The sequence below is a fragment of the Mesorhizobium sp. Primo-A genome (assembly GCF_003997175.1).
Taxonomy (GTDB): Bacteria; Pseudomonadota; Alphaproteobacteria; order Rhizobiales; family Rhizobiaceae; genus Mesorhizobium; species Mesorhizobium ciceri.
The window spans coordinates 114,078-169,349 of record NZ_RZTG01000005.1; the positions used below are offsets into that span (position 1 = coordinate 114,078).

General features: G+C 63.5%; 56 protein-coding genes and 1 pseudogene (2 of these 57 running past the window's edge). 20 read left to right on the forward strand and 37 right to left on the reverse strand.

What is annotated here, in order from left to right; all coding sequences use genetic code 11:
* The 3 genes from hppD to EOC83_RS11165 all read left to right on the forward strand — a co-directional run.
* A protein-coding gene (gene hppD, locus EOC83_RS11155; RefSeq protein ID WP_063167739.1) for a 4-hydroxyphenylpyruvate dioxygenase crosses the window boundary here: on the forward strand, positions 1 to 50 show its 3' portion. It extends 1,063 nt beyond the left edge of the window; only the last 50 of its 1,113 coding nucleotides appear in the window; its start codon lies beyond the left edge, outside the window; its stop codon occupies positions 48 to 50.
* Positions 51 to 112: 62 nt separating this feature from the next.
* Complete coding sequence (locus EOC83_RS11160) at positions 113 to 340, forward strand: type II toxin-antitoxin system prevent-host-death family antitoxin (RefSeq protein ID WP_013532313.1); 228 nt, start codon at positions 113 to 115, stop codon at positions 338 to 340.
* A 93-nt stretch (positions 341 to 433) separates the two neighbouring features.
* Positions 434 to 703, forward strand: a complete 270-nt coding sequence (locus EOC83_RS11165) for a type II toxin-antitoxin system VapC family toxin (protein ID WP_244514291.1) — start codon at positions 434 to 436, stop codon at positions 701 to 703.
* 27 nt (positions 704 to 730) lie between these two features.
* Here EOC83_RS11165 and EOC83_RS33180 read toward each other — a convergent pair.
* The 5 genes and pseudogenes from EOC83_RS33180 to hmgA form a co-directional block, all read right to left on the reverse strand.
* A pseudogene (locus tag EOC83_RS33180) lies at positions 731 to 826 on the reverse strand (damage-inducible protein DinB); the annotation flags it as partial.
* Positions 827 to 830: 4 nt separating this feature from the next.
* Positions 831 to 1,118: a hypothetical protein gene (locus EOC83_RS11175; protein ID WP_063167738.1), complete on the reverse strand. Its 288-nt coding sequence runs from the start codon at positions 1,116 to 1,118 to the stop codon at positions 831 to 833.
* Positions 1,119 to 1,122: 4 nt separating this feature from the next.
* The gene (locus tag EOC83_RS11180) at positions 1,123 to 2,136 is read right to left on the reverse strand and encodes a fumarylacetoacetate hydrolase family protein (protein ID WP_063167737.1); all 1,014 of its coding nucleotides are present in this window, start codon (positions 2,134 to 2,136) and stop codon (positions 1,123 to 1,125) included.
* Complete coding sequence (locus EOC83_RS11185) at positions 2,133 to 3,020, reverse strand: MBL fold metallo-hydrolase (RefSeq protein ID WP_032899759.1); 888 nt, start codon at positions 3,018 to 3,020, stop codon at positions 2,133 to 2,135. Before EOC83_RS11185 ends, EOC83_RS11180 begins: the two co-directional genes overlap by 4 nt.
* 11 nt (positions 3,021 to 3,031) lie before the next feature.
* Positions 3,032 to 4,345 (reverse strand): homogentisate 1,2-dioxygenase, encoded by a 1,314-nt coding sequence (gene hmgA, locus EOC83_RS11190; RefSeq protein ID WP_024505602.1) that lies wholly within the window; start codon positions 4,343 to 4,345, stop codon positions 3,032 to 3,034.
* Between the two features lie 87 nt (positions 4,346 to 4,432).
* Here hmgA and EOC83_RS11195 point away from each other — a divergent pair, with 87 nt between their 5' ends.
* Positions 4,433 to 4,906 carry a MarR family transcriptional regulator gene (locus tag EOC83_RS11195; RefSeq protein ID WP_024505603.1) on the forward strand — a complete coding sequence of 158 codons (474 nt, stop codon included), beginning with the start codon at positions 4,433 to 4,435 and terminating at the stop codon, positions 4,904 to 4,906.
* Positions 4,907 to 5,051: 145 nt separating this feature from the next.
* Positions 5,052 to 5,558, forward strand: coding sequence for a DUF2380 domain-containing protein (locus EOC83_RS11200; protein ID WP_063167736.1), 507 nt, complete (start codon positions 5,052 to 5,054; stop codon positions 5,556 to 5,558).
* A gap of 8 nt (positions 5,559 to 5,566) precedes the next feature.
* On the opposite strand, the gene tdh is transcribed toward EOC83_RS11200, so the two are convergent.
* Positions 5,567 to 6,601 carry an L-threonine 3-dehydrogenase gene (gene tdh, locus EOC83_RS11205; protein ID WP_013532321.1) on the reverse strand — a complete coding sequence of 345 codons (1,035 nt, stop codon included), beginning with the start codon at positions 6,599 to 6,601 and terminating at the stop codon, positions 5,567 to 5,569.
* A gap of 52 nt (positions 6,602 to 6,653) precedes the next feature.
* The gene (locus EOC83_RS11210; RefSeq protein WP_063167735.1) at positions 6,654 to 7,841 is read right to left on the reverse strand and encodes a glycine C-acetyltransferase; all 1,188 of its coding nucleotides are present in this window, start codon (positions 7,839 to 7,841) and stop codon (positions 6,654 to 6,656) included.
* A gap of 331 nt (positions 7,842 to 8,172) precedes the next feature.
* On the opposite strand from EOC83_RS11210, the gene EOC83_RS11215 reads away from it, so the two are divergent.
* Positions 8,173 to 10,239 carry an EAL domain-containing protein gene (locus EOC83_RS11215; RefSeq protein WP_063167734.1) on the forward strand — a complete coding sequence of 689 codons (2,067 nt, stop codon included), beginning with the start codon at positions 8,173 to 8,175 and terminating at the stop codon, positions 10,237 to 10,239.
* A 76-nt stretch (positions 10,240 to 10,315) separates the two neighbouring features.
* A complete protein-coding gene (locus EOC83_RS11220) occupies positions 10,316 to 11,056 on the forward strand; it encodes a polysaccharide deacetylase family protein (protein WP_081714379.1) in 741 nt (246 codons plus the stop codon).
* A 71-nt stretch (positions 11,057 to 11,127) separates the two neighbouring features.
* Here the strand turns inward: EOC83_RS11220 and EOC83_RS11225 are convergent, their stop codons facing one another.
* On the reverse strand, positions 11,128 to 11,940 hold the full coding sequence (locus EOC83_RS11225) for a DUF6817 domain-containing protein (protein WP_224620272.1): 813 nt from the start codon (positions 11,938 to 11,940) through the stop codon (positions 11,128 to 11,130).
* 115 nt (positions 11,941 to 12,055) lie between these two features.
* Complete coding sequence (locus EOC83_RS11230) at positions 12,056 to 12,484, reverse strand: MarR family winged helix-turn-helix transcriptional regulator (RefSeq protein ID WP_013532326.1); 429 nt, start codon at positions 12,482 to 12,484, stop codon at positions 12,056 to 12,058.
* Between the two features lie 115 nt (positions 12,485 to 12,599).
* Between EOC83_RS11230 and EOC83_RS11235 the strand changes: the two genes are divergently transcribed.
* On the forward strand, positions 12,600 to 13,007 hold the full coding sequence (locus EOC83_RS11235; RefSeq protein ID WP_063167732.1) for a hypothetical protein: 408 nt from the start codon (positions 12,600 to 12,602) through the stop codon (positions 13,005 to 13,007).
* 143 nt (positions 13,008 to 13,150) lie between these two features.
* On the opposite strand, the gene EOC83_RS11240 is transcribed toward EOC83_RS11235, so the two are convergent.
* Positions 13,151 to 15,196, reverse strand: a complete 2,046-nt coding sequence (locus EOC83_RS11240) for an NADH:flavin oxidoreductase (protein ID WP_063167731.1) — start codon at positions 15,194 to 15,196, stop codon at positions 13,151 to 13,153.
* A gap of 101 nt (positions 15,197 to 15,297) precedes the next feature.
* Here EOC83_RS11240 and queF point away from each other — a divergent pair, with 101 nt between their 5' ends.
* Complete coding sequence (gene queF / locus EOC83_RS11245; RefSeq protein WP_010915503.1) at positions 15,298 to 15,759, forward strand: preQ(1) synthase; 462 nt, start codon at positions 15,298 to 15,300, stop codon at positions 15,757 to 15,759.
* A 9-nt stretch (positions 15,760 to 15,768) separates the two neighbouring features.
* Here the strand turns inward: queF and EOC83_RS11250 are convergent, their stop codons facing one another.
* The 4 genes from EOC83_RS11250 to EOC83_RS11265 form a co-directional block, all read right to left on the reverse strand.
* Entirely contained in the window at positions 15,769 to 16,380 is a 612-nt protein-coding gene (locus tag EOC83_RS11250; protein WP_013532329.1) for a hypothetical protein, read from the reverse strand.
* A gap of 4 nt (positions 16,381 to 16,384) precedes the next feature.
* Positions 16,385 to 16,864, reverse strand: coding sequence for a DUF3828 domain-containing protein (locus tag EOC83_RS11255; RefSeq protein WP_027163240.1), 480 nt, complete (start codon positions 16,862 to 16,864; stop codon positions 16,385 to 16,387).
* Positions 16,865 to 16,960: 96 nt separating this feature from the next.
* On the reverse strand, positions 16,961 to 18,610 hold the full coding sequence (locus tag EOC83_RS11260; protein ID WP_027163239.1) for an ABC transporter substrate-binding protein: 1,650 nt from the start codon (positions 18,608 to 18,610) through the stop codon (positions 16,961 to 16,963).
* Between the two features lie 42 nt (positions 18,611 to 18,652).
* On the reverse strand, positions 18,653 to 20,203 hold the full coding sequence (locus EOC83_RS11265) for a trimethylamine methyltransferase family protein (protein ID WP_013532332.1): 1,551 nt from the start codon (positions 20,201 to 20,203) through the stop codon (positions 18,653 to 18,655).
* 90 nt (positions 20,204 to 20,293) lie between these two features.
* Here EOC83_RS11265 and EOC83_RS11270 point away from each other — a divergent pair, with 90 nt between their 5' ends.
* Both EOC83_RS11270 and mutL read left to right on the forward strand, forming a co-directional pair.
* A complete protein-coding gene (locus EOC83_RS11270) occupies positions 20,294 to 21,196 on the forward strand; it encodes a LysR substrate-binding domain-containing protein (protein WP_013532333.1) in 903 nt (300 codons plus the stop codon).
* A 74-nt stretch (positions 21,197 to 21,270) separates the two neighbouring features.
* Positions 21,271 to 23,145, forward strand: a complete 1,875-nt coding sequence (mutL, locus tag EOC83_RS11275; protein WP_063167730.1) for a DNA mismatch repair endonuclease MutL — start codon at positions 21,271 to 21,273, stop codon at positions 23,143 to 23,145.
* Between the two features lie 48 nt (positions 23,146 to 23,193).
* Here mutL and EOC83_RS11280 read toward each other — a convergent pair whose 3' ends face one another.
* The 4 genes from EOC83_RS11280 to EOC83_RS11295 all read right to left on the reverse strand — a co-directional run bounded on the left by EOC83_RS11280 (position 23,194) and on the right by EOC83_RS11295 (position 25,717).
* On the reverse strand, positions 23,194 to 23,469 hold the full coding sequence (locus EOC83_RS11280; protein WP_063167729.1) for a hypothetical protein: 276 nt from the start codon (positions 23,467 to 23,469) through the stop codon (positions 23,194 to 23,196).
* Between the two features lie 10 nt (positions 23,470 to 23,479).
* A complete protein-coding gene (locus EOC83_RS11285) occupies positions 23,480 to 23,806 on the reverse strand; it encodes a hypothetical protein (protein ID WP_024504825.1) in 327 nt (108 codons plus the stop codon).
* 57 nt (positions 23,807 to 23,863) lie between these two features.
* Positions 23,864 to 24,739: an alpha/beta hydrolase gene (locus EOC83_RS11290; RefSeq protein ID WP_063167728.1), complete on the reverse strand. Its 876-nt coding sequence runs from the start codon at positions 24,737 to 24,739 to the stop codon at positions 23,864 to 23,866.
* Between the two features lie 84 nt (positions 24,740 to 24,823).
* Positions 24,824 to 25,717, reverse strand: a complete 894-nt coding sequence (locus EOC83_RS11295; protein ID WP_013532338.1) for a DMT family transporter — start codon at positions 25,715 to 25,717, stop codon at positions 24,824 to 24,826.
* A 92-nt stretch (positions 25,718 to 25,809) separates the two neighbouring features.
* Here EOC83_RS11295 and EOC83_RS11300 point away from each other — a divergent pair, with 92 nt between their 5' ends.
* The gene (locus EOC83_RS11300) at positions 25,810 to 26,736 is read left to right on the forward strand and encodes a LysR family transcriptional regulator (protein WP_013532339.1); all 927 of its coding nucleotides are present in this window, start codon (positions 25,810 to 25,812) and stop codon (positions 26,734 to 26,736) included.
* A gap of 39 nt (positions 26,737 to 26,775) precedes the next feature.
* Here EOC83_RS11300 and EOC83_RS11305 read toward each other — a convergent pair whose 3' ends face one another.
* The gene (locus EOC83_RS11305) at positions 26,776 to 27,411 is read right to left on the reverse strand and encodes a hypothetical protein (protein ID WP_244514290.1); all 636 of its coding nucleotides are present in this window, start codon (positions 27,409 to 27,411) and stop codon (positions 26,776 to 26,778) included.
* A 77-nt stretch (positions 27,412 to 27,488) separates the two neighbouring features.
* Between EOC83_RS11305 and EOC83_RS11310 the strand changes: the two genes are divergently transcribed.
* Positions 27,489 to 27,722: a DUF2093 domain-containing protein gene (locus EOC83_RS11310; protein ID WP_013532341.1), complete on the forward strand. Its 234-nt coding sequence runs from the start codon at positions 27,489 to 27,491 to the stop codon at positions 27,720 to 27,722.
* Here the strand turns inward: EOC83_RS11310 and lpxK are convergent.
* From lpxK to EOC83_RS11340, 6 genes are all read right to left on the reverse strand, one after another.
* A complete protein-coding gene (lpxK, locus tag EOC83_RS11315; RefSeq protein WP_013532342.1) occupies positions 27,719 to 28,744 on the reverse strand; it encodes a tetraacyldisaccharide 4'-kinase in 1,026 nt (341 codons plus the stop codon). The genes EOC83_RS11310 and lpxK overlap by 4 nt on opposite strands.
* A gap of 1 nt (position 28,745) precedes the next feature.
* Entirely contained in the window at positions 28,746 to 30,062 is a 1,317-nt protein-coding gene (gene waaA, locus EOC83_RS11320; protein ID WP_013532343.1) for a lipid IV(A) 3-deoxy-D-manno-octulosonic acid transferase, read from the reverse strand.
* A complete protein-coding gene (locus tag EOC83_RS11325; protein WP_013532344.1) occupies positions 30,059 to 30,850 on the reverse strand; it encodes a lysophospholipid acyltransferase family protein in 792 nt (263 codons plus the stop codon). The genes waaA and EOC83_RS11325 overlap by 4 nt, the downstream gene beginning before the upstream one ends.
* 5 nt (positions 30,851 to 30,855) lie before the next feature.
* A complete protein-coding gene (locus tag EOC83_RS11330; protein WP_013532345.1) occupies positions 30,856 to 31,101 on the reverse strand; it encodes a DUF4170 domain-containing protein in 246 nt (81 codons plus the stop codon).
* Positions 31,102 to 31,204: 103 nt separating this feature from the next.
* Positions 31,205 to 32,008, reverse strand: a complete 804-nt coding sequence (locus EOC83_RS11335; RefSeq protein ID WP_013532346.1) for a 3'(2'),5'-bisphosphate nucleotidase CysQ — start codon at positions 32,006 to 32,008, stop codon at positions 31,205 to 31,207.
* Positions 31,995 to 33,338, reverse strand: coding sequence for a TldD/PmbA family protein (locus EOC83_RS11340; RefSeq protein WP_013532347.1), 1,344 nt, complete (start codon positions 33,336 to 33,338; stop codon positions 31,995 to 31,997). The genes EOC83_RS11335 and EOC83_RS11340 overlap by 14 nt, the downstream gene beginning before the upstream one ends.
* A gap of 166 nt (positions 33,339 to 33,504) precedes the next feature.
* Here EOC83_RS11340 and EOC83_RS11345 point away from each other — a divergent pair, with 166 nt between their 5' ends.
* Complete coding sequence (locus tag EOC83_RS11345) at positions 33,505 to 33,921, forward strand: VOC family protein (protein WP_013532348.1); 417 nt, start codon at positions 33,505 to 33,507, stop codon at positions 33,919 to 33,921.
* 23 nt (positions 33,922 to 33,944) lie between these two features.
* Here EOC83_RS11345 and EOC83_RS11350 read toward each other — a convergent pair whose 3' ends face one another.
* Positions 33,945 to 35,195 carry an FAD-dependent oxidoreductase gene (locus EOC83_RS11350; RefSeq protein WP_082826431.1) on the reverse strand — a complete coding sequence of 417 codons (1,251 nt, stop codon included), beginning with the start codon at positions 35,193 to 35,195 and terminating at the stop codon, positions 33,945 to 33,947.
* Between the two features lie 112 nt (positions 35,196 to 35,307).
* Complete coding sequence (gene epmA, locus EOC83_RS11355; protein WP_063167725.1) at positions 35,308 to 36,348, reverse strand: EF-P lysine aminoacylase EpmA; 1,041 nt, start codon at positions 36,346 to 36,348, stop codon at positions 35,308 to 35,310.
* A 117-nt stretch (positions 36,349 to 36,465) separates the two neighbouring features.
* On the opposite strand from epmA, the gene efp reads away from it, so the two are divergent.
* The gene (efp, locus tag EOC83_RS11360) at positions 36,466 to 37,035 is read left to right on the forward strand and encodes an elongation factor P (protein WP_013532351.1); all 570 of its coding nucleotides are present in this window, start codon (positions 36,466 to 36,468) and stop codon (positions 37,033 to 37,035) included.
* Between the two features lie 179 nt (positions 37,036 to 37,214).
* The gene (locus tag EOC83_RS11365) at positions 37,215 to 37,757 is read left to right on the forward strand and encodes a dihydrofolate reductase family protein (protein WP_063167724.1); all 543 of its coding nucleotides are present in this window, start codon (positions 37,215 to 37,217) and stop codon (positions 37,755 to 37,757) included.
* 39 nt (positions 37,758 to 37,796) lie between these two features.
* On the opposite strand, the gene EOC83_RS11370 is transcribed toward EOC83_RS11365, so the two are convergent.
* The 5 genes from EOC83_RS11370 to EOC83_RS11390 all read right to left on the reverse strand — a co-directional run bounded on the left by EOC83_RS11370 (position 37,797) and on the right by EOC83_RS11390 (position 44,351).
* The gene (locus EOC83_RS11370; RefSeq protein ID WP_013532353.1) at positions 37,797 to 38,666 is read right to left on the reverse strand and encodes a patatin-like phospholipase family protein; all 870 of its coding nucleotides are present in this window, start codon (positions 38,664 to 38,666) and stop codon (positions 37,797 to 37,799) included.
* Positions 38,663 to 40,183, reverse strand: a complete 1,521-nt coding sequence (locus EOC83_RS11375) for a pitrilysin family protein (protein WP_245441837.1) — start codon at positions 40,181 to 40,183, stop codon at positions 38,663 to 38,665. The genes EOC83_RS11370 and EOC83_RS11375 overlap by 4 nt, the downstream gene beginning before the upstream one ends.
* Entirely contained in the window at positions 40,183 to 41,571 is a 1,389-nt protein-coding gene (locus tag EOC83_RS11380; RefSeq protein ID WP_063167722.1) for a pitrilysin family protein, read from the reverse strand. The genes EOC83_RS11375 and EOC83_RS11380 overlap by 1 nt, the downstream gene beginning before the upstream one ends.
* A gap of 135 nt (positions 41,572 to 41,706) precedes the next feature.
* Positions 41,707 to 42,261, reverse strand: coding sequence for a 16S rRNA (guanine(966)-N(2))-methyltransferase RsmD (rsmD, locus tag EOC83_RS11385; protein WP_024504838.1), 555 nt, complete (start codon positions 42,259 to 42,261; stop codon positions 41,707 to 41,709).
* The gene (locus EOC83_RS11390) at positions 42,258 to 44,351 is read right to left on the reverse strand and encodes a pseudouridine synthase (protein WP_063167721.1); all 2,094 of its coding nucleotides are present in this window, start codon (positions 44,349 to 44,351) and stop codon (positions 42,258 to 42,260) included. Before EOC83_RS11390 ends, rsmD begins: the two co-directional genes overlap by 4 nt.
* Before the next feature lie 182 nt (positions 44,352 to 44,533).
* On the opposite strand from EOC83_RS11390, the gene EOC83_RS11395 reads away from it, so the two are divergent.
* Complete coding sequence (locus tag EOC83_RS11395) at positions 44,534 to 44,983, forward strand: nucleoside deaminase (RefSeq protein WP_013532358.1); 450 nt, start codon at positions 44,534 to 44,536, stop codon at positions 44,981 to 44,983.
* Between the two features lie 36 nt (positions 44,984 to 45,019).
* Here the strand turns inward: EOC83_RS11395 and EOC83_RS11400 are convergent, their stop codons facing one another.
* From EOC83_RS11400 to EOC83_RS11410, 3 genes are all read right to left on the reverse strand, one after another.
* The gene (locus tag EOC83_RS11400) at positions 45,020 to 45,691 is read right to left on the reverse strand and encodes a hypothetical protein (RefSeq protein ID WP_013532359.1); all 672 of its coding nucleotides are present in this window, start codon (positions 45,689 to 45,691) and stop codon (positions 45,020 to 45,022) included.
* A gap of 207 nt (positions 45,692 to 45,898) precedes the next feature.
* On the reverse strand, positions 45,899 to 48,862 hold the full coding sequence (ileS, locus tag EOC83_RS11405) for an isoleucine--tRNA ligase (RefSeq protein WP_063167720.1): 2,964 nt from the start codon (positions 48,860 to 48,862) through the stop codon (positions 45,899 to 45,901).
* A 234-nt stretch (positions 48,863 to 49,096) separates the two neighbouring features.
* On the reverse strand, positions 49,097 to 49,903 hold the full coding sequence (locus EOC83_RS11410; protein WP_024504841.1) for a MipA/OmpV family protein: 807 nt from the start codon (positions 49,901 to 49,903) through the stop codon (positions 49,097 to 49,099).
* Positions 49,904 to 50,097: 194 nt separating this feature from the next.
* On the opposite strand from EOC83_RS11410, the gene EOC83_RS11415 reads away from it, so the two are divergent.
* The gene (locus EOC83_RS11415; protein ID WP_013532362.1) at positions 50,098 to 50,652 is read left to right on the forward strand and encodes an HdeD family acid-resistance protein; all 555 of its coding nucleotides are present in this window, start codon (positions 50,098 to 50,100) and stop codon (positions 50,650 to 50,652) included.
* A gap of 1 nt (position 50,653) precedes the next feature.
* Here EOC83_RS11415 and EOC83_RS11420 read toward each other — a convergent pair whose 3' ends face one another.
* Positions 50,654 to 51,634, reverse strand: coding sequence for a bifunctional riboflavin kinase/FAD synthetase (locus EOC83_RS11420; protein ID WP_063170200.1), 981 nt, complete (start codon positions 51,632 to 51,634; stop codon positions 50,654 to 50,656).
* A 6-nt stretch (positions 51,635 to 51,640) separates the two neighbouring features.
* On the reverse strand, positions 51,641 to 52,501 hold the full coding sequence (locus EOC83_RS11425; protein WP_063170199.1) for a TIGR01459 family HAD-type hydrolase: 861 nt from the start codon (positions 52,499 to 52,501) through the stop codon (positions 51,641 to 51,643).
* 230 nt (positions 52,502 to 52,731) lie between these two features.
* Between EOC83_RS11425 and EOC83_RS11430 the strand changes: the two genes are divergently transcribed.
* Together EOC83_RS11430 and EOC83_RS11435 are read left to right on the forward strand one after the other, a co-directional pair.
* Positions 52,732 to 54,717: a TadE/TadG family type IV pilus assembly protein gene (locus tag EOC83_RS11430; protein WP_027163218.1), complete on the forward strand. Its 1,986-nt coding sequence runs from the start codon at positions 52,732 to 52,734 to the stop codon at positions 54,715 to 54,717.
* A gap of 131 nt (positions 54,718 to 54,848) precedes the next feature.
* Positions 54,849 to 55,272: the 5' portion of a LysE family translocator gene (locus EOC83_RS11435; protein WP_024504845.1), read on the forward strand. It continues 209 nt past the right edge of the window; the window shows 424 of its 633 coding nt (coding positions 1-424); it begins with the start codon at positions 54,849 to 54,851; its stop codon lies off the right edge, out of view.

The window sequence follows — 55,272 nt, forward strand, 5'->3', positions numbered from 1 at the left end:
AGCAGGACCAGATCAAGCGTGGCGTGATCAAGGTTCAGGCGGCGGAATAGCCATCGAACTCACTTGCGGCCCGGCCAATTATGACCTAAATTCTGGTCATAAGAGGTCGTCTATGAATATCCCCATGGCAAAAGCGAAGGCTCAGCTTTCCGAATTGGTGAAACGTGCCCAGGCTGGCGAAGAGATCCATCTGACCAGACATGGAGAGGTTGTCGCAACCTTGAGCGCTCCCGTTCGGGCTGGTGGGAGCAAAGGCTTGCTTGGCGCCCTGAAAGGCCAGATTTGGATATCGGATGATTTTGATGAACTCGGTCCCGAATGGGACGAGTATATTAAATGAGCCGCAGATATCTGGTCGATACCCATATTCTGCTTTGGGTACTCAACGCCGATTCACGTCTTTCGGCGCGATATCTTTCTCACAGGCAAGGATGTGATCGTCAGCGCCGTCTCGGTGGCCGAGATCGCCATCAAGAAATCGCTCGGCAAAGTGACGCTCACAGGCGACATCGTGGACCTCCTGCGATCGAACGGGATTCCGATTCTCGGCGTAAACGAACTACACGCGGCGAGACTTGAACATCTGCCGCTTCACCACCGCGATCCCTTCGACCGCCTGCTTATTGCGCAGACCCAAATTGAAGGCCTGACGTTGATCTCCGCGGATCGGCAATTTTCAGCCTATGACGTCGTATTGGCCTGATCGCCCAAGCCCAGCCGCTTGACCTCTTTCGCCGGGCTGAAGAGACAATACCGCGCGGTAGAGTCGGTCGTTCGACCAGAGATTGTTGCCGGCCATGCTGCGCGGGTAGTCGGGCAGGCTCATCACGTCATCCGGTTGACCGCGACAGATACAAGCCCGCCCACATAACGACAAATCCAGCAAGAACGATCAGCAGCAACCAGTTCATACGCCGACGCATGCTCTGCGTTTCCGCGTCCCGCGCGACGTCCATGTTGGTGATGGTGTGGAACATCATCGCCTTGCGCGGAAAGCCGCTGCGGTTGGTCAGGTCAGGCGAGCGCGCCTCTATGCGATAGCTCAGCCGGATCGCCTGGATGAAGACCGCCAGTATGGCGAGTGCCCAGACACCGGCCAGCAGATAGACCCCCGTCATGCCCTTACCTCTCGTATTTCTCGACCTTCTGTTCGATGGCACCGAAGATCGAATGCCCAGCCTTGTCCTTCATCTCGATGCGCACCGTGTCGCCGAAGCGCAGGAATGGCGTTTTGGGTTCGCCTGACACAATGGTCTCGATCATGCGCAGTTCGGCGATGCAGGAATAGCCGGCGCCGCCGGCCGAGACAGGCTTGCCCGGCCCGCCGTCGAGCTTGTTGGAGACGGTGCCGGAACCGATGATCGTGCCGGCGGCCAATGGCCGTGTCCTTGCTGCATGAACGATCAGCGCCGGAAAGTCGAAGGTCATGTCGATACCGGCATTGGCGCGGCCGAACGGCTTGCCGTTGAGATCGGCAAGCAGCGGCAGGCTGACCTTGCCGCCGTCCCAGGCATCACCCAGTTCGTCCGGCGTCACAGCGACCGGCGAAAACGCCGAGGACGGCTTTGATTGGAAAAAACCGAAACCTTTGGCCAGTTCCGGTCCGGTGAGCGCGCGCAACGTAACGTCGTTGACCAGCATGACCAGTCGGATCGCTGCCTTTGCTTCTTCGAGGCTTGCACCCATCGGCACGTCGTCGACGATGACAGCGACCTCGCCCTCCATGTCGATGCCGAAGGCTTCGTCAGCCGTGCGGATCGGATCACGTGGCGGAATGAAAGAATCCGAGCCGCCCTGGTAGATCAGCGGGTCGGTCCAGAAGCTCGCCGGCATCTCGGCGCCGCGCGCTTTGCGCACCAGCTCGACATGGTTCACGTAAGCCGAGCCATCGGCCCATTGATAGGCACGCGGCAGCGGCGAATGGGCGTCATGTTCGTGGAAGCGCTCCGCCGGCATCGCATTGTTCTCAAGCGATTCCGCTATTGTCGCGAGATGCGGGGCGATGCGCCGCCAGTCGTCGAGCGCCGCCTGCAGCGTGCGAACCAGGAACGAGGCGTCGGTGAAGCGTGTCAGGTCGCGCGAGACGACGACGAGTTTCCCGTCGCGCGTCCCGTCCTTCAATGTGGCAAGCTTCATGCGGTTTCCTCTCCTGCTGCAGCTTTGGCGCTGCTTAAGCCCACAACAAGACCGTCGCGGGCGATCGTCAAGTCGCCGTTCCAAGTTTTCCTGACGGCGGCAGTCCAGTCGGCCTCGCCTATCAAAGAATCGTCGGCCGGAATGAGGTGGTTGAGCACCAATCTCTTCACGCCGGCATCGCTTGCGATGCTGCCGGCCTCTTCGGCAAAGCTGTGGCTGGCGAGCAGATGCTCTCTGAGCCGCGCACCATTGCCGGTCCTGGCCACCAGTCGCTCGATGCCTTCTTCCAGCATGGCTTCGTGGACGAGGATGTCGGCGCCTCGGGCAAAATCGGCGAGCGGCGGATAAAAGGCCGTGTCGCCGGAGAACACCACGCTTTTGGCGCCATGCTCGAAGCGAAGCGCAAAACAATCGGTCACCGGCGGATGCTCGACGCGCAGCGCCGAAACCGTCAAGCCGCCCTGCGCGACCACCTGGCCTTCGCCGAATTCGCTGATCGACACCAGATCGCGAATATCCGGCCGGCCTTCGTCAACGATGCGGATCTCGATGTCGAACTCCATCGCCTGGCAAAAGCGCCGCCAGTAATGACCGGTGCCGGGCGGACCGAACACGCCGACGGGCGTCGCGAGGCCCGCCGTCCAGGCGGTGTGGATCAGCGGCCCCAGTTCAAGCACATGGTCGGAGTGCAGATGCGTGATGAAGATCAGGTCGAGCGACTTCAGGCTGATGCCGGCATCGACCAGACCACGCGTCACGCCAAGGCCGCAGTCGACGACGATGCTGCGGCCGCCGATCTGCAGCAGCGACGAACTCGGCCATGGACCACCCGGCCGCAATGCCGGGCCACCCTTCGAGCCCAAAAGCACCAGCCGATCCGGCATTGGCTCGGTGATCAAGACCAGTCGCCCTCGGGCGTGCCGTTGAAACGCTTCTTCAGGTCGGCCCAGCAGTCGATGTAGTTGTCCTGCCGGGTTTCGAGCTCGGCGCCGTAGCGGGTCAGCATCTGCGGAAATCGGGTCTCGAACATGAAGGCCATGGTGTTGTCGAGCTTGACCGGTTTCAGCTCCGCGCGCGAGGCCTTTTCAAAGCCAGGCGCATCCGGCCCATGGGCCAGCATCAGATTGTGCAGGCTGATGCCGCCAGGCACGAAACCTTCTTCCTTGGCGTCGTACTGGCCGTGGATCAGGCCCATGAACTCGCTCATGATGTTGCGGTGGTACCAGGGCGGCCGGAAGGTATCTTCGGCCACCAGCCAGCGCGGCGGGAAGATGACGAAGTCGATGTTGGCCGTGCCCTCCTCGCCGCTTGGTGCCGTTAACACGGTGAAGATCGACGGATCGGGATGGTCGAACAAAAGCGCTCCGACCGGTGAAAAGGTCGCCAGATCATATTTGTAGGGCGCATAGTTGCCGTGCCAGGCAACGACATCGAGCGGCGAATGGCCGATCTCGGTGACATGGAAATTGCCGCACCATTTCACGATCAGCCGGCACGGCGTTTCCTTCTCCTCGAACCAGGCGCAAGGCGTCTTGAAATCGCGTGGGTTGGCCAGGCAATTGGCGCCGATCGGGCCGCGATCGGGCAGCGTCAACTTGGCGCCGTAGTTCTCGCAGACGTAGCCGCGCACTTCGGCGTCGACCAGCTCGACCTTGAAGACCAGACCGCGTGGCAGCACGGCGATCTCGCCGGGCCGCAGCTCAATGACGCCCATCTCGGTGACGAAGCGCAATGCGCCGACTTGCGGCACGACCAGCAACTCGCCGTCGGCATTGAAAAAATGATCGTCCGCCATCGAGGTGTTGGCGACATAGACATGCGCCGCCATGCCGGTCTGCCCGAGCACGTCGCCAGCGGTTGTGATGCTGCGCATACCGGCGATGAAATCGGTCGGCTCCTTCGGCATCGGCACCGGGTTCCAGCGATACTGGCCGAGCGCCAGTTCATGATCGCCGACATTGGGCGCACTCTTCCACAAGGGATAGCTCGCCGCCTTGAAGCGGCCGGTGTGCTTGACGCTCGGCCGGATGCGGTAGAGCCAGGACCGCTCATTGGTGCCGCGCGGCGCGGTGAAGGGCGAGCCTGAAAGCTGCTCGGCATAGAGGCCGTAGGCCGGCCGCTGCGGCGAATTCCGTCCCTGCGGCAACGAGCCGGGCAGCGTCTCGGTCTCAAAATCGTTGCCGAAGCCCGGCATATAGGAAAAGGCCATTGCTTCCTCCCGGAATGGATCTCAATTGACCAAACTGGTTTCATTTGTAACCATCGAAAATGTAACCATCAATGGCGGCTTTGAAAAATGGCGATCAGGAGCGAAGCGTCCGACGCGGCTGAAATTCTCAATCTGGAAAACTTCCTGCCCTACCGGCTCTACCGGCTTGCCGACGCCGTCAGCCGCGAATTTTCGAGGATATACAAGGACAGCCATGGCCTGACGCGGCCGGAATGGCGCACCCTTTCGGGGCTGGGGCAGCATGGAACGATGACTGCGACCGAACTCGGCGAGCAATCGGCTATGCACAAGACCAAGGTTTCACGCGCCGTGGCTGAACTCGAGCGGCGGCGCTGGTTGATGCGGACACCTGATGAGAAAGATCGCCGTATCGAACATCTGACGCTGACCGGAACGGGGCTTGCCGCCTATCGCGAGATGGTGCCGCTGGCGAAGGCGTTCGAACGGGATTTGCTGGCAAGGCTCAGCGCTGAAGAGCGCACGGCGATCACCAGCGGACTGGCTGCATTGGAGACCAGTCTGGTCCCGAGCAAGAGTTAGTCCAAGATCAAGCCAATCACTCTGAACGACGGAGTTCGAGCGAGACTGCGTGGAAACTCCCGAAGCATAGCATTGCTTTCGATTTAATCGTTATTTGCGTTGTCAGGCCGCGTATAATGCCCATCATACCGACAGGAGGACTACGATGAGCATTCGCACATTAAGTGTCCTGGTGACGCTGCTTGTAGGCACCTGCACATTTGCGCAGGCGCAGCAGACAAAGCCGATGTCGATCGAAGTGTTCCCTTTCGAATTGGAGGACAAGAGCGCCGGGGCGGGAATAATTCCCCCGGATGAATATGACAGGCGCTATCTGTCGGAATCAGCACAAGTTGCTAAGGACATGCTCTCCCAGTCTGGGCGTTTTACAGTAATTGATGTGCCGGCGAGGGATACACAGGCCACGGCGCCGCACGGATTGCGCAACTGCGCTGGTTGTGAAGGCCCGATTGCCAAGGAGCACGGCGCGTCGCTTGCCTTGCTTGGCGTCGTAACGCGCGTCAACCGAACAGAACATACTATGTTCATTCGCATCCTTGACGCCGAAACCGGGAAACATGTTTCGGAGGGGTTTACCGATCTTCGCATGGGTGCGAACTACGCGTGGCCCCGCTCCGTGAAATGGCTGATGAAAAACAGAATTCTGCGTTAGGGCGGCATCTACCAATCCATCACCACCTTGCCGGAACTGCCGCTGCGCATTGCATCGAAGCCGGCTTGGAAATCGTCGATGCCGATGCGGTGCGTGATAAGCCCGGAAACATCCAGCGGCCCCTGCACCAGCGCGATCATCTTGTACCAGGTCTCGAACATCTCGCGGCCATAGATGCCCTTGAGATGCAGCATCTTGAAGATGACCTTGTTCCAGTCGATCTCGAATCCGGTCGGGGCGATGCCCAGAATGGCGATCTTGCCGCCGTTGTTCATGGTGTCGATCATGTCGCGGAAGGCGGGGGCTGCGCCCGACATTTCGAGGCCGACATCAAAACCCTCGGTCATGCCGAGTGCCGGCATGACATCGCGCAGCTTTTCCTTGGACGCGTCGACGACATGCTGGACGCCGAGCTTTTTCGCCAGCGCCAGCCGCACCGGATTGATGTCGGTGATGACCACTTTTCGCGCGCCGACGCATTGGGCGACGAGCGCGCCCATGATGCCGATCGGCCCGGCGCCGGTGACCAGCACGTCCTCGCCGACCAGATCGAAGGAGAGTGCCGTGTGCACGGCATTGCCCAACGGATCGAAGATGGCGGCGATCTCGTCCGGCACATCATCGGGGATCGGCACGACGTTGTGCTGCGGGATAGCCAGATACTCACCGAAGGCGCCCGGACGATTGACGCCGACGCCGAGCGTGTTGCGGCACAGATGCCCTCGCCCGGCGCGACAGTTGCGGCAATGACCGCAGACGATGTGGCCCTCGCCCGACACGCGCTGGCCGACCTTGTATTCGGTGACCGCTGCGCCGAAATCGGCAACGGTGCCGACGAATTCATGGCCCGTCACCATCGGCACCGGCACCGTCTTCTGCGCCCACTGGTCCCAATTGTAGATGTGCACGTCGGTGCCGCAGATCGCCGTCTTCTTGATCTTGATCAGCACGTCGTTAGGGCCGATTTCCGGCACCGGCACCTCTTCCATCCAGATGCCTGGTTCGGCCTTGGCCTTCACCAGCGCTTTCATCATGTTCGACATGCTTTTGTCCCTTGAAGCTCTTGTTCCGGAATCGCTTTTCGATTCCGGCTTGTCAGGAAATCACCCCGAGTTCGCGCCCGACGGCGGCGAACGCTTCCACCGCGCGGTCGATATCGGCGCTGGAATGCGCCGCCGACATCTGCGTGCGGATGCGCGCCTGCCCCTTTGGCACCACCGGGAAGGAGAAGCCGATGACATAGATGCCGCGCTTCAGCATGCGCGCGGCCATCTCCTGCGCCAGGCTGGCATCGCCCAGCATCACCGGGATGATCGGATGATCCGCTCCGGCCAGCGTGAAGCCGAGCTTGCCCATTTGCGACCGGAACCGCGCAGCGTTGTCGTAGAGTTTGTCGCGCAGCCCATCGCCGTCCTTGATCAGCTCGAACACCTTGATCGAAGCGCCGGCGATCGCCGGCATCAGCGTGTTGGAAAAGAGATACGGCCGTGAGCGCTGGCGCAACCAGTCGACCACCTGGCTTTTGCCCGAGGTGTAACCACCGGAGGCCCCACCAAGTGCCTTGCCGAGCGTCCCGGTGATGATGTCGACCCTGCCCTCGACGCCGCAATGCTCGGCCGAGCCGCGGCCGTTCTGACCGACGAAGCCGACGGCATGGCTGTCGTCGACCATCACCATGGCGTCATACTTCTCGGCGAGGTCGCAGACACCCCTGAGATTGGCGATGATGCCATCCATCGAAAACACGCCGTCGGTGGCGATCAACCGGAAGCGGCAGTCCCGGGCTTCCTTCAGGCGCGCCTCGAGATCGGCCATGTCGTTGTTGGCGTAGCGGAAACGTTTGGCCTTCGACAGCCGCACACCATCGATGATCGAGGCATGATTCAAGGCATCCGAAATAATGGCGTCTTCCTCGCCCAGCAGCGTCTCGAACAGGCCGCCATTGGCATCGAAGCAGGAGCCGTAAAGGATGGTGTCTTCCATGCCGAGGAAGGAGGAAATCGTGGCTTCGAGTTGCTTGTGCTCTTCCTGCGTGCCGCAGATGAAGCGCACCGATGCCATGCCGTAGCCATAGCGGTCGAGCGCCTGCTTGGCAGCATTGCGCAAATCGGCGCTATCGGCGAGGCCGAGATAGTTGTTGGCACAGAAATTCAACACCTTGTCGCCGCCGACCTCGATCTCGGCCGACTGCGTCGAAGTGATCACCCGCTCCGACTTGTAGAGGCCTGCCGATTTGAGCCCCGCGAGCTCGCTGTCGATGTGGGAGAGGAATGCTGCGGTCATGACCTAGCCTCGTTTGATGTGGGCCGACTGTCGTCTCGTCCGCGCGAAAAATCCATCGCAAAAACGACCGGATCGGTGGCAAGCAGCACGATGCGGCCCCGATGTCGATCATCACGCGGCCGAGGAACGACGCCACGACAAAGGTTCTGGCCGATGACCGCTCAAATGCCGGTACGGTGCTAAACGAGCCGATAACCATTCCGCGATCTTTCCACGGCCGCCCCTTGCCGGACAGCCGTCGATTTCCGGTCCTGTTAACGTTTGCAGTTCAATGGTGCTCATACAAGAATCCCTAGGCAAGAATCCTTAGGCGAGAGGGCCGCCCCCGAAAATGTCGCAGCAGCCGGTGCAAACCGTTTCAGGCAAGCTCATACTGCTGATCAAGGCTGGCTATTGGCTGGCCCTGCTGATCATTGCGGCCATGGTGATCGCCTCCTTCATCCTGCTGCAGCAGATGATGGCCACCCAACAGCACAATCACACCTTGCTCGACATCGTCAGCACACAAAAGACGCTGTCGCAGCGCATCGTCTTCCTTGCCAGTGCAACGGGTGCCGGTTCACGCGACAAGCAACCGGCGCTGGTCAGCGCGCTCAAGCAGGCAACGGCGGAGTTCGAGACCAACTACGACCTGCTGCTCGATCAGACAGGAGCCGATCCGCAATCGCCGGCCAAGCTCGACCCGAAGTCGATCGAAAGCGTCCTCTTCGCCAAGCCCTTCCACCTCGACTATTTCTCCGTCGGGCTGATCGCCAATGGCGACCGCCTGATCTCGGCCTATGAATCGCAATTCAACGGCAATGGCGGCTACAAGGGCGGCGGCGAACGCGTCAATCTCGACGCCTCAGTCGCCAATGCGACCTTGTCGGGTTATGCCGCGCTCGGCCAGCGCATCACTGCCGACGCCGACGACCGCTCCGAGAAGCTGCTCGCTCTCCATCGCACGCTGTTCTACGCCACAATCGGCGTCATCATACTGGTGGCGCTCTTCATCTTCAGGCCGATGTCGAACGCCATCCTGCGCAAGACGCATGAACTGATCGACGCGCGCAATTCCATGGCCTTCATCGCGGTTCATGACGGCCTCACCGGCCTGCACAACCGCACGTTCCTGACCGATCATTTCGACACGCTGATCAAGGGCACGCACCGGCGTCGCGAACGCCTTGCCGTCGTCCAGCTCGATCTCGATCGGTTCAAGCAGATCAACGATACGCTCGGCCACGCCGCCGGCGACTATGTGCTGGTCGTCACGGCACAGCGCATGCGCGATTCCTGCCGGGCGTCGGATCTGTGCGTGCGCCTGGGCGGCGACGAGTTCGTCATGATCCTCGGCGGCGCCGGCGGCACCGAAGACATCAACATGCTGGCGCGGCGCATCTTGGCGCACATCAACGAGCCGATCGTCTTCCAGGGCACGACCATTCTCCCAGGCGCCAGCGCCGGCATCGCGGTCTATCCGATCGACGCCGACAATGCTGGGGATTTGCTGGTCCATGCCGACCTGGCGCTTTATTCCGCCAAGAAGCTTGGCGGTGGCAACTTCTCCTTCTTCTCCGAGGAACTGCGCCGCGAACTCGATTATCGCAAGCAGCTCGAGCACGACATCAAGGTCGCCATCGCGGAGCGGGCGTTCCAGGTCTATTTCCAGCCGCAGGTCTCGCTGACCAACGGCACGATCAGCGGCATAGAGGCGCTGGTGCGCTGGAACCATGCGGAGCGCGGCATGATCCCGCCCGGCGAATTCATCCCGGTCGCCGAGAAATGCGGCTTCATGCCCGAGATCGGCCGCATCGTCATCACCAAGGCGATCAACGAGGCGGCCGAATGGAATCGCGCCGGCATTGCCTTCGGACGGCTTGCCGTCAATGTTTCCGGCACCGAGCTGCGCGAGCACGATTTCGATGCGTTCTTGTTCGAGACGCTGGAAAAGGCTGGGCTGCCGCCGCAAAAACTGTCGCTGGAAATCGTCGAATCCGTCATCCTCGACGACGAAAAGACAGGCATCGCCGCCAAGCTGCGCCACATCAGGGCAGCCGGCGTCCATCTCGAACTCGATGATTTCGGCACCGGCTATGCTTCGCTCAGCCATGTCAACCCGAACGAGATCGACCGGCTGAAGATCGATCGCCGCTTCGTTCAGAACATCCATGAGAATGGCGACAACTCGAAGATCGTGCGCGCCATCACCGAGCTGGCGCGTGGCCTCGGCATCTCGATCGTCGCGGAGGGTGCCGAAACCGAGGCCGAGCTCGATTCGCTGATGGCGATCGGCTGTGACCAGGTGCAGGGCTACTCCATCGCCTTCCCGATGCCGCACGACAAGGCGCTGGAATGGCTGACCGCTCGCATGCCGAAGAAGGCCAAGCTGACGGTGCTGCAAGGAAGCCTGGCATAGGTACGGCCGGGCTGCCTTGACAACCGCGTGTGAAGATGGCCGCCTTGTCGTGATCGCAACAGGGATATCGGGGCTGATGACACCGTTTCGGTTTGCCCTTGCGGCACTGCTGATCTTTGCGGCCCCCGCCCAGGGCGCCGATCGCACCATCTATCTTACCTTCGACGATGGGCCGCTGAACGGCACAAGCAACATCCTCGACGTGCTGGAGGCCGAGCAGGTTCCTGCAACCCTATTCATGGTCGGCATGCACGCACAGGCGAGCGCTGCCAACAGAGCGCTCGTCCAGCGCGCCAAGCAGCTTCCTCTGGTGACGCTCGGCAACCACAGCTACAGCCATGCCTACAATCACTACCGGCATTTCTACGGCGACACCGAGGGTGTCGTCGCCGACATGGTACGGGCAAACGCGGTGCTCGGCTTGAAGCCCGTGGTGCATGCAAGGCTGCCGGGGCGCGACGTGTTCAGGCTGCCCTCCATGTCGAAGAACGACACTTCGCTTGGCCTCGCCCAGGAGGGGCATGAAGAGCCCGACTACGAATTTGTCGCGGCCTCAGGCTTCTATCTCTACGGCTGGGACCATGAATGGGTGCACAAGGACAACGGCGAGCCGGTGCAGAGCGTCGACCATCTGGTCAGCGAGATCGATCATCTGTTCGGCTATGGCCGCTTCGTCAAGCCCGGCAAGCTGATCCTGCTGATGCATGACGAGATGTTTCAGGACGGCTTCGACGGCAAGACGAAGCTGACCAATTTGATCGCCGCGCTGAAGCTGCGCCGTTACGCCTTTGGGGCAATCCAGGGCTACGACGACTGAACCGGTGAGGACGGCGAGTTCTTCAGCGGATGTGCATCGGTACCCGATGCTGTCGCATGGCCGGCAAGGCGTCAAAGCACCTCGATCGACTCCCCGCGCAGCTTGTGCCGACGCAATTTGATGTATGTGCGCAAATTAGGCGTCATCTGAAAGCCCACCAGCTTCGTCTCCTGGAGGGGAGCAGCCCACGCCATCGTCTCGTAGCGGGCGCCGTAACCTTCGATGGTGGCGGCAAGATTTTCGCGGCCCAGATTCCTGGCCAGAGTGGCGCAGGCAGCAACCCTCGAACGAATCGACTGGCCGTATTTGGGCGCAAACGCCAGTCCGCCGTCCGCCAGGTCATCGACCTCATGGGCAAGCGCCAGGAACAGAATGTCCTCGTCGCCGGTCGGCACACCTTTGTCCACAATGCGCTCGGGATCTCCCGTGTCGAATTTCAGTCCGACCACGCGAGCGACAAGACCCTCGACGCGAGGACCAATTTTTTGCTCCAGCCACTTGCGATGAGCATCGGTTCGCCTGCTGGATTTGCCGTCCGGATACTGGCCTCCGTCATAGGCGGCGTGAAACATAGCGGCGAGGACAAGATCGACGCTTTGGTCGAAATGCGCGACCGACGACGCAGCTCCCACCGCATGGCAGATGAAAGGCCGTCCCGTCTTGCGATAACGGCCGTTGAACATCGCGCAACACACACGATACGCCTTCTGCACCCTGGCGATATCGGCAAGCGGATATCCAGCCTCGTATAGCTGGATGTAAAGCGCCGTGTTGGTCTGGCGCGGAACGAACAGATCTTCTTTGGTCAACTTGTCCCCCCGAACGTTGTTAGGTTTTCCGGCGACTTCTCGCTCCCGAAGCCAGCGGCTTCGGTATTCTTGCACAGATTTTACAGAAGAGTTGAGCCTGACCTCTTCCCACCAGGATCAGCCGGACAATGGAACGTTACAAATGTGATGAGGGAAGTCCAGTCCAAGGAAATTCTTGGTCCGCAGGGTTCTATCCCCCGACATTGCCCCGCAACACAGCCAGCACCTGCGCGAACTCCGCCAGACGCTCGTCGGTCAATCCCACTCGCAGCCGCTTGTCGAAGACGAGCGCGGCCTTGCGCAGTGTCTCGAACATCGCTTCTCCGGCCTCGGTCAATTCGACCAGATGAACCCGGCGGTTGACGGGGTCGCGGCGGCGCATCAGCAGGCCCTGCGCCTCCATGGCGTTGAGATGATGGGTCAGCGTCGCGCCCTGGATACCGATCATGCCGGCAAGCTCGCGCTGGTTGGCAAGGTTGCTCGACTTGACCGATAGCAGCGTGAGCCAGATCGGCAATGTACCTCCAGCCTCGACCAGGGCAGCATCGAAGGCCTGGGCAACCAGCTTGGCGGTTCGTCCGAGATTCATGCCGACTGGCGGGCGGTCAAAGGGTGTCATTGCAGGACCCTAGACGGTGTCATGCACGGATGGAACTGGCACGACTTATATATTGACATCTAACCATTCGATATCTAATTATCTAGAGATGGCGGGCTAAAGAGGAAATCCGGTCATGCAATATGTCTACATCGTCGTTATCGGTCTTCATGTCATGGCAGGCGTATTCTGGGCGGGCACGACCATCGCGGTCGGCCGTGACCCGGACATCCGGGCGGAACGGTTCTTCCGGCCGCAAATGGGCGCTGCCGGCCTGGTTTTCCTGACCGGCATACTGCTCTGGTATTTCTTTCACGAGGGTGTTTTCGGCTCGATGGAGAAGGTGCTGGCGCTGGGCATCGTGACGGCCCTGATCGCCGCCGGCGTGCAAGGCGCGCTGGTAGGCTCAACCAGCAGGCAGCTTGCCGGTGCCGATGCGGCAACGGAAAGGCAGTTGCGCGCGAAGATGACAAGAGGCGAGCGCATTGCCGGGGGGCTGTTGGTGCTGACAGTGCTGTGCATGGCCACCGCCAGAATGTTTTGAACGCCGCCACGCGGCACACCCTCACAGAATCGTGCGTTGTCTGGCGACGAGCCAATGACGCGCGAGCGCGCGGCCAGACCGAAGTACATGGGCTCTCGTACGCAGGTCCGGCCGCGCGCCACCGATCCTGGCAACGCCCAATTTCAGATCCGCAAGCCGAACCTGATGCCGTCGTAGATGGCGGCATGGATGTTGCGCGAAGCGACCGCGTCGCCGATGCGGAACAGTACAAAGCCGCCTTCTGGATTGCGCTTGGGGAAGATGTCGCCACCGCTCACCAGCCGTTCGTAGTCGACCGCACCGCCGTTCTTCGACAGAGGCTTCAGCGAGAGATAGAGATCATCGAGCGGCAACGTACCGTGCTCGACCACCACCTGGTCGACCCTGCGCTCGCCGCGCCAGCCATCGGCGAAATCCGATGCCAGTTCGGCGACCAGTTGGTTGCCCTCGCGGCGCACCGAACGCAGCCGCGTGTTGATGGTGATGCTGACGCCCTTTTCCTGAAAGGCGCGCATGTACGGCACATGGTTCATGCCGCCCATTTCCGGGGCAAAGAAACGTTCGGGCGAGACAAGTTCGAGTTTCGAGCCGGCATTGGCGATCAGTTCGGCGGCGCCCATGCCCTGATGGCCGCCATTGTCGTCATAGAGCAGTACATTTTCGGCCGGCTTGACGCTGCCGGCCATGATGTCCCAGCTTGAGGTGACAAGATTGTCGCCGGCCGTCAGCGGCGGGTTCTGCGGCAGGCCGCCGGTGGCGACCACCACCACGTCGGGTGACAGCGCCAGAACATCGTCCTTCTCCGCCCAGGTGTCGTAGCGGATCTCGACGCCGAGCCGGGCGAGTTCAGCCAGCCGCCAGTCGATGATACCGATCAGCTCCTTGCGGCGCGGATTCTGCGTCGCCAGTCGAATTTGGCCGCCGGCCTGGCTCGATGCTTCAAGCACCGTCACCTTGTGGCCGCGCTCGGCTGCGACCCGCGCAACCTCCAGCCCGCCGGCGCCGGCTCCGATGACCACGATTTTCTGCTTCGGTCCTTCGGTCTTGACGATGATATGCGGGATTTCGGCCTCGCGGCCAGTCGCGGCATTGTGGACGCAAAGCGCTTCGCCGCCCTCATAAATGCGGTCGAGACAATAGGTGGCGCCCACGCACGGGCGGATCTCATGCTCGCGGCCCTCCATCACCTTTTTGATGATGTGCGGATCGGCGATATGGGCGCGGGTCATGCCGACCATGTCGAGCTTGCCGGTGGCAATGGCGTGGCGTGCGGTGGCCACGTCGGATATGCGCGCCGCGTGGAAGGTCGGGAATTTCGTCGCCGCCCTCACCTCTCCGGCGAAATCGAGATGCGGCGACGAGCGCATGCCGGCCACCGGTATGACCTTGGTCAGCGCCGCATCGCTTTCGATCGAGCCGCGGATGATGTTGAGGAAATCGACCTTGCCGGAATTGGCCAGCCGCCTGGCGATCTCGATGCCCTCCTGTTTGGACAGGCCTTTTTCGAAATCTTCGTCAGCGACCATGCGGATGCCGACGACGAATTTCTCGCCGACCGACGCACGCACGGCATCAAGCACCATGTTGGTGAAGCGCAGGCGGTTGTCGAGCGAGCCGCCGAATTCGTCGTCGCGATGGTTGGTGGCCGGCGACCAGAAGCCGTCCATCAGATGGCCGTAGGATTCGAACTCGATGCCGTCCAGGCCGGCGGCCTGACAGCGCTGGGCGGCCGAAGCATAGTCGGCGACGATGCGCTCGATGTCCCAGTCCTCGATGGTTTTCGGGAATGCGCGATGCGCCGGCTCACGCACCGGCGAGGCCGAGAGCACCGGCAGCCAGTCGGCCTTGTTCCAGCCGGTACGGCGGCCGAGATGGGTGATCTGGATCATCACCTTGCAGTCGTGCTCGTGGCAGGCATCGGCGAGCTCGGCCAGCCACGGCACGATCCTGTCGTCATAGACATGCAGATTGCCGAAAGCGGCCGGGCTGTCGCGCGAGACGATCGCCGAGCCGGCGGTCATGGTCAGCGCCATACCGCCCTTGGCCTTCTCGGCATGGTAGAGCCGGTATCGCTGTTTCGGCATGCCGTCCTCGGAATAGGCCGGCTCATGGCTGGTCGACATGACCCGGTTCTTCAGCGTCAGATGTTTGAGCTGGTAGGGCTGGAGAAGCGGATCGTTGGAGGTCATCGTCTTCCTGCGGTTTCAAATTGTGCTAATGAGCGGCAAAATTCGTTTTCAAGCATGTCGTCCCGCACGCACTCCGGGCGCATGCGACAAGGATTGGGCCCATGATCGATACCAAAACTCTCACCCAGCTCGGTGCGCACGTCGAGACGCCACAAAGCCCCGAAGCAGCGGTTCTGGAGACCGTACCGTTTTCGCGCGGCGACGGGCCGCCGGCGATCGTGCGCTTCACCTGCCCGGAATTCACCTCGCTGTGCCCGGTCACCGGCCAACCGGACTTCGCCCATATCGTCATCGACTACGCACCCGATGCGGCTCTGGTGGAATCGAAGTCGCTCAAGCTGTTCATGACCTCGTTTCGCAACCATGGCGCCTTCCATGAAGACTGCACCGTCATGATCGGCCGCCGCATCGTGGCGGCAACCAAGCCGCTGTGGTTGCGCATAGGCGGCTATTGGTATCCACGCGGCGGCATTCCGATCGATGTGTTCTGGCAAACCGGCGCTCCGCCGGAAGGCGCCTGGCTCCCCGACACCGGGGTGGCGCCCTATCGCGGGCGGGGTTGAGCTCGCCCATCATTCGCACTGATATTGGCTGAGTGCCCATTCGCCGGTCACCGACAACAGGTCCGTGATCTTCCAGTCGCCATCGACCTTCTTGAATTTCCATTCCAGCCGGTGCGGGTTGCCCGATATGACGAAGGCGACGATGACCTTGGCCTGGTCACCGTTGATCGCCTCGAGCGTCTTCAGGCTCTTGTCTATCTCGGCCTTGTCGTAATCGGCATTGTCGAGCGCCATGTTGGGGTCGAGGCACTCGCCCTGCCCGGATTTGCGCAAGGCGTCGCTCTTGTCGAGCACGGTTTTGGCTGGATCGATGAAATGGCTTCGCTCGGCCGGATCGATCTCCAGCCCGACCTGATCGTAAAACGGCCGCACAACGGCGGTCGGCGAGCCCGGCTGGATCGGTGCGGCGGGCGCGGCTTCGGCCGGCGACCATCCAACCGGCGGCGTGGCCGGTTCTGCCGCTCCGCCCGGCGCATTTGCGGGCGGTGCAGCGCTGTCGCTCGGCTGGGTGTCGGCCGGGGCGTTTGCCGGCGGCGCACCCAACAAGCCTTGCGCGGCGGCGCCGCTCAGAGCCGCCAGCAGGCACACACCCGACAGTGCCACGAACCGGCGGTGGGCCATCGCTTCACTCCGGCGTCTGGCCGGCCATGCATTCCAGCGCGCTGAGCGTCCAGTCGCTGGTTTTGGAAGCGATGTCCGATATCTTCCACTTGCCGTCGATCTTCTTGAGCGACCAGAGCATTTCACGTTTGGAATCATCGCCTTCCGGAAACAGGCTGAAGGATGCCGTGACCTGTGCGTTGTCGCCATCCTGCTTCTCAGACAGTTTCAGCGTTTTCGAGACGGTTTTCTGATCGAAATCCTGAGCGTCGAGACCAGGATCGAAATCGATGCAGGCGACCTGGTCCGGGTTCTTTTTCGTTGCCTGGTCGTTCAGGTCGAACAGTTTCGTCACCGGTTCGGTGAACCGGTCCCGATATTGTTCGTCGGCCTCGAACTTGACCGCCGGGGCATAGAAGAACTTCACCGCGTCGGACGCCGGTCCGGCGACGGCTCCGGCCGGCAGGGCTATCGAAAGGGCGGCAACGATCACTGTCAGTCGCATGCAGAATCTCCGGCTTTTGACGGCTTGAGCCTATCAACACCACGTATCCTGCATATCGGCTTTTTTGCGGCTCATGAAGTCCTGCAGCACCTTGTTTTAGCCGTCCAGCCAGACGTTCTGAAGGTCCATCTCGAATGTCTGGTGGACACCATAGTTCTTCACCTTCTTGCTCATGTGGCTGTAGAGCTTCTGCCAGAAGGGCTGAATAATGACGCCCGAATCCTGCAGGATCTGCTCGACATCCTTCATGACCTCGCGTCGTTTCTCCACGTCGATGAGCGAAAGCGCCTGCTTGAGCTTGGCATCAAAATCGGGGTTGGAATATGCCGATTCATTCCAGGCCTCGCCGGTGCGATAGCCGAGCGCCAGCACCTGCACGCCAAGCGGGCGCATGTACCAGATCGTCATCGAATAGGGATATTTCGTCCAGTCGTTCCAGAAGGTCGAACCCGGCAGCACCGTGCGCTTCACCTTGATCCCGGCATCGCGCAACTGGCCGGCAATGGCGTCGCCGGTATTCTTCTGCCAATCGTCCTCGATGGTGATCAGCTCATGCTCGAAGTCGGCCTGTCCGGCTTCCGCCATCAGCTTCTTGGCGCCGGCGGCGTCGCGTGTCTTCTTGGGCAGCGCATAGTATTCCGGATGGATCGGGGCGACGTGGTGGTTTTCACCAGGGGTGCCTCGCCCGGCATAACCGAGTTCGAGGACCGCATTGTTGTCGACGGCCATTTGCAGGGCGTTGCGCACCCGCTTGTCGTCGTAGGGCTTGTGGGTGATGTTGGTGCGGGCAACCAGCGTCGTCGCCGTCGCCACCTCCGATTTCACCAGATCCATCTTGTCGAGAATGTCGATGAAGTCGGCGGGCGACTCGAAATTGAGGTCGATCTCACCGGATTCGAACGCGTTCACGGTGGCGTTGAAATCGGTGCCGTAGTCGACGAACTCGACGCTGTCGAGCGGCGCCTCACCACCCCACCATTTGCCATTCTCACGACGCTTGACGACCGCCTTCTGGCCGACATCGTAGGAGACCAGTTCGAACGGTCCCGTGCCGATCGGCTTCTTGATCGGATCGGCACCGTCGGCATCGAAGCTGCGATGGACGACGAGCGCCGGATAGTCGGTGAAATTCGGGATCAGCGAAATGTCTGGTTCGCTTAACTTCAGCTTGACCGTATTGTCGTCGACCTTGGTGATCGCGCCATCCCTGGCCTTGCCGGTCTTTGCGTCGATCAGCGCGCCGACCCGGGCGGCCATGGAATTGCCGGCGACATTCTTCTCGCACCAGCGGGTCAGATTGTGAGCGACGTCATCGGCGTTGAAGGCATCGCCATTGTTCCACGTGATGCCCTTGCGCACATGCAGCACGTATTCGGTGGCGTCGTCGTTGATATCCCAGCTTTCGAGCAGGACCGGCTCGAAGGTGAATTGCCTGGTATAGCGGACAAGCGGCTCCAGCCAGCAGCGCGAAATGTTCGCCAGTTCCACCCAGTCGTAAGTGCGCGGATCCTTCTGTCCCTTCACCGACATCGAGACGCGCAGCGTTCCGCCTTTCTTCGGCTCTTCGGCCAAGGCCCGATCCGGCACGGCAAGGCCGATCATGCCATAGGCAAGAGCCGTCGATGCGCCGAAGGCGCTTGCCAGCGCCAGGAACTCGCGCCGGTCGACACGACCCGCGCGTGCTTCGACCGCCATTGCCTCGATAGCGCTCGGCACGCGATCGCCACTGCTTCTGAAGAATGCCATTTTTTCCTCCCGTCTGGTTCCCTTTGATCTTGGTTCTTCGCCTCAACTGACGCTGTCCGGCAGCCTCTCCTCGCGCCGCGCGATGAAATCCATCAGGCCATCGGCGATGCCTTCGTCGAGCTTCGGCTCCTCGTAATCCGCCAGCATGTTGCGCGCCTTCTCGCGGCCGCGCGTGTCGTGGTCCTTCGCCCCTTCTGCCTTCCACTGTTCGAACGAATTGAAGTCCATGATCGAGGGCATGAAGAAGGCGGATTCGAAATGTTCCAGCGTGTGCTGGGTACCGAGGAAATGGCCCTGCGGTCCCACCTCGCGGATTGCCGCCATGGCTTCCTTGAAATCGTCGAACGGCAGGCCGCCGGCATATTTGTACCAGCCGATGAGCTGTTCGCAGTCGGTGGCGAATTTCGAATAGCCGCAGGTCAGGCCGGCCTCGAGCCATCCGGCGGAGTGCCAGATGTAGTTGGCGCCGGCGAGGATGGCGGCATGCATCAGCATGTTCGCCTCGTAACCAGCCTGGGCGTCGTTGAGCTTCGACCCGACATGGAAGCCGGAGGTGCGCCACGGCAGCCGGTATTTCCGTGCCAGCGCTCCCATCAGATACATCATCTGCGCCGCCTCGGGCGTGCCGCCCATCGGAGCACCGGTCTTCATGTCCACCGTGACCATGAACTGTCCGTAGATCTGCGGCGAGCCTGGGCGCAGCAGTTGCGTGAAGGCGACGCCCGCCAGCGCTTCCGCATTGACCTGTGCCACAGCGCCCACGGCGGACGCCGAAGTCGAGGCGCCGCACAGTGCAAAGGGTGCGAGGATCAGCGGCTGGTTGCTTCGCGCATAGACCTTCATCGCGTCCAGCATGGTGGCGTCCCACACCAGCGGCGAATTGCAGTTGGTGATCGACACCAGGACAGGATTGTCGCGGACGTAATCCTCTCCGAACACGATGCCTGCCATCGCCATCGTGTCTTCCGCCCGCTCCTTGGACGTGACGATGCCCATGAACGGCTTGTCGGAATGCTTAAGCGCGGAATGGATGATGTGGAGGTGACGCTTCGGTACCGCGATTTCCATCGGCTCGCAAATGACCGAACTCGATGAATGCAGCGCCGGCGCCATGTAGGCGAGTTTGTGGAAATTGTTGAGGTCGGCGAGCGTGCCGTAACGCCTGTTGTTGTCGAGATCGCGAACATAGGGCGCGCCATACATCGGCACGAAGATGGTGTTGTTGCCGCCCACCCGCACCGTGCGCTGCGGATTCCTCGCATTGAGCGTGAACTCCGACGGGACCTTCGACACCAGTTCCATCAGCAGGGCCCGGTCGATCCGCACACGGGTTTCCGAGACATCCGCGCCCGCCGCCTTCCACAGTGCGATCGCCTCGTCGTCGCGGAACTCGCAGCCCACCTCTTCGAGGATCAAGAGCGACTCCTCGTGGATCAGTTCGACCGCCTCATCGGGGACCATCTGGTAGACGGGGATCTGGCGGACCAGCGTCGGGAACGACGTTACGGGAGCTCCGCGCAGGGCCTTGCGCCCCAGGCGGCCGCCACTGCGGCGGTTGGCATGTTCGGTCACTTCGGGGGCCGGTGCGTTCATGGCAACTCCATTCCACTCATGAAGGAGCCTAGCGCGACAAAATGGTGATGTGACGCTGGAAAATCCTGATCTCTTGTATAAGCTCAGCTTATGCGAAGCTTGCGCCACCTTCTGCCTTCGGCCGGCAGCCTGATCGTCTTCGAGGCGGCCGGGCGGCTGTCGAGCTTCACCGCCGCCGGGCGCGAGCTGGGCATGACGCAGGCCGCCGTCTCCTATGCCGTGCGCGGACTGGAAGAACAGCTCGGCGCCAAGCTGTTCCAGCGCCGCCACCGCCAGGTGCTCCTGACCGAGGCCGGCGAGCGCTTCCATGCCGACGTCTCGCTCGGCCTTTCGCACATCCGCAAATCGGCGGAGGATCTGCGCCTGCAGGCGACCGGCGGTCATGTCACGCTGGCCGCCTCGACCGCGTTCGGTTCGTTCTGGATGATGCCGCGCCTGCAGCAGTTCCGTGACGAGCTGCCGGGCATTGACCTGCGTATCCAGACCGCCGACCGCGACCTCGACATCATCGCGGAAGGCATTCCGCTCGGCGTGCGCGGCGGCGCGCCGCGGGACTGGCCGGACTATCATTCGTTGCCGCTGGCTGACGAGGAGATATTTCCCGTCGCCGGCACCAGCTATGCGGCAAAGTTCGGCCTGCCCAGATCCGCTGCCGAATTGGCCACGCACCGCCTCATCCATCTGGAGGAGCCGTATCGCGAGGCGGCCAGTTGGGACGAATGGTTCCAGTCTGCGGGCGCCAATCTCAGCGATACCGCGCGCGGCCTGCGCATCAACGACTACGGCCTGGTGATCCAAGGTGTCATGGAAGGCCAAGGCATCGCGCTCGGCTGGCGGCATCTCGCCGAGCGGCTGCTGGCGTCGGGCCTGCTGGTGCCGGTGACGGATCATGTGCTGAAGACCGGCAAGGCCTTCTATGTCGTCTGGCCGAAGAACCGGGAGCTCAGCGACAACGCCCGCAAGGTGCGCGACTGGCTGGCGGCGCAGGCATAAGTCGTTTTCCACTGATCCACCGCTGGCGCAATTCTGCCCCTCCCGCGCGACGCGAATCCGCCTATAGTGCCGCCATGCCCATCCGCCAGCTTTCCGAAACGATGATCAACCAGATCGCCGCCGGCGAAGTCATCGAGCGTCCGGCGAGCGTGGTCAAGGAACTGGTCGAGAATGCGCTCGATGCCGGTGCTTCGCGCGTCGAGATCGTCACATCGGGCGGCGGGCTGAACCTGATCCGCGTCACCGATGACGGCTCCGGCATTCCCGAACGGGAGCTGGCGCTGGCGATCGCACGTCACTGCACCTCCAAGCTCACCGAGGATATCAACGACATTCGCTCGCTGGGCTTCCGCGGCGAAGCGCTGCCGTCGATCGGCTCGGTGTCGCGACTTTCGATCCGCTCGCGCACGGCAGCAAGCGGCAGCGCCGCCGAGATCGGCATCGAGGGTGGCCGCGTCCTGCCTGTCAGGCCGGCGGCGGCCAATCGCGGCACCACGGTCGAGGTGCGCGACCTGTTCTTCGCAACGCCGGCCCGATTGAAGTTCATGAAGGGCGAGCGCGCCGAAAGCTCGGCCACCAGCGATGTGGTCAAGCGCATCGCCATCGCCTTCCCCGCCGTGCGCTTCACGCTGGCCGGCTCGGACCGCTCGACACTGGAATTGCCGGCGGCGGACGACAGCGCGGAAGGCAGCCTGCGTCGTGTCGCCCAGGTGATGGGCACCGATTTTCCCGACAATTCGATTGCCCTCGACGCGATGCGCGATGGCGTGCATCTGACCGGCCACGCGTCGATCCCGTCCTTCACCCGCGCCAACGCGCTGCAGCAATATGCCTATGTGAACGGCCGCCCGGTGCGCGACAAGCTGATCGCCGGCGCCATACGCGGCGCCTATGCCGACGTCCTGCCGCGCGACCGCCATGCGGTGACGGTGCTGTTCCTGACGCTCGATCCGGCCATCGTCGACGTCAACGTCCATCCAGCCAAGGCCGATGTGCGCTTCCGCGATCCCGGCCTTGTGCGCGGATTGATCGTCGGGGCCATCCGACAGGCACTGGCCGATGCCGGCGTCCGCGCCGCCACCACGGGTGCCGCCGGCATGATGGCGGCGTTCCGGCCAGGGGCCGCATCCTACGGCCACGGCGGACCGGCAAACGGCCACCGCAGCTACGACGCGGCCTACCGCGCGTCGGGTCCGTCCGGCTTCGATCCTGCCCGATCGCCGCAGCGGCCGCTCGATATGGGTTTCGATGGTGCGGGCTTCGAGCAGCGCGGCTTGCGAGAAAGCGAGCAAGCGGCTTTCGATGCCGGTCCGCTTGCCAGCGCCGATGCACGCGCAGGGCAGGATGAAGCGGCCGAGACGTTGCTCGGCGCGGTGCTGGGCGCGGCGCGCGCCCAGGTGCATGAGAACTACATCGTCGCCCAGACCAGGGATTCGCTCATCATCGTCGACCAGCATGCGGCGCATGAACGGCTGGTCTACGAGGCGCTGAAGAATGCGCTGCATTCGCGCCCGGTGCCCTCGCAGATGCTACTTCTGCCCGAAATCATCGACCTGCCGGAAGAGGATGCCGAGCGGCTTGCGCTGCATTCGGAAACGCTGGCCCGCTTCGGTCTCGGCATCGAGCGCTTTGGCCCCGGCGCTGTCGCGGTGCGCGAGACGCCGTCGATGCTGGGCGAGGCCAATGTCCAGCAATTGGTGCGCGACCTCGCCGACGAGATCGCCGACAACGACACGGTCGACACGCTGAAGGAGCGGCTGGACAAGATAGCCGCGACCATGGCGTGCCACGGCTCTGTGCGCTCCGGCCGCCTGCTCAAGGCCGAGGAGATGAACGCGCTGCTGCGGCAGATGGAGGCGACGCCCGGCTCCGGCACCTGCAACCACGGCCGCCCCACTTATATCGAACTCAAGCTAGCGGATATCGAACGGCTTTTCGGACGGCGATAGCTGCGGACGGATTGCGGGCCTATCGCTTCGCCGCTCGAGGTCGGCAGGTCAGGAGGCCGGCCGACAATGTGGTCGCCCGCGATTTTCGCCCAGCGGCCTGAGTAGCGCGATCGCAGCCGCCGCCAGCAGGAGGATCGCACCGGTGATTTCAGCCCAGCCGACCGCCTCGCCGAAGAGCCAGGCTCCTGCCGCCAAAGCGGTCAGCAAATAGCGTGCAGCCGCCAGCAGGAGCGGAGGCGCGTCATTGAGACCGAGCTTGATCGCGGCCCAGGTCAGCACCCAGATCAGCGACATCACCGCGAAGAAGAAGAGGTTGCGAACCACCGATGGGCGCTCAGCGCAGTCCCCGACGATCGACAAGTATCCGATGGATTTCGATCCGCTCCGGCAGCTCGATCAGGAACTCGGCATCGCGGTCCAGATGATGGACTTTGGTCGGTTCGCCTTTGGTAAAGGCGGTCATCGCTTGCATGTCGGCCCAATAGGAGATGGTTGTGAACCACGTCTCGGCATCACGGTCCTCGCGCAGCAATTGGACGCCAAGCGCCGTCTTCTCGAGGGGCGGAATACCCTCGGCACGCAGGTATGGCTCATAGGCGTCGGCGATGTCGCGGCGGGTGCGACCGCGCCAGATGCGCGCGATGGTCGGTGTGGTCGGCATGAGGTTCTCCTTCAGTCAGGCGGACAGCAAACTGGGCATAGCGGACGCCGGCTGTGATCAGCCGTGAACACGAGCCAGGAAATCGCGGACCAGCGCCAGCGCGTCGTCGAAATGTGTCTCGAGCAGCCAATGACCCGCCCCTTCGATCAGATGCAGTTCCGCATCGGGCAGATCGCGATGATAGGCCCTTGCCGACGCCGCGGGCATATAGCCATCCTCTGGCCCCCAAACGATCAACGTGGGCGGATGGTGTTCACGCAAATAAGCCTGGTAGCGCGGAAACCAGGTGAGATTGGCTTCCAGCTTCTCCATCAGACCGACGGCGATCTGCCGACGAACCGGCGTGTTCATCAGTGGCCAGTGAAGATTCCAGAGATCGGGCGGCACGCGCATGGCGACGTCGTCAGCCACTTCCCCGATGAACTCGGCCCGAAACCCATCCTCACTTACCGCGGCCTCGAGCGGACGGTGCTTGCCGGGCGTCTTGTCGGTCCACCAGGCCTTGATCGTGGCGTATTTGGGTCCAAGCACATCCTCGTAGATGTCGCCGTTCTGGATGATCAGGGCGCTGATCCGCTCCGGGTGTGAGATCGCATGCCGGAGTCCTATCTGCGAGCCATAATCATGCAGCCACAAGGCGTAGCGTTGGAGACCGAATTTATCGGCAAGCTTGGAAAGCACGTCGCAATAGGCGTCGAAATCATAGCCGAAGGTGGCCGGATCGGGTGTGCCGCTGTATCCGAAGCCAGGCCAGTCGAATGCAATCGTCCGCCAGCGGTCGGCGAGCGCCGGCATCAGTCGGCGGAATTGGAACGAAGAGCAGGGATAGCCGTGCGGCAAGAGCAAGACAGGTGCTTCTAACGGCCCTGCCTCGCGATAAAAAATGGATAGATCATCCAGTTGCATGCGTCGGTGCGTCGTTGCACCCGGCATTCGGACCTCCGTCGAACAAACCTCGGCTAAACGCGTTTGATCGAGGGATCGTTCCGAATGGGGGAAGCGGACGGTCGGCAATATTCATCTCTTCAAATTCACCACGATGACACCGCCCAGCGCCAGCGCGCCGCCGATTATGCCGAGCAGAGTGGGAACTTCGCCCAGCCAGAAGAAGCCGATCAGCGCGGACATCGGCGAGACCAGATAGAGGAAGTTGGAGGCACGTGCCGCCGGCAGACGCGACAGCGCGGTCGCCCAGGCGGCATAGGCGATGAGGCTGGGCACGATGCCGAGAAAGATGACGGCGCCGAGGCCTGCTGTGTCGGCGACCGCCGCCTGCGAAAAGGCCGACGGCAGGAAGGGGGCCAGGCACAGTGCGCCGAGCACCATGTTCGAAGCCGAAATGGTCAATGGATGATGGCGGGCAAACAGCGGCTTCTGGACGATGGTGTTGACGGCCGAGCACAAGGCCGAACCAAGCACCAACAGAGCACCGGTGTTGAACGACAGGCCATGCCCATCGGCCATGGCGATGATGCCTATGCCGGCGAAGGAAATCACCGTACCGATCCAGGCCACGCCTGAGAAGCGCTCGCCCAGCAATGCCATCGCCATGATGGCGGTGAAGATCGGGCTGACATTGATGATGAAGCCGGCGGCACCGGCCGAGACGGTCAGTTCGCCGAAATTGAGCATGACGGTGTAGAGCGCGACGAAGATGGCGCCGCCAAAGACCAGGCGCCACGCTTCGTCGAGCCTTGGCAGCGCCGGGCGCTTGACGGCCAGGAAGATCGCCGCCGGCACAGCGGCGATGGCAAAGCGCAACGCACCCAGTTCCAGTGGGCCGAAGGCGGCGAGACCGGCTCGGATAGCGGGAAAGGCGGAGGCCCAGCCGACCACCGTCAGCGCCACAGCGATGGCTGCCGTGGTGTCCATTCGCTGTGTCGAATTCAACGTGCCCGTTATCTCGCTCATCTCACCGCCCTCGTATTTCTTCGGTCCTGAAAGGCAGAAAACGCCTTTTCACCCCGGTTGACAAACGACGAAATCGAGGATCACCTGTGACTATGGATCACAGCTCGGACACAATGGTGCCGCTCGAAACGCTGCGCGCCTTCGATGCGGCGGCGCGGACAGGCAGCTTTTCAGCGGCCGCCGAAAAGCTCAATATCACCCATGGCGCCGTCAGCCGGCAGATCGCCAAGCTCGAGGACTGGCTGGGATTGAAAGTCTTCGACCGTGGTGCGCGCGGCGTCTCGCTGACGATCGAAGGCAACAGGCTGCATCTGCGCACGGCGGAAGCCTTTGCGCTGATATCGACCCATTCCGACCGCTGGGTCGAGCCGCGTGGCACGGCGGTGGTGCGGCTGACCTCGATTCCCTCGGTCAGCGGACTGTGGCTGATGCCGCGCATGGCGGCTCTGGAAAACAATCCCTCGAAGCTGCGCATCGTGCTCGATGTCGACATCCGCCAGGCCGACCTTGCCGATGAAGGCATCGACCTCTCGATCCGTTGTGGACGCGGCGGCATTCCGGGCCGCATCTCGGTGCAACTTTTCGAGGAACATGTCTTCCCTGTCGCGTCACCCGAGCTTGCCCGCGAGATCGGCCGGGGCGACCCTGCCCGGCTGCTCAAATATCCGCTGATCAACGATTCCGACGCGTCGGCCTGGCGCGCCTGGTTTGCCGCGCAAGGCATGGATTACCGCCCGCGCCCGCAGGACCGCCGCTTCGAGGACTACAATCTGGTGCTCGACGCCGCCGCCTATGGGCTGGGCATCGCGCTGGCCCGCCCGCCGCTGACCGGACATCAATTACAATCGGGCCGCATCACTCCCGTCGATGAGCGCACAGCCCTCAACCCGGTATCCTACTGGCTCGACCGGCCGATGGGGCGGCCGCGTGCCGCCGCCGCCGACCTCGCCCGCCGCATCGCGGCAGAGGCCGGGCTGGCCCAGGACAAGATCGAGGCGTTTATCGAAGCCGAGCGATAGGCCTTCCGGACCTATATGGAAAACCGGCCGATTCGAAGCTCAGCGAAGCAACAACAAAACGAACCCAAGGATCACCGCTCCCAGCAAACCGGCCATTATCGAAACAAAGCCAATTTTCACCAGCAACTGCTCAGGGTGCGGCACCGCACCATGGGATTGATTGGCCGGCCTGTGCCTGCCCGCCGGCGTACCCAGGGCGGCAGCGTTGCGCGGGACTGGAGCCTGCGGCGGGATAAGCGACAGCAATGACAGCCCCGCAACCCTGGCGGAGGCATTGTCATTGGCGGTTGTCGAAGGCGGCAAGAAGGCTCGCAGCGTTTCGGCTTCGGGTTTTGCCTTTCTCGCCACGACTGTTGCCAACGCCGCCTCTTCGCCCGTCTCAAGCTGGGCAAGATAGGCATCGACGATGCCGGCGGATGCGATCTGCTGCGATTTGACGGCCATCGGCGCCGCCGGCAAAATCAACAGCGCCGGCGCTGTCTGCTGCGCGAGCAGAGACGGCGCCGGCGGTTGGACCAGCGCCTTGACCAGTGCCGTCATCACTGGATCAGCCTGCCCCGAGGGCACGGCTTGCGGCGTCATCACTTCCCTAAGCAGGGCGGGAAGACGAGTGGAGGAAACGTCCATTGCGGCCCACCAACTACATTTTTCCGCTTCACAATAAGCGTTCAGCATTGTCTCAGGCTTGTCTCATGCTTGACCTCGCCGGGAATTTATGGCGATGAAATTCTCATGAACCCTGGCGTCCCCGCATGATGAACCGTTTCGAAGGCCCCGGCGGCAAGGAAGCCCGCATCCGCTACCTGGATGGCGACTTCCAGGTTACCAGCCCCGGCGCGTTCGTGCGCTGCGCGGTGACAGGCGAAAGCATTCCGCTCGACGAGTTGAAGTACTGGAGCGTCGCAAGGCAAGAGCCCTATATCAGCGCCACCGCCTCGCTGCGCCGTGAAATCGAGATGCATCCGGAGCTGCGTAAGCGCAGTTAACCCTTCAGCTTGCGCTGGCGCCAGGCATCGAGCGTCTCGTCGATGATGCGCTCGGGAACGTGATCGAGTTCGAAGACCGTGTCGATCTCCAGCACCTCGAGCCGGTCGAGAAAGTCCTGTGACGCGCCGTGGCGCAGCCGGGCGGCGTCCTTGGCGGTGGTGATGAGCACCAGCCCCTCAGTGCGTGCGGTCGCCGCCAGCTCGGCAAGTTCGTCCTCCGCATAGAAATGATGGTCCGGAAACGGCCGCGTCAATGCCAGTTCGCCGCCGGCCTCGCGCACCGTGTCGAAGAATTTCTCGGGATGGCCGATACCGGCGAAGGCGAGGAACCGCTTGCCGGCAAGCCCTGCCTTGCCGCTTGGCTCTGTATGGGCCTCGAAGATCGCCCGGCCGGCGCGTGCCGCCTGGCGGACCACGCTGTCGGCGGCAGTGCCCTCGCCCATTTTCAACAACCCGCTGGTGAAAACCAGCTGGTCGACGATTTTGGCCCTGAGCGGCCCCCCCGGAATGACGCGGCCGTTGCCGATCCCGTAGCGCGCATCGACCACGACCAGCGCATAGTCGATGTGGATGCGGGCGCTCTGGAAGCCATCGTCCATGATCAGGAAATCGCAGCCATTCCGTTCCAGCAGCAGCCGGGCGCCGGCGGCGCGGTTCGGCGTCACCGCCACCGGCGCGTGTTCGGCGAGCAGCAGCGGTTCGTCGCCGACATGCCGGGCGCTGTCGTGGTCGATATCGACCACGTGCGGCTCGGCGAAGGAGCCGCCATGGCCGCGCGACAGGAAGCCTGGTTTGAGATGCATGCGCTTGGCCTGCTTGGCGAGCGCGATGGCCACCGGTGTCTTGCCGGTGCCGCCAACCGTGAAATTGCCGATGCACAGAACAGGTGCTTCGATCTTCTCACGCTTGGCCCGCCGCATGCCGCGGCCGGCGGCAGCCGCATAGATGGCCGACAGCGGCGACAGTGCCAGGACCCGCCAGTCCGGCTCTTCCCACCAGAATGGTGGTGCTTCCGAGGCCACGCTAGCGCCCGTTCGCGCCCTTCAGGCGCGACTTGACGACCAGCGGCTGGATGTAGGGCTCAAGCGATTTCAGCGTACGCGCCAGCGCACCGCGCATCTCGTCGACGGTCGCAATGCCTGCCGCCATCATCTCGTGGCGCGCCACTTCGTTGGTCAGGAGGAAATTGACGGCGCCGGCCAGCATGTCGCGATCGCGCACCAGCTTGGCGCCGCCGCTGTCGAGGAGACGCTGGTAGGCCTCCCGAAAATTCTGCACATTGCGCCCGGCGAGAACCGCCGTGTCGAGCATGGCCGGCTCCAGCGGGTTCTGGCCACCCTCGGAGGTCAGCGAGCGGCCGACGAAGGCTATTTCCGTCAGCCGGAGATAGAGCCCCATCTCGCCGATCGTGTCGCCAAGCAATATGTCGGTGTCGGCCGTGATCCTGTCGCCCTTGCTGCGCCGCGCGACCTTCAGGCCCATGCCGGAAATCTGCGCCGCAAGCGCCTCGGCGCGATCGGGATGACGCGGAACGACGATGGTCAGAAGACCATGGTGGCGCTTGTGCAGCGTCGCGTGGACTTCAGCCGCGACCACTTCCTCGCCGTCATGGGTCGAGATCGCCGCCCAGGTCGGGCGCGTGCCTATCTGCCGCCGCAGTGTCGCCAGCGCCCGTTCGTCGACCGGAGGCGGCGACGTGTCCACCTTGAGGTTGCCCGACACCGTCACCGGCCGCGCGCCGAGCGCGAGAAACCGCTCGCCATCGACATCCGACTGCGCCACGACGTGAGCCAGGTTCTCGAACAGCGCCTCGGCGATGTTGGCGCGTTTCTTCCACGATTTGAACGAGCGGTCGGACAGCCTGCCATTGACCAGCACCTGCGGCACGCGTCGCGCGCCAAGCTCGAGGATGGTCATCGGCCAGATCTCGGATTCGGCGATGATTGCCAGATCCGGCTGCCAGTGATCGAGGAACCGGCTGACCGCCGGCTTGAGGTCGAGCGGTACATATTGATGGATGATGCGGTCACCGAGCCGCTCGTCGGCGACCTGCGCAGAGGTCACCGTGCCGGTCGTCAGCACGATGTTGACGCCATAGTCGAGAATGCTTTCGACCAGCGGCACGACGGCTATGGTCTCGCCGACGCTCGCGGCATGGATCCAGATCACCGGCCCGTCGGGGCGCGCGCGGCCGGCGACGCCATAGCGCTCGCGGCGGCGGTAGCGGTCTTCCTTGCCGCGCGAGGTGCGCCAGGCAACGTAGGGCCCGACCAGCGGATAGGCTGCCGCACCCGCGAATCGGTAAGCCGACAGCATGGCCCGTGCCCAGCGGCCGCTCATCGCGGAGCATCCACGAGACGGTAAGCCTCGGCGGTCGCGGCATTGAGCGCTGTCGTCACTTCCTGGCGCTTGCGCTCCATTTCGGCGTCATCGGCGCCGGCCGCCACGAAGATCGGCTGGCCAATGACGATCGACGAACGGCCGAACGGCAGGTTAATGGTGGTCTTGTCCCAGCTCTTCTCCAGCACCTTGCGGCGGCTGGTGGTGATGGCGACGGGCACAAGCGGCCGGCCCGAGAGGCGAGCCAGGAGAACGATACCAAGTCCTGCGTCTCGCGGCGTGCCGTGCGGAATATCTGCGATCATGGCGACGTTCTTGCCGACGGCGAGCGACTTTTTCAGGGCGATAAGCGCTTTCGCTCCACCCTTGTCGAGGTGCCTGGCATTTTCCCGCCCGCCCGAGCCGCGCACAGCCTCGATGCCGAATTTTTCCAGCATCAAGGCGTTGAGCTCGGCATCGGCGCTGCGCGAAACCATGGCGACCAGCGGCTTGCGCTTGGGATAATAGGCAGGCGTCAGCAGATGCTGGCCGTGCCACAAGGCGATGATGCCAGGCTCGAACTCGGTATAGGCACCGCCCGAAAACCGTGCCGATCCCTCGACGACGCGATTGGTGAGGCGCACGAAGCGGACGAACTGGGCGAACAGGCTGGCGATGGCGTTCTTGACGAATCGCGACTGCGCAAGCGGTTGGCGAATCTTGCGCCAGAAGGCCTTGGTCGTGCGGCTGCGTCCCCTGCCCGTGGGCGCGGCATCGCTTGCTGGCCCTTTCGCCAGGTCATGCTCCATCGAAGTCAACCGGCAGCCTTGTTGTCGGGGTCCAGCAGCCGGTGCAGATGAACGACGAAGTAACGCATGTGAGCGTTGTCCACGCTGGCTTGCGCCTTGGCTTTCCACGCCGTGTGCGCGGATTGATAGTCGGGATAGATGCCGACGATGTCGAGCCCGTCGAGATCGCGGAATTCGGTGCCGCCAAGCTTCTTCAGTTCGCCACCGAACACCAGATGCAAAAGCTGTTTCTTTCCGTCTTCCGCGGCCATGTCGGTCCTTCACATATCGTGAGTTTGTCACAGGTCTAGACCAAAGCCGCCGACTTTGGAACCTTTAGGGCGAGATGAATTCATCTCGCCGGGGAAAACGCTTTCACGTGTCCAGACCGGCGATGACGCCGGCGAGCACGGCCAGCAATTCACCGCTGCCGGCAGCAAGGGCGCCGTGACGAGTCACCTCGCCGGCATAAAGTGGAGCGCGGCCATGCTGGTCGAGCAGCTGGCCGCCGGCCTCGCGCAGGATGAGGTCGGCCGCCGCAATGTCCCAGTCATGCGCGTTCGGCTTGACGAAAGTGGCGTCCAGCGCGCCATTGGCGATCATGGCCAGCCGATAGGCGAGCGAAGGGCTGTAAGGCGCCCGCTTCAGCCGCGCCTGCCATTCGGCAGGCATCAGGTCGGTCAACTGCTTCAGCCCGGAAATCTCGGCCGTTTCCGCCAGCTTGCGAACCGCAATGCGCTTGCCGTTGCGGAAAGCACCCTGGCCGGGCAGCGCCCAATAGGTCTCCTCCATCGCCGGGCATTCCAGCACGCCGGCCAGCGTGCGGCCATGCTCGACGACGGCGACGCTGACGCACCAGGTGCGCTGGCCTTCCAGGAAACCGCGCGTGCCGTCGATCGGGTCGACGACGAAGGTGCGGCGTGCCGAAAGCCGGACCGGATCGTCAACTGTCTCTTCCGACAGCCAGCCATAATCCGGCCGCGCCGCCAGCAATGTTTCGCGCAGATAGGCGTCGGCCGCGTGGTCGGCCTCGCTGACCGGTGATGTGCCGCCCTTCATCCAGACTTGCGGGCTGTTGCCGAAGTAGCGCATGGCGATCACCCCCGCCTCGCGGGCGGCATCGCGCAGCAGCGGCAAGTCTTCGGTGGCTCCGGCAGTGGTCAGGTCATGCTCCGGCAAGGGTCATGCCTTCGATCAGGAGCGTCGGCGCCGCGGTGCCGAAATTGCGGTCGAGGTCATCGGCCGGCACCATGTTGAGGAACATCGTCTTCAGGTTCGAGGCGATGGTGACCTCGGCGACGGGATAGGCCAGTTCGCCATTCTCGATCCAGAAACCGGAAGCGCCGCGGCTGTATTCGCCGGTGACCATGTCGACGCCCTGGCCGAACACCTCGGTGACGTAGAAGCCGGTCTTGAGCGATTTGATCAGCTCTTCCGGCGACCGCTCGCCGGGTTCGATGGCGAGATTGGTGGAGGATGGCGTAACGGAGGAGCCGCTGCGTGCGCCGCGGCCGTTGGTGACGAGGCCCAGCTCCCTTGCAGCCGAGGTCGACAGGAACCAGTGGTTGAGCACGCCCTTCTCGACCATCAACAGCTTTTCGCCCTCGACGCCTTCGCCGTCGAACGGACGCGAGGCCTGGCCACGTCGCCGGAGCGGCTCGTCGGTGACGGTGATGGCGGAGGCGGCCACCTGCTTGCCCATCATGTCGCGCAGGAACGAGGTCTTGCGCGCGACCGAGGCGCCGTTGATGGCGCCGGCGAGATGGCCGGCGATGCCGCGCGCGACGCGTGGGTCGAACACCACGTCGACCGGCCCGGTCGCCGCCTTGCGCGCGCCGATGCGGCGCACGGCGCGCTCGCCGGCCTTGCGGCCGATGTCCTCGGGCGCATCGAGATCTGCAAAATGCTGGCGCGAGGAGAATTCATAGTCGCGCTCCATGCCGGTGCCCTCGCCGGCGATAACGCTGGCCGAGCGCGAAAAACGCGAGCCGACATAGTGGCCGAGGAAGCCGTGCGAGGTGGCCAGCACCAGGCCGCCCAGCCCGGCACCGGCGCTGGCGCCGGCCGAATTGGTCACGCCCTTGACGGCAAGCGCTGCCGCTTCCGCCGCCAATGCGGCTTCCTTCAACTGGTCTGCCGACACTTCGGTGGCGTCGAACAGGTCGAGATCGCGCGTCTGTTTGGCGAGCAATGCCGGATCGGCCAGCCCTTGATAGGGATCCTGCGGCGACACTTTCGCCATCGCCACGGCGCGCTCGGCCAGCGTTTTCGGGTCGGACGCCGCTGTCGCCGAGACACTCGCCACGCGGCCGCCGACGAAAACGCGCAGCGCCACATCCTCGCTTTCGGAAGCTTCGGTAGCCTCGACCTTGCCGAGACGCACCGACACACCGGTCGAGCGGCCGCGCACGGCCACCGCGTCGGCGGCATCGGCGCCGGCCTTTTTGGCAGCCTCGACCAGGGCCGCGACGCGGTCGGTCAATTTTGCTGCGTCTGATATGTCGGTCATGCCTGAAATCCTGCTGGTGCGGCCGGTGTGCGGCCGTTGCCCACCCATCTATTGTTCCGGTCCGGCTTGTGCAATGGCATAGGCTTCAATCAAAATGCAGGGCGGACGGTTCAAACCGCGAACCCTGTGACGCAAAATCGGTTCGCAGCCTGCACGGAGCATTTCGATGACGCCTTTCCATCTCGCCTTCCCGGTCCGTGATCTCGATGAAACCCGCGTTTTCTATGGCGAGGTGCTGGGCTGCGCGATCGGCCGCTCGTCAGCGACCTGGGTCGACTTCGACCTCTACGGTCACCAGATGTCGGCGCATCTGCGGCCGCAGGCCGCACAGGCCCCCAGCGACGGCAAGGTCGACGGCATTGTCGTGCCGATCCCGCATTTCGGCGCGGTGCTCTTGATGGACGACTGGCAGCGCCTGGCGACACGGCTGGAGGCGCGCGACGACATCGACTGGCTGGAACGGCCGATGGTCCGCTTCAAGGGCGAGCCCGGCGAACAGGCAACGCTGTTCATCCGCGACCCCTCGGGCAATGCCTTGGAATTCAAGGGCTTTCGCTCGCTGGAGCAGGTTTTCGCGCACTAGCTCAGATCGAGGGCATCCATCGATCAACGGCCGAAACGGCCCGCCGCGAAAGGTGCGAGCCGAGCCGGATCGCCGCGTCCGCCGATCAAGTCGGCGACCAGCCGCGCGGTGATCGGAGCCAGCGTCAGGCCGAGATGGCCGTGCCCGAAAGCATGAATTACGCGGGAGCTGCCGCGCGAAGCGCCGATGACCGGCCTGGAATCCGGCAGGGACGGCCGGAAGCCGAGCCATTGCGAGGCAGGCGAGCCGAGCCTGGGAAAAATTTGCCTGGCGCCACGGTCAAGCAGCGCCAGCCGGCGCGGATTTGGCGGCGCGACCAGGCCGCCGAGTTCGACGGTGCCGGCGACCCGCAAGCGGCCAGCCATCGGCGTCAGGTAGAAACCAAGATCGACGGGACAGACAGGTCGGTTGAGCAGCGGCGCGTCGGTCTGGAATTCCAGATGATAGCCGCGCTCGGTCTCGAGCGGAATCCTGTCGCCGGCCTGCGCGGCCAGTGCGCGCGACCGTGCACCGGCGGCGATCACCACCGTGCCAGCCTTGATGCGAACGCCGGGTCCGCTGAGCTGCACACCGTCAGCCTCGACCTGCAGCCCGGTGATCTCTGCCTGCTTCACCGATGCACCACGGGCACTCACCGCGCCCAGCAACCGCCGCATCACCATTGCCGGATCGGTGACATTGATCGAGTCGGGAAAATACACGCCATGCGCTGCTGTCGCCGGCAGGCCCGGCTCAAGCGCCGCCACCTCTTCGGGAGTCAGGACCTCTTGGTGGATGCCAAACCCAGCGCGCATTGCCCGGCCGCCGGCGCCAGCGGCAAAATCGCTCAAGCGGCGATAGAGGTAAAGACAGCCATTGCGGCGCATCTGGTCCTCCAGCCCGGCCTCCCCGACCATGTCTTCCCAGGCTGGAAGGGCGTCGGCCAGCAGTCCGGCGAGCGCCAGTGCATTGGCCCGGGTGGCCGCCGGCAGCGATTGCCGCATGAACCGAACGAGCCATGGCGCCAGCTGCAGCAGCGCCGGCCAGCGCAGCGAAAACGGGCTGTCGGGATCAAGCAGCAGCTTTGGCAATGCCCGCAGCACCGCAGGAGTGCCGACCGGCATGCAGGCATATTCGGCGATCGTTCCGGCATTGCCGAACGACGCGCCGGAGCCCGGCTCGTTCGGATCGATGAGCAGGACTTCGCGGCCGTCCGCGACAAGGCGAAGTGCCGTCGCCAGCCCGACAACTCCGGCGCCGACAATGGCGATTTCGACCGTTTCAGAAGCAGCCACTGTAGATCTTCCCGATTGACCTTGAAATCCAGTACCGATCATGTGGTCTCTTGGTTCGGGGTCACGGTCCAGTCTTGATCCCTGGAATCGAATAGGCCAGATCTTTCCGCCCTCAGGCGACAGGCGTCCAGATCACGTCCTCGATTTTTTGCGCGCCGGTCGCCAGCATCGCCAGCCGGTCGAAGCCGAGTGCGATGCCGCTGGCCGGCGGCATGATGGCAAGGGCTGAGAGAAAATCCTCGTCCAGCGGATAGCGCTCGCCATAGACGCGCTGCTTCTCGTCCATCTCGATAACAAAGCGCCGGCGCTGCTCGTCGGCGTCGGTCAGTTCGCCAAAGCCGTTGGCGAGTTCGACGCCGCAGCAATAGAGCTCGAAACGCTCGGCGACGCGCGGGTCGCGCTGGCTCGGCCGCGCCAGTGCCGCCTCGGCGACGGGATATTCGCACAGGATGGTCGCGCGGCCCTGCCCGAGCAACGGCTCGATTTTTTCCACCATCACCCGGCTGAACAGATCGGCCCAGCTGTCGTCGGGCGCGGTGCGCAGGCCGGCATAGGTCAAGGCGGCGTGCAGCGCGTCGCGGTCGGTGCTGCCGTCGGCGGCGACCGTGGCCAGCAGGTCGATGCCGGCATAGTGGGCGAAAGCGTCCGCCACCGTCAGTCGTTCCGGCTCGGCAAACGGATCGCAGTCGCGGCCCCGGAAAGAGAAAAGAGTCGCCCCTGTCCTTGTCGCGGCCAGCGCCAGAAAGGCCGCACAATCCAGCATCAGGCTCTCATAGGCCTCGCCCACCCTGTACCATTCGAGCATGGTGAATTCGGGATGATGCAAGGGGCCGCGCTCGCGGTTGCGATAGACCGGACCGAAGCTGAAAATCCTGGTTTCACCGGCGGCGAGCAGCTTCTTGCAGGCGAATTCCGGCGAGGTGTGGAGATAGAGTGGCGCCCTTGCACCGTCCGGCCCGACCGCTTCCGTGGCGAAAGCCGCCAGATGCGCCTCATTGCCGGGCGAGACCTGCAGCGCCGCCGTTTGCACCTCGACGAAATCATGGGCGGCGAACCAGTCGCGCAGGCCGGCGGCGATGCCATTGCGCAGCATCAGCCGCGGGCGGCGGTCGGCGTGAACGTCAGGCGTCCACCAGGGCGAAGCTTCGGTCATGCGGCTCGGAACATGGTGGAAGGGGGCTGGCGGCGGCGGCCAAGATGCGGTAGGCCCCCATCCAGCGCCGCACTAGCCGGCAAACGCCAGTCAACTCTTCTTGCAGGATTTAAAACCGTGGTGAAAGTCATCGCCAGTTCGCTCCGCAAAGGCAATGTCGTCGACAAGGACGGCAAGCTTTATGTGATCCTCTTTGCCGAAAACATCCACCCAGGCAAGGGCACGCCGGTAACGCAGCTCGACATGCGCCGCATCGGCGACGGGGTGAAGGTTTCGGAACGCTACCGCACCACCGAGCAGGTCGAGCGCGCCTATGTCGAAGAGCGCGAGCACACCTTCCTCTACCGCGACGGCGAAGGCTTTCACTTCATGAACCCGGAAACCTACGACCAGGTGGCGGTGTCGGAAGCCGTGGTCGGCGACATGGCACCTTACCTGCTGGAAGGCATGGCCGTGCAGGTGTCGCAGTTCAACGGCATTGCCATTTCCCTGGTGCTGCCGCAGCGCGCCACCTTCGAAGTGGTGGAAACCGAGCCGACGACCAAGGGACAGACGGCCTCGTCGTCCTACAAGCCGGCCGTGCTGTCCAACGGCGTGCGCACCCTGGTGCCCCCCCACATCGCGCCGGGCACCCGCGTGGTGGTGATGACGGCGGATGGGGCTTATGTGGAGCGGGCGAAGGACTGAAGACGAGCGGTGGGGTTACGGGTTTACCGGCCAGCCCTGCGTTTCACCAGGGCTCACCCTTGTCCTCTTCCGCTGTCTCCCCTTGAACGCGGCGCCTCCGCCCGCACAGTGATATTTTTCACGAAGCGTGTCGCAATGACCCTGCGCGGTCCGTCCTTTGAGCGAAGAAGGAGAACGCCATGCGAAAACTTATCGTCACCGAATTCATCAGCGTCGATGGCATTGCCGAGGTCGAGAAGCTGCCAAGCATGACTTGGAACGACGAGATGAACAGGTTCAAGGAGGACGAGCTTGCCGACACCGGCGCCATGCTTTTGGGGCGCACGACCTATGAGATCTTTGCCGGCTCCTGGCCGACGGAAACCGGAGATTTTGCCGAACGGTTCAACGCGCTGCCGAAATATGTCGCGTCGAACAGCCTGAAGGCGCTCGACTGGAAGCCTGCCGAATTGCTGAAGGGACCGCTGCCGGAAGCGGTCAGGACGCTGAAGCAAGGCAGCGGCGGCAACATCTATGTGCATGGCAGCCTCAGCGTCGCGCAGGAATTGCTGCGCCATGGCCTGGTCGACCGCGTCAGGCTGCTCAGTTATCCCGGCACCGTCGGCCAAGGCAAGCCGCTGTTCCCAGGCGGCGAACCGGTGTCGCTCGAACTGATTTCGGCCACGCCGTTCAGCAACGGCGTTGTGGCGCTGGAGTATGCGCCGGTGGCGGCTAAGTCGTAATCGGTTGGAGCCTTTCAGATCGAATGGGGAGATGCATCCTCACCCGACCTGCTTGCCCCGTCTCCCCTTGATGGCGGCGCTATTCCTCGCCTCCACCGCCTTCTCCACCTGCCGCTTCAGTTCGTCCTTGATATCCACCGTCTCGTTCATCAGCGCGTCGATCTTCAGGAAATCGAGGACCCGGTATCTCGACACTGCCGGGCGGACCAGGATGTCGGGGCGGCATTGCTTCAGCTTGTTGGCGATGATCGACTGCATCATCAATTGCGTGGCGCCGAACATCAGGTCGACGGAGGTCGGCTGTTTGCGGTCGGCCTCTTCCGGCGCGCCGACGACGTCGACGCCGATGATGATGTCGGCGTCGTTCTCGATCAGGTCGAACGGCACGGGGTTGTAGATGCCGCCGTCGATCAGCAGCCTGCCGTCGCGCATCACCGGACGGAACACGGCAGGGATGGCCGCTGACGCCGCCAGCGCGGAGTGCAGGTCGCCGTCTTCGAAGACGGCCAGCTTGTGACCGAAATAGTCGGTCGCCGTCACCTTCAGCGGGATCTTCAGCTCGGCAAAGGTTTCGGGGATGGCCTCGGGCAGAAAGGCTTTCAGGATGCGCTCGACATTGAACTGGCTGACGCGGATGCCGTTCTGCATGGCTTCGGCTATCGTGCCCGGCCGCGCCCGCCACATGCGGCTGGCCACCTCGGCGCGGCGGCCGAGGATCGAGCGGGCGTAGTCGTGGATGTCCTTGCCGGCCATACCCGATGCCATGCCGGCACCCATGATGGCGCCGATCGACGAGCCGGCAATCGCCACCGGCTTGATGCCGAGCTCGTCCAGCGCCTCGATGACATGGATGTGGGCCAGCCCGCGCGCGCCGCCGCCGCCGAAGGCGATGCCGAAGGTGGGGCTCATCCCTTGCCGGCTCCGGCCAGTTTCGGGCCGATGACCATGATGGTCGGCTCGGTGGTCAGCAGCTTTTTCGCCGCCGCCTTGACCTGTTCGAGCGTCACCGCATTGATGTAGCCGGCGCGGCGCTGCATGTAGTCGATGCCGAGATCGTCGAGCTGCAACTCGACCAATGTCGAGGCGATGGCGCTGGACGAGTCCAGATTGTTGATGGCGTAGGCGCCGATCATGTATTTCTTGGTCGCCGCCAGTTCCGCTTCGGTCGGGCCTTGTTCGGCCAATTGCTTGACGACATCGCGGACGATGCCAAGCGTCTCGGCCGCACGGTCGGACCGGGTGCCGGTGCTGACGATCAACGCGTTAGCGTGGTCCTGGTTGATGAGCGAGGAGTTGACACTGTAGGCCAGTCCGCGCTTTTCGCGCACTTCCTGGAACAGGCGCGAGGTGAAGGTGCCGCCGCCGAGGATCTCGTTCATCAGCACGGCGGGGGAGAAATCCGCCGCCTTGCGCTTCACGCCGGGAAAGGCGAGCTGCAGGGAGGTCTGCGGCAGGTCGTAGTCGACCTCGATATGCTGCGCCAGCTTCGGGTCGATATCGGCCACAGGCCTCAGCGCCTGGTTCTGCGGCAGGTCGCCGAACACCATGTCGAGCTTCTTCTTCAGCGTCTCCGCGTCGATGGCGCCGACTACGGCGACATGCAGGCCGCCGCGCGCGAACACCGCTTTGTGCAGGCCTTTCAGATCATCGGACGTGATGGCGGCGATGCTTTCCTTGGTGCCCTGATCGGAGCGGGAATAGGGATGGTCGCCATAGAGGGCGCGCGCCCATTTGTTCTGCGCCACCGTGTCCGGGTCGTTTTCGCCGGCGATGATGCCGGACAGGATCTGGGAACGGATGCGGTCGATCGGCAACTGGTCGAAGCGCGGCTCGTTGACCGCCAGCCGCAGCAGGTCGAAGGCCTGGTCGCGCTGCTCGGCCAGCATGCGCATCGAGCCGTAGATGCCGTCGCGGCTCTCGTCGAAGCTCATCTCGGCGCCGGCATCGTCGAGCTTGATCTGGAAGTCTTCACTATCGAGCGGGCCGGCGCCTTCGTCGAACAGGCCGGTCATCAGATTGGCCAGTCCTTCCTTGCCGACAGGATCCTGCGTCGAGCCGCCGCCAAAGACGAAGCGGATGGCCACGACCGGCACGGAATAATCCTCGACCAACCAGGCGGTGATGCCCTTTGGCGAGGTGACGGACTGGATCTCCATGGCCCGCGCGGTGAGCGCCGGCAGGATGAGGAAGAGGATGGAGAGAAAGAGGGTGGTGAGTGCACGCCATGCGGCAATCGTCGGCAGCGACCAATCGCGGAAGCCGGCGCTCCCCCTCACCCAGCCTCCGCTTTGCTCGGCTGACCTCTCCCCGACGGGGAGAGGAGCTTGCCAGCGCTGGCGCCAGCCTCTTCTCCCCAGCGGGGAGAAGGTGGCCGCGAAGCGGCCGGATGAGGGGGCTGCCTCGCTCACGGGGATCGAATTCATCATCAATTCCCCGCCTGTTGCTGCGGCAAGAGATAGCCGGTCGTCGACCGGGCGAGCACCAGATAGCGCGCGGCGACCGCCTTGACCTCGTCTGCGGTGACCTTGCGGATGCGGTCCGTCCATTGCTGGACGTCCTGCACATTGCCGCCGGTGGCCAGCGTCGAACCGTAGATGTTGGCCATGGAATCCTGCTTGTCGCGGGCAAAGATCATCGACCTGACATAGCGGTCCTTGGCCTTTTCCAGTTCCGATGGCGTCACGCCATCCTTGACGATGCGCACCACCTCCGCATCGACTGCCGCTTCGACGTCGGAAATCCTGGCATCGCCGCGCGGCGCGCCGTAGACGGTGAAGTTGGTGTCGTCGAGCATGGTGCCCTGGAAAAAGGCGCCGGCGCTGGATGCGATACCTTGCTGGACGACAAGCGCCTGGTAGAGCCGGCTGCGATTGCCGCCGCCGAGGATCTCCGCCAAGAGGTCGAGCGCTTCCGCCTCGCCCGGCTTTCCCGAATGATAGGACGGCACCACCCATTGCGTGGAAAAGCTCGGCACGCTGACGCGGGCATCGGAGAGCGTGACCGTGCGCTTGGTGTTCTGCTCCGGCTCGACCGGGCGGATGCGGGGCGGCAGATCGGGGCCGCGCGCCACCTTGCCATAGGTCTTTTCGGCCAGCGCCCGCACCGTGTCCGGTTCGACATCGCCGGCGACGATCAGCACGGCGTTATTGGGCCGGTAGTATTTGTCGTAGAAGGCGGTGGCGTCGACGCGGTTCAGCTGCTGCATCTCCTGCATCCAGCCGATGACCGGAATGCGATAGGGCTGGTTCTGCCACAGCGTCGCATCGACCTCCTCGTCCAGCACAGCCTCGGGGCTGTTGTCGATACGCGAGCGGCGCTCCTCGAGGATGACGTCGCGCTCGGTCTTGATGACATCATCGGTGAGGATGAGGTTGCGCATGCGGTCAGCCTCGAAGCTCATCATCAGCCCGAGTGCCGACGGCGCCACCGTCTCGTGGAAAGCGGTGTAGTCATAGGAGGTGAAGGCGTTGTTGGATCCGCCGATATCGGAGACGGCGCGGTCGAACTCGCCGGCCGCATGGTTGGTCGTTGCCTTGAACATCAGATGTTCGAAGAAATGCGCGATGCCGGATTTGCCGGGCGGCTCGTCGGCGCTGCCGATCTTGTACCAGACCATGTGGGTGACGATCGGCGCACGGTGGTCGGGAATGACGACCACCTCCATGCCGTTGTCGAGCAGGAAATCCGTGACCTTGAACTCGGCCGGAACCGTGTTGGGCAAGACGGGGCTCTCGGCCAGCACTGGGCTGGTCGTGACAAAAGCCAAGGAGGTCGCCAACAGCGTTCCCCGCAGCCATTCAATCCTGGATGTCATCAACGGCTCCGGTTCTGTCGACAGACGATAGGCAAGGTGCTGGCGACAAGCAAAGTGATTTGTTGATCATGTTGCCGGCAAAGGCGGCGGCAAAGAGGCCGGCCCATGGATGCCCGGCCAAGGATACGAGGCGTATCAGGCCGCCTCGATGAAGCGGATGACGGTCTCGCCATAGTTGCGTTCGTCCAGCACCGAAAAGCCGGGGCCTGGCTCGAAGGACGCCACCGCGGCCTCTTCGACCACGCACAGCGCGCCGGGGCGAAGCCAGCCGCCGGCTTTGGCCGACTGCAAGGCGCGCTCGCCAAGGCCCTTGCCATAGGGCGGGTCGGCGAAGACAAGGCCGAACGGCGCCAGCGTGCCGGCCTCGCCGAGGCCGGTGGCATCGCGGCGGAAGATCTTGGTGCGGCCGGTGAGCCCGAAGGCCTCGACATTGTCGCGGATCAGGCCACGGCCTTCCGCCGATTCCTCGATGAAGACACCGTAGGAGGCACCGCGCGACAGCGCTTCCAGTCCCAGCGCGCCGGTGCCGGCGAACAGGTCGAGCACGCGTGCCCCGTCCAATTGCTCGGCAAAGCGATGCGCCAGCACGTTGAAGACCGCCTCGCGGGTACGATCGGTCGTCGGACGGATGGCGCTCGAGCGCGGCGTCGCCAACGGACGCCCGCGAAACTCACCGCCGACGATTCTCATCTCGCTTTGGGGCCTCGGGGACCGTTGCGCGGACGCTCACCGCCGCCAGCCCCGCCCGGACGTTCGCCGCGCGGCTTGCCGAACGGCTTTGCACCGGCCGGTTTGCCATAGGTCGGTTTGAACGAGGCCTTGCGCGCCTTGGCGTCAGCCGCCTTGGCGGCGTCAGCTTCGGCCCTGCCCTTGCCGATCGGTCGCGCGCCTGGCGCCATCCAGACATTGGCCTTGCGCTGGCCGGGCGGCTCGATCGGCCGCTGCTCGCGCTCGGACTTTTTGCCACCGCCCGGCTTGCCACCAAAAGCACCACGCGGCTTGTCGCCGAAGCCACCGCGCGGTTTGTCGCCGAAATTGCCGCGCGGCTTGTCGCCAAAGCTGCGTTCGGGACGCGGGGCGCGTTCGCCAAAACTCTTCTCAGCGTTTCTGTCGGGGCTTGTCGACAGTTTGCCCAGAGCCTCATCGCGGCTGCCTTCGCGGCGCTTGCGATTCTTGATCAACCCGCCCTCGCCGATCGGGCGGCGCTCGCCATCGCGGGTGAATTTCGGCCGTTCCGGCTCCGGCTCGCGAACTTCGGTGCGCCGCACCGGCTTGTTGGAAAACGGCTTGGTGACATCGGCGTCGAAATTGGCGCCGGATTCCTCGACCAGGCGCTCGCCAAGCTGGTCGCGCAACACCCTGCCCTTGATTTCCAGCACATGGCCCTCGGCGAGGTCATCGAGTTGGAACGGCCCGTAGGAGATACGGATCAGCCGCGTCACGTCGAGGCCGAGCGAACCCAGGATGTTCCTGACTTCGCGGTTCTTGCCCTCGCGCAGGCCGATCGTCAGCCAGGCATTGGTGCCTTGCTCGCGATCGAGCGTCGCTTCGATGGCGCCGTAAAAGACGCCGTCGACGGCGATGCCTTCGCGCAGGCCGGCAAGCGCGCTTTCCTCGACCTTGCCGTGGACGCGCACGCGGTAGCGGCGCAGCCAGCCGGTGGCCGGCAGTTCGAGCACGCGCGACAGGCCGCCATCATTGGTGAGCAGCAGCAGGCCTTCGGTGTTGATGTCGAGCCGGCCGATGGTCATCAGCCGTGGCAATTCAGCCGGCAGCACGTCGAAGACGGTCTTGCGGCCCTCGGGATCGCGGTTGGTGGTGACGACGCCGGCCGGCTTGTGGAACAGGAACAGCCTTGTGCGCTCGATCGGCGGGATTTCCATACCGTCGAGATGGATGATGTCATCAGGCATCACGTTGAAGGCCGGTGAAGTCAGAGCGCGACCATTGACCTTGACGCGGCCGGCGGCAATCAGCTCCTCGGCATCGCGGCGCGAGGCGAGGCCGGCGCGGGCCAGCCGCTTGGCGATGCGCTCGCCTGCCTCTTCCGCAGCCTCGGCGGGACGCGGGCGTGGCTTGAAGCTGCCGCCTGACGCGCCTTGCGGCCGATCGTTGAAATCCCGCTTCGGGCGATCGCTGAAGTCACGCTTTGGGCGATCGACGGCGTCACGCGGGGCGCGGTCACTGAAATCGCGCTTGGGACGGTCGAAGCGCTTTTCGCCGCCCGCTGCCGCCGCAGCCGGCCGGTCGCCCCGCGGTGCATAGGGTTTGCGTGGCCCTTCGCGCTTCTCGTAGGGCTTGCGCTCGCCTTCAGCGGCCACCGGGCGGTCGCCGCGCGGCGCATAGGGCTTGCGTGGCCCCTCGCGCTTTTCATACGGTTTGCGCTCGCCTTCTGCGGCCATTGGACGATCGCCGCGCGGTGCGTAGGGCTTGCGCGGTCCTTCGCGCTTTTCATAGGGCTTGTGCTCGCCTTCGGCGGCCATTGGGCGATCGCCGCGCGGTGCATAGGGCTTGCGCGGCCCCTCGCGTTTCTCAAAAGGCTTGCCTTCGGGACGCGGGCCTTTGCTGAAAGGCTTGTCGCCGCCCTTGAAATCGCGCTTCGGCCGCTCGCCATCGGCAGCCATCGGCCGGTCGCCACGCGGTGCGTAAGGTTTCTTGGCGCCAAAGGACGGTTTGCCGCCCTTGCCCGCGGCGCCATCGCGGCTGCGCGGTCCCGCGGCTTTCGGCCCACTCTTGGCCGGCCCCTTCCTGGGTCGGAATTTCTTGTCGTTGTCGTCCATGTGGCCTTTATCCGTTTGCGCTGCTACAGCGTGGCGCATCCTTTCGGGCGCGCAACGAACGCTGTAGCACTTTTGATGTGGCGCATGATCATTTTCGAAAACCGAGTCCCGATTTTCGATGTCATGCGCTCCATAACAGGATCACCGTCAGGTGGCGAGGAGATAATCGGAGTGGAAATCGCGTGAAGCGGCCCGATTTCATGGCGCTGGCGCTGAAGGAGGCCGAAGCTGCCGCCTTGCGAGGCGAAGTGCCGGTCGGCGCCGTCATCGCCAACGGCGCTGGTGTTGTCGCCAGCGCCGGCAACCGCACACGCGAACTTGCCGACCCGACCGCGCATGCCGAGATGCTGGTCATCCGCGAAGCCTGCCGCAAACTGTCGGCCGAGCGGCTGACCGGGCACGATCTCTATGTGACGCTGGAGCCTTGCGCCATGTGCGCCGGCGCCATTTCCTTCGCCCGGCTGCGCCGGCTTTATTTCGGCGCCGCCGACGACAAGGGCGGCGCTGTGGTCAATGGCGTGCGCTTCTTCGCCTCGCCGACCTGCCACCACGCGCCCGACATCTATCCGGGCATGGGCGAGACCGAAGCAGGCCTGCTGCTTAAAGGATTTTTTCGGGAGCGGCGCGGCTGAAGCGGGCGCTACGCCCGGCGACACAATTCGGTGTTCTTACAGCCAATCGAACCAGCCGCTGCCCTTCTTGCCTTCCGCCTCTTTCTTGAGACGGCGTTCCTTCTTGTACTCGTCCTCGCCAAGCTCGTTCTGCGGCGCGGTGCCGGCCGCGACACGATACTGCACTGGAGGCTCGCTCAGATATTTGCGGGTGTTCGGATCGCCCTGCTTGCTGTCGGCGAGGCGACGCTGGATCTCGGCGGCACGGCCTTTGTCGGAATCGGCCGGTGTCCATGCCGGCGGGTGGCTCGAGCCTGACTCCGCCATCGCCCTTTTCACCGAGGCCGGATCGGTTTGCACGTCGTCGACGATCTCCGACTGATAGGCCGGGTCGTTCTGATGGGCGGTGGCATCGGCCCGCAAGCGGGCGCGGCGCTGCTCGGGCGATTCGGGCCATTCGGCGCTCGCCGTCTCGATGCTGTCCTGCGGGGCCGGCAGCGCTTCCTTCTGGCCGGGCGCCGGCTTTACAAGCGTCGGACGCGGCTTGTAGTCGATCTGTTCCTTGCGCTTCGGCGCAAATGAAAAGGCGCCTGAAATATCGCCGGCCAGCTGTTCGCCGGCGGTCTTGTCGGTGCCGTAGGTCGGAGAGCCCATGCAGCCGGACAAAGCGAGGCCCGACGCGACAAGCGGCGCCAGCAGCGCCAGGCGCGCATTATATCTCTCGGTCATGCCAAAAAGTCCCACTCTAGACAGCCTCTCGATTGCCACCAGCCTCGTGGCCGGTCCCCATCGTCCAAGCACTTGCGACGGAAATCCGGCGACAATTTGTCTTCCGGAGTTTCGCGTGTTTACCTCAACCACTCGTTAAGGGCAACGCGCGGGCGGTTTTCACCCGCCCGGCGTGGCATTTGTGCACCGATCAAGCTGGCCGGCCTGTCAAAGCCGGCCAAGCGCCTTCAATTCATGCAGCACCGCCGCATCCCTGGCCGAAACATCCGGGAATTCCGGATCCTGGCCGACATCGGCGGTGTAGCGCCATGAGCGTGCGCATTTTAACAGGCCGCGATCCTCGGCCTTCTCGACCACCACGGCGACACCCCTGACGTCGTCGATCGCGAAGGCACCAGCCGGTGCCTCGCCATGCGCGATGACCAGATCGCTGGTGATCGCCATCTCGGCCATGTCGACATCTGAAATCGCCGCTTCGAGCGCTGCATCGTTGATGGTGACGACCGGCACCGCTTCCAGCGACGATCCGATCACCTTCTGGGCGCGCGCGATCTCCAGCGCGCCGGTGACGACGCGCCGCACCTGCCGCACCTGGCGCCACTTTTCCGCCAACGCCTCGTTCTGCCAGTCCGCCGGGATTTGCGGGAACTGGTCGAGATGCACCGAGACCGCGTCGGGATGACGATCGAGCCAGGCCTCCTCCATGGTGAAGGGCAGCATCGGCGCCAGCCATTTCACCAGGCAATCGAAGAGATGGCGCACCACCTGCACCGAAGCCTTGCGCTTCAGGCTCGACGGCGCGTCGCAGTAGAGCGCGTCCTTGCGGATGTCGAAATAGAACGCCGACAGCTCGACCACCATGAAATCGAGCAGCATGCGGGTGATGCGCTTGAACTCGAAAGCGTCGTAGCCCGAGCGCACGACCTCATCGAGCTCGGCCAGCCGGTGCAGCATCAGCCGCTCCAGCTCCGGCATCTTCTCCAGCGGCACCTCTTCGCCATCGTCATGGGCGAGCGTGCCGAGCATCCAGCGGATGGTGTTGCGCAGCTTGCGGTAGGCATCGATGTTGGTCTGCAGCACGTTCTTGCCGAGCCGCTGGTCCTCCCAGTAGTCGGTCGTCACCACCCACAGACGCAGGATATCGGCGCCCGACTGCTTGATGACGTCCTGCGGCACCACGGTGTTGCCGAGCGACTTCGACATCTTGCGGCCATCCTCGTCCATGGTGAAACCATGGGTGACGACAGTATCGTAAGGCGCCCTGCCCCTGGTGCCGCAGCTTTCCAGCAGCGAGGAATGGAACCAGCCGCGATGCTGGTCGGAGCCTTCGAGATAGACGTCGGCCGGCCATTTCAGGTCAGGGCGATCCTCCAGCGTGAAGACATGCGTCGAGCCCGAATCGAACCAGACGTCGAGGATGTCCATCACCTGCTTCCATTTGGAGGCATCGTGATTGCCAAGGAAACGCTCCTTGGCGCCAGCGGCGAACCAGGCGTCGGCGCCCTCCTTCTCGAAGGCGTCCATGATGCGCTGGTTGACCGCTTCGTCCTTCAGCACATTGCCGTCGACATCGGCGAAGACGGCGATCGGCACGCCCCAGGCGCGCTGGCGCGACAGCACCCAGTCCGGGCGCTCCTCGATCATGGCGCGGATGCGGTTCTGGCCGGCGGCGGGCACGAAACGGGTTTCGTCGATGGCCTTGAGCGCCCGGCTGCGCAGCGTCGAGCCGTCGCCGAGGTCCTTGTCCATATAAACGAACCATTGCGGCGTGTTGCGGAAGATGATCGGTTTTTTGGACCGCCACGAATGCGGATAGCTGTGCTTCAGCCGGCCACGCGCGAACAGCGCGTTGCGCTTGATCAGCTCGTCGATGACGGCCTGGTTGGCGTTGCCCTTCTTGCCGTTGTCGTCGATGACGCGCGCCGGTCCACCCTCGCGGTCCGGTCCGAAACCCGGCGCGTCCTTGGTGAAGAAGCCGCCATCGTCAACGGTGAACGGGATGGCGGGATCGATGCCGCGTGCGCGCAGATCCACCGCCGCGTCCATCCAGGCGTCAAAGTCCTCGCGGCCGTGTCCGGGCGCGGTGTGGACGAAGCCGGTGCCGGCATCGTCGGTGACATGGTCACCGGCGAGCATCGGAACGGCAAATTCGTAGCCGCCGCCCAAGCCCTTGAGCGGATGTGAAAGCGTAAGGCTTCCAAGCTCTTGCGCCGAGACGCTGCGGAGACGATTCAAGGTGACCTTGGCCTTGGCCGAGGAGTCTTCGGCCAGTGCGTCGGCAAAGATCAGCTTTTCGCCCGGCTGCGGGCCGAACGCGTTCTCGGCTGCCGTGACCTCGTAGAGGCCATAATTTATACGCGGCGAATAGTTGACGGCGCGGTTGCCTGGGATCGTCCACGGCGTCGTCGTCCAGATGACGACGTGGGCCTGCAGCAGATCGAGGGCGCCCTCCGTCAGCTTGGTCTGGCCATCGTCAATGGGGCGGACAAGGCTGGCGACCGGAAACTTCACCCAGATCGTGTCGCTCTCATAGTCGTGGTATTCGATCTCGGCCTCGGCCAGCGCCGTGCGCTCGACCACGCTCCACATCACCGGCTTGGAGCCGCGATAGAGCTGGCCCGACATGGCAAATTTCAAAAGCTCGCCGGCGATGCGCGACTCGGCATGGAAAGCCATCGTCGTATAGGGGTTCTTGAAGTCGCCGATGACGCCGAGGCGCTGGAACTCGGCCCCCTGCACTGTGATCCAACCCGCGGCGAATTCGCGGCATTCCTTGCGGAACTCGTTAACCGGTACCTCGTCCTTGTTCTTGCCCTTGGCGCGGTACTGCTCCTCGATCTTCCATTCGATCGGCAGGCCGTGACAGTCCCAGCCGGGCACATAGTTCGAGTCGTAACCGCGCATCTGGAACGAGCGGGTGATGACGTCCTTGAGGATCTTGTTCAGCGCATGGCCGATATGGATGTTGCCATTGGCGTAGGGCGGGCCGTCATGCAGCACGTATTTCGTGCGGCCGGCAGCGCTCTCGCGCAGCTTGCGGTAGAGATCCATGTCCTGCCAGCGCTTGACCAGCAGCGGCTCCTTCTCCGGCAAGCCGGCGCGCATCGGGAAGTCCGTCTGCGGCAAATAAAGCGTCTTGGAATAGTCGATCGTTTCAGTTGTGTCGGTCATTGGTCTGCCATGTGCATTGCCCGGCGGGCGTACAAGCTCGGGCGTGAACTATCATGTTATGAAAAAAGCGCGAGGGGCGCGCAGAAACTCCCGGCGGCTCCGGCGGCGCTCAGGCCACCCGGAACACCGGGCCTGTAATTCGTATCGCGATCGCGAAAAGGCGCGAAAAGCTGGTCATGGCTGGGCTTTTAGCCGAAGCCACGGCAGGAATAAAGCGTCTCTCGTTCGATTCACCTACATCGTGAAATCGAAGCGGTAGGTGGTCGACACGCCGACCGTGAACTGGTTGCGGTCGCCACGCTCCTTGACCAGGCTGGAATCGGCCGCCGGTCCCATCAGGCGCGAATATTCGCCAAACAGGCTGGCGGTCATCGGCTCGGTCACCTTCCAGGTTATGGCGCCGCCAAGGCCGGTCGATTTCAGCCCGCCACCGGGATGGTATTCGCTCAGGCCCGAGGCCACCGCCTCCTGCGCGTTGACGCCATAATAGGCGTCAAAATAGTTGCCAGAGGCGAAGGAAACACGCGGTCCTCCCGAAATCCTGACGGTCGGCGTCACGTCGTAAAAGGCATCGGCGGCGATGTCGGCGACAAAGCCGTTGTGGGCGCGAATGCCGTGGCGCAGCTCGGCGCGGGCGCGCAGCCAGTCCGTCGGATAGAATTCGAAGAAGCCGCCGACTTCGCCGCCCCAGCGCACCGGATCGAGGCCCTTCAGTTCATCGGCGTTGTCGTCGTCGCGGGAAAACAGGAACTTGCCGGTCAGGCCGGCGCGGACACCGCCATCGTCGACCAGCGCCAACGAGATGTTGTCGTTGCGCGAGACAAAGCGTGCCGCCGGTCCGGCCTTGCCCAATGAGATGATGGGTTGGGCGCTCAGCATGTATTTCCTGCCGCCCTCGAAATTGGGCGCGACCAGGCCGGTGGCGCCAACGGTCAGATACCAGTCGCCGGACAGCCAGCTGCCCTCGCCCGCATTGGCGGCGCCCGCCCCGCCCAGCACCGCAGCGGCCAACACTAGAGAGATTCTTCCGACCGGACTCATGGCCACTCCACTAACACGACACACACGATTACCGATGACAGCTTTGACGGCCGTTTGGTAAAATTTGATTTAAACCCGAGACATACGCTCGCGCTTTGCCGCGATGCCGCTGCCGGTCATCGACTGGACGTTGGCCCGCGCCCGGATTACCTTCCATCCGCAGTATTCCGCAGCCCTCGATGGAGACCGCGACAATGACCCTGCATGGCGACGCCCTGAAAATCGCGATCGAACAGACACGGACAAAATGGGGATGGTTTGTCGCGCTCGGTGTGCTGCTGCTCATCTTCGGCGGCATTGCCTTCGCCAACCTGTTCGTCGCCACGGTGGCTTCCGTCTACGTCGTGGGATGGCTGATGCTGATGGCGGGCATCATCGAGATCGTGCACGCGTTCGGCGTCAAGACCTGGAGCCGCTTCTTCTACTGGCTGCTCAGCGGACTGCTGTACGCCGTTGCCGGCTTCTTCGCTTTCGGCAATCCGTTGCTTGCCTCGGCGGTGCTGACATTCCTGCTGGCGATTGCGCTGGTCGCGTCAGGGGTGCTCAGGGCCTGGGTCGGCTACAGCCATCGGCCGGAACGCGGCTGGGGCTGGATCGTCGCTGCCGGTGTCATCACCGCGCTTGCGGGCCTGATCATCGCCATGGGCTGGCCGGTCAACAGCCTGTGGGTGCTCGGTCTGTTCCTGGCGATCGATCTGATCTTCCAGGGCTGGACCTTCATCGCCGTTGGCCTGGCACTGAAGAAGTAGCTTAAAATGCCATCGCAGCGTCGAGGTCGGAGAGCGGCCTGACGCCGGCAAGCAGCGCGCGTGCCTCGGCTTCATCGCGCTTCATCTGCGCGACCAGCGCGTCGAGCCCCTCGAACTTCACCTCCGGACGCAGGAAACCGAAGAAGGAAACCTGACAAACCTCGCCATAGAGGTCGCCGGAGAAATCGAAGACAAAGGTTTCCAGCAGCGGCGCGCCGTTGTCGTCGACTGTCGGGCGTCGGCCAAAGCTGGCGACGCCGTCGTGAAGCGTGCCGTCGGCGCGGCGGAAGCGGACGGCATAGATGCCCTCCCTGAGTGCGGCTTCAGCCGACAGCCTCATATTCGCGGTTGGAAAGCCAAGGGTGCGGCCAAGCTGCTGTCCGCCGACCACCTCGCTTTCGACGGTGAACCGGTAGCCGAGCAGACCGGCGGCTTCAGCCACTTCACCCTCGCCCAGCAATCCGCGGATACGGCTGGACGACACCACCTCGGCGCCCTCGTCCCGGAACGCGTCGACGAGCGTGACGCCGAAGCCGTGACGCTCGCCGGCCGCCATCAGGTAGGCCGGGCCGCCCTGACGATCCTTGCCGAAATGGAAGTCGAACCCGGTTACGGCGTGAGTAATGCCGAGGTTCGTTTCCAGCACATCCGTCACGAACGCTTCCGCCGACAGCGAGGCGAAGTCGCGCGTGAACGGCTGCTCGACGAGCGCGGCAAAGCCCAGCAGCGACAGCAGCCGCGCCTTCATCGGCGGCGGCGTCAGCACGAACAACGGGATATCAGGCCTGAAGATCTTGCGCGGATGCGGTTCGAATGTCAGCACCAGGGCCGGCACGCCGCGCCGTCCTGCCTCCGCCGAGGCTCGCTCGAGCACCGCCTGATGGCCGCGATGGACGCCATCGAAATTGCCGATCGCCACGACGCCGCCGCGCAGGTCGGCGGGAAGCGGCGCGGTTGCCAGGATGCGCTGGAAGGCTGCCATCGTCACCTACCGAAGTCTGGGAATGACGGCCACCGGACCATAGCCATGCTTTTCCAGGAAGGCCGCCAATCTTGCCGGATCCGGTTGCAGGGCATCGCCATAGTCGCGGGCATGGATACCGCCGGAGACATAAAGAACATCGAAGCCATTGTCGGCGGCGCCCTTCACATCGGTCATCATGCCGTCGCCGATGGCCAGCACCTGGCCGCGCTCGACCGGCTGGCCAAGAATCTCGGCAACCTCCTTCATCGCGAGATTGTAGATCGGCGCGTAAGGTTTTCCAGCGATCAATGTGCGGCCGCCGAGCTGGGCATAGTCACGCGCCAGCGCGCCGGCACACCAGATGATGCGTTCGCCACGTTCGACCACGATGTCGGGATTTGCGCAGATGAAAGGCAGGTTCCTGGCGCGCAGCCGCCGCAGGAGCTCCGCGTAATCCTCGGGCTTCTCGACCTCGTCGTCGAACAGGCCGGTACAGACGACGCCGGACGCCTCGAACTCCTCGACAAGCTCGACGTCGAGACCTTCATAGAGGGTGAAGTCGCGGTCGGCGCCGATATGGAAAATCTTGCGCGGCCCTTCGGCGATCAGATCCCGGGTCACGTCGCCTGAGGTAACCACCCGGTCGTAGGCTGACGGTGGAACACCGATCGCGTTCATCTGCGCCACGACATCGGCACTTCTGCGCGGCGAATTGGTGATCAGGACGACGGGGATTTTCGCCTCTCGAGCCCTTGCCAATGCGGAGGCCGCCACAGGGAAATGCGTTTCGCCATTATGGACCACGCCCCAGACGTCGCACAGGATTGCCGAATAGGCCTTCGACACGTCTTCGAGCGAGCCGATGATTTCAGGCGAATCCGCCATGCCGTTTCCTTCAGTCATGATCGTTGCGACCGCCACGACAGACGGTTCGCCGCAGCCGGTTCGGATTAGCCGAACCATTCCGGCCTGTCACCAGCTTTCGCCAGGCACGATTGGTTAGCGGTTGGTGAAGTGCTGACCCGGCAATAGAGCGATTTGCCAAACCCGGCCTTCAGCGTTTTGTGGAAAGCTGGCGTCGATCGAGAATCCGCCGGCGGGGGCCGCTCCAAGACATGCATGGACTTTGGCGTCAGTTCTGCCGCGACCAACGCGGCAACTATGCTCTTATGACGGTCGTCGCTATGGTTCCGCTGATGGGCGCCCTGGCAATGGCCGTCGACTTCACCGAGATGAGCCGCGAAAAACAGGCGGTTTCGAACGCGCTCGATGCCGCAAACTTCGCCACGGCGCGCCGGCTGACGGAGGGTGCCACCGACGACCAGTTGAGGGCCTATGCGCTCGACTTCTTCAATGCCAACCTCAACAAGATCAATCCCGCCAATACGACGCTCACCGTCACCTTGCCAAGCAACACCACCGGCGGCGGCTTGCTCAAGATGACCGCGCGGCTGGACTACAAGCCCTATTTCTATCCGGTCTTCGGCCAGCTCGTCGGCAAATCCGAAACCGACGCCAACCAGAGGATCAGCTTCAACATCACCTCGGAAGTGCGGCTGAAGAACACTCTTGAAGTCGCCCTGGTACTCGACAATTCCGGGTCGATGACCAAGACCGGAACGGGCTCGGGGCAAACGCGCATCGACCTTCTCAAGACCGCGGCAAAACAGCTGGTCGACACGCTGGCCCAGCAGGCGGCGATGATCAAGCAGGTCGACAGGCCGGTGCAGTTCGGCCTCGTGCCGTTTGCCGCCTCGGTCAATGTCGGGCCCGGCAACGGCAATGCGCCCTGGATGGATACCGAAGGATTGTCGCCGGTATCGAACGAGAATTTCGACTGGTCGACGCTGAACGCAGCCGACAAATACGCCCAGCAGACCAACGGCATCTGGTACAAGCGCGGCACCGGATGGGGAACCGACGAAGGCCAGATGCTGACCCGGTTTTCGCTCTATCGCGACATGAAGGTCGTCACCAACCATGAGCGTGTCGTCAACAGCAAGCGCGTGGTGTGCGACGAATACAACCCGAACAACACCTGCAAACGCGACCACGACGAATACGACTACATCGACACCTATGGCCCGTTCGCCAGTTGGCAGGGCTGCGTCGAGGCCAGGCCTTATCCCTACAATGTCAACGACGCGGCGCCTTCCGGCGGCTCGGCGAACACCGGCATAGGGGTCGGCGATCCGGCGACGATGTTTGTGCCGATGTTCGCCCCGGACGAACCCGGCAACCATTGGAGGCTCACCCAGGATCCCGACGAGGCCGCGCCGACGACCTATGGCGCCATCAACAGCTGGTGGAATGACGACCCGACGAGCAGCACCGGCCAATCCCGGCTGCGCAACATGTCCAAATATTTCCAACCGAGGCCGATCAATGCGCCGGCGCTGGCCGCCGGCAACGGGCCGAACTACAGCTGCTCCACCAACCCGATCACGCCGCTGACCGATGTCAGCGTTACCACTGGGCTTACCGCGATCAAGGCCGCGATCGACCTGATGAAGCCCGATGGCGGCACCAATGTTCCCGAAGGCATGGCCTGGGGTTGGCGGGTGGTTTCGAGCGGCGAGCCGTTCACGCAAGGCCGCCCGGAAACCGAGAGAGGCAACGACAAGGTCGTCATCGTGCTGACCGACGGCGCCAATACCTACTACACGCCGTCCTCGCTCAGCCATTCCGACCCCGCCGATTCGAAATCGACCTATGCGTCCTTCGGCTATCTCAACCCAGGCTACAACGGCACTTCGGTGGGCCGCCTGTTCATGGGCACATCGAGCGCCATTGGCCAGTTCGACTATTCGAACGGCAACTACACCAACGCGCTCAACGAGCAGATGGCGACGCTTTGCAACAACGCCAAGGCAGCCAATATCATGGTGATGACGGTGGCGCTCGACCTGTCGACGACCAAAACCGCCGATCAGCAGGCGATCGAGGCGCTGAAATCCTGCTCGTCGAACTCGCGCTTCCGCAAGGATCCAACGGACGCGAGCAAGCCGGCAAAACTGTTCTGGAATGCCACCGGCGCCAGCTTGTCGAACGATTTCAAGGAAATCGGCAACGAATTGTCGAACCTGCGCATCGTCGGCTGATCCTCAGGCTTCGGGGGCTGGCTGGAACAACGGCTGGCGCCGCCATGCACTTGCGCGCGCCTCCCGGGACAGGCACATCTTGGCCGCCTGCCGGATCGCGCGTCCATTCGCGGCGCGCTGGGGAAGAACAGATGCCCGAAACAGCCAATCATCTCGCCTTCGCGCTGGTCTGCCTCGGCATGGTGCTGACGCCTGGCCCCAACATGATCTATTTGATCTCGCGTTCCCTGTCGCAGGGGCCGAAGGCGGGGCTCATCTCGCTTGGCGGCGTGGCGCTCGGCTTTGTCTTCTATGTACTGGCGGCGGCATTCGGCATCACCGCGCTGCTGCTCGCAGTGCCCTACGCCTATGATGCGCTGCGCTTTGCCGGCGTGCTCTATCTCCTGTGGCTGGCCTGGCAGGCGGTGAAGCCGGGCGGACGCTCGCCATTCGAAGTGCGCGAATTGCCGAGGGACCGGCCGCGCAAGCTTTTCGCCATGGGCCTGATGACCAATCTGCTCAATCCGAAGGTGGCCGTGCTCTATCTGTCGCTGTTGCCGCAGTTCATCAGCCCCG

Bases quoted from the DNA above. Each gene is read 5' to 3' on its own strand.
- EOC83_RS11235 (WP_063167732.1), top strand. From the start codon at position 12,600: ATGCAATATGTCTACATCGTCGTTATCGGTCTTCATGTCATGGCAGGC.
- EOC83_RS11425 (WP_063170199.1), bottom strand. From the start codon at position 52,501: ATGGCGGATTCGCCTGAAATCATCGGCTCGCTCGAAGACGTGTCGAAG.
- EOC83_RS11200 (WP_063167736.1), top strand. From the start codon at position 5,052: ATGAGCATTCGCACATTAAGTGTCCTGGTGACGCTGCTTGTAGGCACC.
- EOC83_RS11340 (WP_013532347.1), bottom strand. From the start codon at position 33,338: ATGACCGACATATCAGACGCAGCAAAATTGACCGACCGCGTCGCGGCC.
- rsmD (WP_024504838.1), bottom strand. From the start codon at position 42,261: ATGAGAATCGTCGGCGGTGAGTTTCGCGGGCGTCCGTTGGCGACGCCG.
- EOC83_RS11390 (WP_063167721.1), bottom strand. From the start codon at position 44,351: ATGGACGACAACGACAAGAAATTCCGACCCAGGAAGGGGCCGGCCAAG.
- waaA (WP_013532343.1), bottom strand. From the start codon at position 30,062: ATGAGCGGCCGCTGGGCACGGGCCATGCTGTCGGCTTACCGATTCGCG.
- EOC83_RS11185 (WP_032899759.1), bottom strand. From the start codon at position 3,020: ATGCCGGATCGGCTGGTGCTTTTGGGCTCGAAGGGTGGCCCGGCATTG.
- EOC83_RS11365 (WP_063167724.1), top strand. From the start codon at position 37,215: ATGCGAAAACTTATCGTCACCGAATTCATCAGCGTCGATGGCATTGCC.
- epmA (WP_063167725.1), bottom strand. From the start codon at position 36,348: ATGACCGAAGCTTCGCCCTGGTGGACGCCTGACGTTCACGCCGACCGC.
- ileS (WP_063167720.1), bottom strand. From the start codon at position 48,862: ATGACCGACACAACTGAAACGATCGACTATTCCAAGACGCTTTATTTG.
- EOC83_RS11270 (WP_013532333.1), top strand. From the start codon at position 20,294: ATGCGAAGCTTGCGCCACCTTCTGCCTTCGGCCGGCAGCCTGATCGTC.
- EOC83_RS11420 (WP_063170200.1), bottom strand. From the start codon at position 51,634: ATGGCAGCCTTCCAGCGCATCCTGGCAACCGCGCCGCTTCCCGCCGAC.
- EOC83_RS11330 (WP_013532345.1), bottom strand. From the start codon at position 31,101: ATGGCCGCGGAAGACGGAAAGAAACAGCTTTTGCATCTGGTGTTCGGT.
- EOC83_RS11220 (WP_081714379.1), top strand. From the start codon at position 10,316: ATGACACCGTTTCGGTTTGCCCTTGCGGCACTGCTGATCTTTGCGGCC.
- EOC83_RS11180 (WP_063167737.1), bottom strand. From the start codon at position 2,136: ATGAAGCTTGCCACATTGAAGGACGGGACGCGCGACGGGAAACTCGTC.
- hmgA (WP_024505602.1), bottom strand. From the start codon at position 4,345: ATGGCCTTTTCCTATATGCCGGGCTTCGGCAACGATTTTGAGACCGAG.
- EOC83_RS11230 (WP_013532326.1), bottom strand. From the start codon at position 12,484: ATGACACCCTTTGACCGCCCGCCAGTCGGCATGAATCTCGGACGAACC.
- EOC83_RS11345 (WP_013532348.1), top strand. From the start codon at position 33,505: ATGACGCCTTTCCATCTCGCCTTCCCGGTCCGTGATCTCGATGAAACC.
- EOC83_RS11295 (WP_013532338.1), bottom strand. From the start codon at position 25,717: ATGAGCGAGATAACGGGCACGTTGAATTCGACACAGCGAATGGACACC.
- EOC83_RS11375 (WP_245441837.1), bottom strand. From the start codon at position 40,183: ATGATGAATTCGATCCCCGTGAGCGAGGCAGCCCCCTCATCCGGCCGC.
- EOC83_RS11210 (WP_063167735.1), bottom strand. From the start codon at position 7,841: ATGACCGCAGCATTCCTCTCCCACATCGACAGCGAGCTCGCGGGGCTC.
- EOC83_RS11300 (WP_013532339.1), top strand. From the start codon at position 25,810: ATGGATCACAGCTCGGACACAATGGTGCCGCTCGAAACGCTGCGCGCC.
- EOC83_RS11415 (WP_013532362.1), top strand. From the start codon at position 50,098: ATGACCCTGCATGGCGACGCCCTGAAAATCGCGATCGAACAGACACGG.
- EOC83_RS11250 (WP_013532329.1), bottom strand. From the start codon at position 16,380: ATGGCCCACCGCCGGTTCGTGGCACTGTCGGGTGTGTGCCTGCTGGCG.
- EOC83_RS11290 (WP_063167728.1), bottom strand. From the start codon at position 24,739: ATGCCGGGTGCAACGACGCACCGACGCATGCAACTGGATGATCTATCC.
- EOC83_RS11175 (WP_063167738.1), bottom strand. From the start codon at position 1,118: ATGACGGGGGTCTATCTGCTGGCCGGTGTCTGGGCACTCGCCATACTG.
- EOC83_RS11305 (WP_244514290.1), bottom strand. From the start codon at position 27,411: ATGCTGAACGCTTATTGTGAAGCGGAAAAATGTAGTTGGTGGGCCGCA.
- tdh (WP_013532321.1), bottom strand. From the start codon at position 6,601: ATGTCGAACATGATGAAAGCGCTGGTGAAGGCCAAGGCCGAACCAGGC.
- EOC83_RS11255 (WP_027163240.1), bottom strand. From the start codon at position 16,864: ATGCGACTGACAGTGATCGTTGCCGCCCTTTCGATAGCCCTGCCGGCC.
- EOC83_RS11285 (WP_024504825.1), bottom strand. From the start codon at position 23,806: ATGCCGACCACACCGACCATCGCGCGCATCTGGCGCGGTCGCACCCGC.
- EOC83_RS11380 (WP_063167722.1), bottom strand. From the start codon at position 41,571: ATGACATCCAGGATTGAATGGCTGCGGGGAACGCTGTTGGCGACCTCC.
- EOC83_RS11240 (WP_063167731.1), bottom strand. From the start codon at position 15,196: ATGACCTCCAACGATCCGCTTCTCCAGCCCTACCAGCTCAAACATCTG.
- queF (WP_010915503.1), top strand. From the start codon at position 15,298: ATGATCGATACCAAAACTCTCACCCAGCTCGGTGCGCACGTCGAGACG.
- EOC83_RS11410 (WP_024504841.1), bottom strand. From the start codon at position 49,903: ATGAGTCCGGTCGGAAGAATCTCTCTAGTGTTGGCCGCTGCGGTGCTG.
- EOC83_RS11400 (WP_013532359.1), bottom strand. From the start codon at position 45,691: ATGACCGAGAGATATAATGCGCGCCTGGCGCTGCTGGCGCCGCTTGTC.
- EOC83_RS11195 (WP_024505603.1), top strand. From the start codon at position 4,433: ATGGCGATCAGGAGCGAAGCGTCCGACGCGGCTGAAATTCTCAATCTG.
- EOC83_RS11430 (WP_027163218.1), top strand. From the start codon at position 52,732: ATGCATGGACTTTGGCGTCAGTTCTGCCGCGACCAACGCGGCAACTAT.
- EOC83_RS11215 (WP_063167734.1), top strand. From the start codon at position 8,173: ATGTCGCAGCAGCCGGTGCAAACCGTTTCAGGCAAGCTCATACTGCTG.
- EOC83_RS11160 (WP_013532313.1), top strand. From the start codon at position 113: ATGAATATCCCCATGGCAAAAGCGAAGGCTCAGCTTTCCGAATTGGTG.
- EOC83_RS11265 (WP_013532332.1), bottom strand. From the start codon at position 20,203: ATGAACGCACCGGCCCCCGAAGTGACCGAACATGCCAACCGCCGCAGT.
- EOC83_RS11310 (WP_013532341.1), top strand. From the start codon at position 27,489: ATGATGAACCGTTTCGAAGGCCCCGGCGGCAAGGAAGCCCGCATCCGC.
- mutL (WP_063167730.1), top strand. From the start codon at position 21,271: ATGCCCATCCGCCAGCTTTCCGAAACGATGATCAACCAGATCGCCGCC.
- EOC83_RS11260 (WP_027163239.1), bottom strand. From the start codon at position 18,610: ATGGCATTCTTCAGAAGCAGTGGCGATCGCGTGCCGAGCGCTATCGAG.
- EOC83_RS11325 (WP_013532344.1), bottom strand. From the start codon at position 30,850: ATGGAGCATGACCTGGCGAAAGGGCCAGCAAGCGATGCCGCGCCCACG.
- EOC83_RS11370 (WP_013532353.1), bottom strand. From the start codon at position 38,666: ATGAGCCCCACCTTCGGCATCGCCTTCGGCGGCGGCGGCGCGCGCGGG.